We start from the raw sequence: 48,889 nt of genomic DNA, 5'->3' as shown, positions 1-48,889 counted from the left end.
CTTGGTCGTACTTAGCTTTATCGGCATCATACTGGGCTTTAGCTGTATTATATGCCGCTAACGCCTCTTGATACTTGGCCTCGTTTTCCGCATTGATGCGGTCGGCTTCCGCCTTCTCAGCGACCTTACTATCGTAGTTAGCTTTATCTGTATCGTACTTTTTCTTATCAGCATTATACTGAGCGAGCGCGGCTTCATAATCTGCTTGCGCTTGCTTATAAACAGCCATCGCTTGTTCATAGGCAGCCTTGTTCTGAGCATTGATTTGATCAGCCTTTTCCTTCTCAGCAGTCTTATTGTCAAATTCTAATTTAGCCTTGTTGTAATTCTCAACAGCAGCTTGATACTGGGCTCTAGCAACTTGGTAATCGTTCAGTGTTTGATTGATTTCTTGAGTTTGAACATTGTTATCAGCAACTGCTGCCTCTACTGATGGCTGGAGCTGGGGCGGGGTTTCTTCAACTTGGATGCCCTGCTCTTGAGCAGCTGCTTTAGCCTTCTCCAACCCAGATGAGGTCACCTCTGAAGTTGTCGTAACGGTAGTACCGTTGTCATCTACACCAACAACGCGAGTTTGAATGGAGTCTGTTTCGGAAACTCCTTCATTGGTTGCTGGAACCGCTGGTTGATCAGCTGCACTGCTCCCATCATCAACAGCTGACGGGGCTGCTGCCCCCGAATTAGCGTCCTCTGCTTTTACCTGTACTCCTCCTGCAGCCAGTAAAGCTGTACCCAACAGGACAGACGCTGCCCCAAAGCTATACTTTCTGATGGAGAAGCGCTGTGAACGTTTTCCCATTTCAATCTTCCTCCCAATAAAGATAGTTTAAATTAGTATTTGTTTTTGCAAACACTCTTTTATATTCTAGCAAATTTTCTATTAATTACAATACTTTTGTCCTCAAATGTTATTTTTTCAGCATCTTTCATCGTTTTTTGAAAGTTCTAAAAGGAAGTTAGTCACAAATCCCGACTCTCCAAATTTCTGAATACATTGAAAACAGCCCTAGCAAACAAGTGCTAGAGCTGCTTTTAGATTATTTAGCAATCAACGAATTTCCGCATTAACATTTTCCGTCAATGATTTGGTAATTTTTTCCATATACTTAGCAACTTCCTCATCTGTTAAATTATCCTTTGGATTTTGGAAAGTTAAACTATAGGCCATTGACTTCTTACCTTGACCAAGATTAGCACCTGCGTAGACATCAAAGAGCCTAATATCACTCAGACGTTTAACCCCTGCCGCTGCAATTGCTTGTACAATGGTCTTGTGACTGATAGATTGATCAACCAGAAGGGCGATATCGCGTGACACCGCAGGGAATTTGGTGATATCTACAAAGGCCGCAGCTGGTTTCAAGGCAGCTGCCACTGCTGTCAGGTTTAACTCGGCAACATAGGTTTCAGGAATGCTATAGGCTTTAGCCAGCTCAGGGTGAACCTGTCCAACAAAACCAACCACATGACCATCCAGCGAAACGGCAGCTGTACGACCGGGATGCATGGTTGTTAAACTCTTATCAGCTGCAAACTCAACTGTCAGATCTAATTTATCAAAGAGAGCGTCAATAATTCCCTTAGCATGGAAGAAATCAACTGGAATTGCCTCAGTTTGGAAATCCTTATCGGTGACTAGGCCAGTCATAGCAAAGGCGAAGGTTTCCAACTCACGAGGCAGGTCCTCTTTTGGATTGCCTGATTGCTCAAAAACTTTACCAATTTCGTAAATTGCAACATCGCTGTTCTTGCGAGCTACATTATAGGCTACGGTATCCAGCATCCCAGAGATAATGTTTTGGCGAAGAGCAGAGCGCTCAAGGCTCATTGGCCACATCAACTCCGTTACTTGGCTTGGTGCCATTGTAAATTCGGTTGCCTTCTCAGGCGTGGTCAGAGCATAGGAAATAATCTCTGATAGACCAGCGCCTTCGGCAAGAGTGCGAACCTTACGACGCAGTTTTTGCATCGCTGTCAGTTCACCAGCCGTTCCAGACGCTTCTGGCAAGGTCGTCGGCAATTTATCATAGCCATAGATACGGGCAATTTCTTCAACCAAGTCTGCCTGAATAGCGATATCCCAGCGACGACGGGGCACAGAAACAGTAAAGACCTCGCTGCTGCCAGCGACAGGAAATCCGAGTCGAGTGAAGATAGCCTCAATGTCTGCGTAGGTTAACTGAGTTCCCAGACGAACATTGACATATTCAAGACTAGTGGAGACTTCTACTGGGTTTGTTGGCAAGCTGCCTGCTGAGACACTTCCAGATAGGACACTGCCTCCGGCTAATTCCTGCAGCATAGCTGCCGCAAAATCAAGCGCCTCTGACACGGTATCATAGTTGATTCCTTTTTCAAAACGTGAAGAACTTTCTGAACGGAGGTTGAGGCGGCTACTGGTTTTACGAATCGTTTGGCCATCAAAAACCGCGGCTTCCAGTACTACCTTCTTAGAGTCAGCAGATATCTCTGTAGACTGTCCGCCCATGACACCGGCTAAGGCTACTGGCTTATCGGCAACAGTGATGACTAGATCTTTCTGCGTCAGGTCGCGCTCTTCACCATCAAGGGTAAGCAGACTTTCACCTGCACGCGCTGAGCGAGCGACAATCTTTTTATCTTCAAACTTATCATAGTCGAAAGCATGCATGGGTTGACCGAAATACAGCAGAACATAGTTGGTCACGTCAACCACGTTATTGATAGGACGAATCCCTGCATTCATGAGCAAGTTTTGCAGCCACTGAGGACTCGGTGCTACGGTGACATTATCCACCAGACGGGCTTGATAAGTTAATACCTTATCTGACTCGATAGCCACCGATAAGTGTTCAGCAACTGGCTGTCCATTTTCGCTGAGCTGCTTTTCAGGAAAATGGACAGTTTTGTCATAGATGGCAGCTACTTCATAGGCAACACCGCGCATCGATAAAGCATCAGCACGATTAGGAGTAATCGCCAACTCAATGATTTCATCATCCAAATCAAGATAAGGAAAGATGCTATCGCCAGGGACAGCTGATTCAGGCAAGATTTGGATCCCATCGGAAAATTCTTTAGGGATAATACTGTCTGACAAGCCCAGTTCCTGCAGGGAACAAATCATTCCCAACGATTCCAGACCGCGGATTTTCCCTTTTTTGATTTTATAATTATCAGCGATACGGGCGCCCGGTAAGGCGACAATAACCTTGACTCCAGCCTTGATGTTTGGAGCACCGCAGACAATCTGACGCGGTTCTTCCTCACCAGTATCCACTTGACAAAGATGAAGGTGAGTATCCGGAACATCTTCACAGGATAAAACATCTCCCACTACAAGTTTCGATAAACCCTCAGCTGGTATTTCCACACCTTCTACTTCGATCCCTGTTGTCGACATCTTTTCAGCAAGTTCAGCCGTTGTTACATCAACATCAACTAACTCTTTCAACCACTTATATGATACAAGCATATTACTACCAACGGATATCTTTAAAAACAGTTGGAAATAGAAACCCTATCATATCGAGTTTCCCTTTGTCCTTCCAAACTTTTTATCCGCATCCATTTCCTTTCAGTTATTTCAATTTTTTCTTGAGCAGCCAGTCTACATCAACCTTATCCTCTGAAACCGGAAAGGCATGCTGGCTGAATTTTTCAAAACCATACTTGGCATAGAATCTCTGTGCCTTAAAATTCTTTTCCCAAACACCTAACCAAACCCAAGAAGCACCTGATTTTTTTGCTTCTTTCAAGGCAAATTCAAAGAGCATTTTACCGATTCCTAACCCCTGAAACTTTTGCAGGACATAAATCCTTTGGATTTCAAAAGCATCATCCAGTTCTGTCTCAGTCTGAGCAGAGCCCGTATTGGTCTTAAGGAAACCTGCCTTTTGTCCATCAACTTCCGCAAAGGTATAGCTAGATTCTGAGCAGGCAAGTTCTTCCCTTAAACGTTCGAGAGCTAAGGCAGAATCAAAATAAGCCTGCAGCTGCTCCTCAGTATTATCGTGGGCAAAAGTTTCGCGAAAGGTTTGCATAGAGAGTTCTCTCAAGGTATTAGCCTCGTTTAGGCTAACGGTTTTCAATACAATAGTCAAAACCTTTTCTCCCTTTTACTTAGGCTTATTTAAACTGGGCGGAGAACCGAACATCGCCTTGATAGAAACCACGGATATCATTGATACCGTAACGTAACATAGCAATGCGTTCTTGCCCTAGACCAAAGGCAAAGCCTGAATATTTCTCTGAATCGACACCAGACATTTCAAGGACTCGCGGATGGACCATACCAGCACCTAGGATCTCAATCCAGCCAGTTTTCTTGCAGACATTGCAACCTTGGCCTCCACACTTGAAGCAAGAAACATCTACTTCTACTGATGGTTCAGTAAAAGGGAAATACGATGGTCTCAGACGGATTTTCCGATCTTCACCGAACATTTTTTGGCTAATCAGCTGCAGGGTCCCCTTGAGATCCCCCATCGAGATATTTTCTCCGACAACAAGACCTTCAATCTGATGGAATTGGTGCGAATGAGTAGCATCATCGGTATCGCGTCGAAATACACGCCCCGGTGAAATCATTTTAAGAGGGCCTTGTGAAAAATCATGCCGATCCAAGGTCCGGGCCTGAACTGGACTGGTATGTGTCCGCAGCAAGATATCCTCAGTAATGTAGAAAGTATCTTGCATATCGCGCGCAGGATGGTTCTTAGGCAGATTCATCCGCTCAAAATTATAGTAGTCACTCTCAACTTCAAACCCATCGACAACTTGAAAACCCATACCGAGGAAAATATCCTCAATTTCCTCAGATATTTGCGTCAAAATGTGGCGGTTCCCAAGATTAACCTTGCGACCTGGCAGTGTCACATCCAGTGTTTCTGACTCCAATTGGGCTTGAATCTTAGCAGCCTCAACAATCTTAGCTTGCTCTTCAAAAGCCTGAGTCAAAACATCACGCACTTCGTTGACTTGCTTACCAATGACTGGACGCATCTCACTTGATAGGTCTTTCAACCCTTTAAGGAGCTCCGTCAAAGACCCCTTCTTCCCTAAAACAGCAACCCTCAGCTCTTGCAATTCCTTGCTGTGATTGCCATTCATTTCCTTGAGCTTAGCCTTGGTTGAAATTTTTAACTCTTCTAACTCTTTTTGTAAATCCATTACAGGTGTTTCCTTTCATGATTGATTCAGATTGAGATGAAAGCGACACTAAAAAAACCGCCTGCCTACTACTCCTCTATCAGCGGAGCGTTGACACGCGGTACCATCCGTTTTCATCCAGTATGCTGGACCTTAATTTGATCAAGTCTTTAACGCGAGTGAATTCACAGGGCTTTCCTTTAGTGAACTTCCAGTCAACGATTCACATTCCCTTTAAAGTGCCACCAAGCTACTAGTCTCACAGACCTCTATTCAATTAGCCTTATTCTATCAAAAAAAGCAAAGGCTGACAAGTTAATTTTATCAGCCAGTAAACTCTTGCCAAGCTTTAAACAGAACATTACCGATCGCAGACAGGGCACTCACCTCCAAGCCTTTAAAAGCAAAGGCAATTATTACGATAAGAAGAGATGATAAAAACAGGCAAAAAGTGGAAAAACAGCGGCAGGTTATTGGGTGCAAGAAAATAGTTTCAAAACAGCTAAACTTTTCATAGAAGTTAAGCGAATTTCTTAACAGGAACCTTAATATCTATCGTTCTTGATTCTAGTCTGGCCATTAGGATTATTAGCATCGCTTATCTTTAAAGGCTACTTGGCCCTCCTTACCTGACCAGTTCTGTAATCCAGTGTTATACCTTCCTGAATATTAGGAATAAAAACATTAAATTCAAGGCTTCCATCATCAGATCTTGCTTCCAAATGACGGCCACTGGCAATCAGATTATCCCCTTCATAAATAAGAGTAACACGGTAGCGAACACGTTTACGCCGATCTAAGGTCTGACGAATGAGGTTCTCATAATAATTTTGCCCCGTGGAATCTTCACTGTTAGCCTGGTTTGACCAGGCTGTCTGAACGGCAATATTAGCAGGATTACTGGTTGAGGCATCGAAGCTTTTGAGTCTGCCAGCCAAAGCGTAGCCGATCAGATGTCCACGATCAATAGCATGATCATATTTACCAGTCAATCCAGTTTGTTGGTGCCAACCAGCTGGTGTCCAATCCGTAGCGCCATTGCCAGTTTCTTGACGGCTGCGATACTGGCGGGTTGATTTGGACAAAAGCGCATTAGCCACTGTAGGCACTGTTTGTCCCTGCACTTGTTTGGTCTGATTATTAACATAGGGGGAACTGGCGACATGGGCATTGAGTTTGGTCCTATTTCCATTGACCACATAAGCACCTGCCCCATTCCACTTTATATCACCACCAAGCTGCTGTTTGACCGATCCAGTCAGGACCCCCTCAGCCAAGCTTTGACTGGGACTATCTGTCTCTTCCTCATCACCTGTTAGAAGGTAAGCAACTTGTTTAAGAGGACTCTTATCAGAAATATTTTCATTGGTCGTCACATAGCCGAGAAACAGTACTATCGCTAAGCTGATAAGGGACAAGAGCGCCTTTTGTTCACGCTTGTTCAATCGTTTTTTCTTCATTCATTTCATCTCTCTAAAAAGGCTCGCTGGCTAATGACCATCGAGTCTTTTACGCTTCTCATTTACTAGCGTCCAGTGAATTTGTCAACCAAGGACTGCCATTTTTCCGGTGACAAAATAGCTAAGGGATTATGACCTTGACCAAGTACGGCATAGCCCAAGATCAAACCTAGAACAAAGACAAACAGGCAGAGGAAAACTACCAGCAAAACCAGACCTAGCTGATGTTTGACATAACCCCAACCTACATTTGACATTAGCCATTCACCCTTTCAATATCAGCACCTAGAGCAGCCAATTTTTCGTGGAATTTATAGTAACCCCGATCTAGATGCGTGAGTTTGCCAACAGTCGTTGTCCCCTTGGCTACCATACCGATGAGAATCAGAGCTGCGCTAGCACGCAAGTCCGTCGACATAACTTGTGCGCCTTGGAGTTCTTCTCCTCCATGGATAATAGCTGTATCGCGCAGAATTTCTGAGTTCAAGCCCATGCGGCGCATTTCTTCAAGATGCTGGAAGCGATTTTCAAAAACCGTCTCAATCATAGTCGACTCACCTGCCACCACAGCCATCAGAGCTGTGAATTGAGCTTGCATGTCTGTCGGAAAACCTGGATGAGGCAGGGTTTTTACGGTGACTGGTTTTAAACGGCTAATATCCGATTTAACGCGAATTCCTCGTGCTTCTTCGGTCACCTCGACCCCCATCTCTACCAACTTAGAGATCAAAGGACGATTATGTTCCCACACAGCCGATTTAATCAAGACATCTCCAGAAGTCATAGCAGCTGCAACCATAAAAGTTCCAGCTTCAATACGGTCCTGCACAACATCATGCTCAGTCCCATGAAGCTGTTCTACACCTTTGATTGTAAGAGTTTCTGTCCCTGCTCCTTTGACATTGGCTCCCATTTTATTGAGGAGGATAGCAAGATCGACAATTTCAGGTTCACGGGCTGCATTTTCAATAATTGTCGTCCCTTCAGCTAAAGTGGCAGCCATCATCAAATTTTGAGTAGCACCAACAGAAGGAAAATCCATGTAAATCGTTGTTCCCTGAAGCTTTTCAGCTCTTGCTGTAATATCACCACCAATTTGGCTGATTTTAGCTCCCATAGCTTCTAACCCTTTGAGGTGGAGGTCAATAGGGCGACTGCCGATCGTGCAGCCACCCGGCATCGATACCTTAGCGTGGCCATTGCGGGCCAAAATAGGTCCTAGTACAACAATGGAAGCCCGCATCTGGCTGACGTACTCATAGGGGGCTTCATCCAAAAGCTCTCCTCTGGCATCAACTGTGACCTTGTTTTCATCTTCATCAAAGGTCACACCCACATTAAGTCCACGTACTACATTATTCATAGTGTAGACATCTGACAGGATAGGAACATTATGCAGAACTGTCTGACCTTCTGATGGCAGAATAGTCGCTGCTAAAAGGGGCAGAACAGCATTCTTAGCCCCTTCGATCGTTACCTCACCATGCAAGCGTGTTTGTCCGCCTTTGATAATAATTTTATCCATAAGTAATTCTCCAATTTTACCAAGTATTTTTACTATTATATCATAAGATAACCAAAAGTTAACGTTAGTGGATTGTGGTAAAAATCGTTGTACTCAGCGAAATAATGGATAGGAAGAAACTACTGACCAAGTAACCCAGAGCGATCGCTAAAAACATGACAAGTAAGGTGATAGCCCCTAAATTATCAGGGTTAACCTTCAAAAACTTTTCCCAATCTACCAATCTTATTAAGAGTTGATAACTTAAGAGAATAAAAAAGATGTGACAGATAATAGGGATCATTGATTGTAAAATATCCATGCTGTTATTCTATCATGTCCATAGGTAGGAATACAACTGTTAGCTTATAATTTCACCTGTGTAAAAAATCAAAGTTTTCCGAACTGCTCGTTCAGATCCAGAGAGCGATTTGCTTACAAAAATTTCCAACAAGAAAACAAAAGAGTGGTTCCGTTTACTTGCATACAAAGAAAACCATCTTTTCTCCAGGAATTACCCCCGAGTTCAATTAGCAGATTTTTTGAAAATTTGTCTGTAAAAAACTCTAAGCCTTTTAGACTTAGAGTTTGTAATAAGTAGCTTATTTACAGCAGTTGGGACACAAAAGCCGTTATTTATTTCCAACACTGATACGATTAAGGGCACGACGCAGAGCCACTTGAGCGCGACGAACTTCATCCATTTGATGGGCTTGCTCGGCTAGTTCAAGCTCTTGTTCAGCACGCCGTTTAGCACGTTCAGCACGTGAAATGTCAATATCACGAGCACGCTCGGCCGAATCGGCTACAATGGTAACCATATTGTCCTTGATCTCAAGAATCCCGCCATTAACAGCTACCCAGTCCACATGGTTATCATCATCAACGCGGCGAATTTTCATCTCATGTACAGCCAGCGGAGCAATAGTATTGACATGGTTAGCCAATATCCCCATCTCACCATCAGTCGTAGTTACCGAGATATAGGTTGCATGGTGGTCATACCGAATGCCATCCGGCGTCACAATTTGCACGGTCATCATTTCGGACATAATTTCACCTCATTAAAAACCCATTTGTTTAGCCTTTGCGACAACATCCTCAATTGGACCAACACTACGGAAGGCATCCTCAGGTAGATCATCGTATTTTCCTTCAAGAATTTCCTTAAATCCACGAACCGTTTCAGCAACTGGCACATAAGAACCGGGCTGTCCTGTAAACTGTTCAGCAACGTTGAAGTTTTGTGAGAGGAAGAACTGGATCCGACGAGCACGGCCAACAAGGACCTTTTCGTCATCTGACAACTCATCCATACCAAGAATAGCAATAATATCCTGCAATTCGTTATAACGTTGCAGCACACGCTGTACTTCTGTGGCTACTTGGTAGTGTTCCTCACCAACAATTTCTGGCGAAAGAGCTCGAGAACTAGAGGCCAATGGATCGACGGCAGGATAGATCCCCATTTGGGTCAATTTCCGCTCCAAGTTCGTAGTGGAATCCAAGTGCGCAAAAGCTGTTGCTGGAGCTGGGTCGGTATAGTCATCCGCTGGCACATAGATCGCCTGAATAGACGTTACAGATCCTTTTTTAGTTGAGGTGATACGCTCTTGTAACTGTCCCATCTCAGTAGCCAATGTTGGTTGGTAACCCACAGCCGATGGCATACGTCCAAGAAGGGCCGATACCTCAGAACCTGCTTGAGTGAAACGGAAAATATTATCAATAAAGAGCAAAACATCTTGCCCCTCAACATCACGGAAATACTCCGCAAGTGTCAGTCCAGTCAGTGCAACACGCATACGCGCTCCAGGTGGTTCATTCATCTGCCCAAAGACCATGGCAGTCTTTTCAATAACGCCTGATTCCTTCATTTCCCAGTAAAGGTCGTTACCCTCACGAGTACGCTCACCAACCCCAGTAAATACCGAAATACCACCGTGTTCTTGAGCGATATTGTGGATCAACTCTTGGATCAGGACAGTCTTACCGACTCCGGCTCCTCCAAAGAGGCCAACCTTACCACCTTTTAGATAGGGGGCAAGTAGGTCAATGACCTTAATCCCTGTTTCCAAAATTTCTGATGAGGTTGATAGTTCATCAAAACTAGGAGCTTTCTTATGGATCGGTTCACGCTCTGCATCTTCTGCAAAAGGCTGTTCAAGGTCAATAGTATCGCCAAGAACATTGAAAACTCGGCCCAATGTTTCCTTACCGACTGGTACGCTGATTGGACGCTCAGTATCTAAAACCTCCAGCCCACGCGTAAGCCCGTCAGTTGACTCCATAGCAATGGTACGTACAACGCCGTCACCCAATTCAAGAGCAACTTCGAGCACGATTTTTTCTTTTTTATCGCTATCTTTATAAACGACCAATGCATTATTTATCTCAGGGAGTTTATCATCGGCAGCAAACTTAACGTCGACAACCGGTCCAACAACCTGAGCAATCTTGCCTGAGCTCATTCTAATTTCCTTCCTTGTTATATTTCCCACAGAGGCCGAGGCAAAACAAGCCAATGACCTTATCACTGCTTATCTTGGCCCAGCCTTGAGGGTGTCAGCTTATTCAACTATCTTATTCCAGTGCATTTGCACCTGCTACGATCTCTGTTATTTCTTGAGTAATCGCAGCTTGACGGGCACGGTTGTATTGGATAGTTAAGTCACTGATAACGTTTTTTGAATTATCTGTTGCTGTTTGCATAGCTGTCATCCCTGCAGCATGCTCAGCTGTCTTTGCATCAACAATGGCACCGTAAATCAAACTTTCAGTATACTGGGGCAGAAGCTGCTCCAAGATAGCACTGCGATCGGGTTCTAGTTCAAAAGCATTAGCAGCCTCTTCTTCTGATTCATTAGCATCGAGGTCAACAATAGGCAGCATCTGCTCAACACGCACCTGACTGGTTAGACTGTTGATGTGATGGTTATAGCAAACATAGAGTTCATCAAACAGCTCTTGTTTGTACATTTCAACAGACTGAGAAATGATCTGTGATACCTGATCGAAACTAGGCTGATCTTCTAATCCCCGTAACTCAAAAGCCAAGTCAATCCCACGTGCCTTGAAAAAGTCGACCCCTGTTCCACCGATAGAGATGATCGCATAGTCATCTTTTCCAGCATGGTAATCCTCAATCAAGTCCATGACAGCCTTGAGAATTTTGGCGTTATAGCCACCAACCAGACCTTTATCAGACGTAATCACAATATAACCGGTCCGTTTGACAGGACGGGAAGCCAGCATAGGATTATCGCTGCCATTTGTTAATTCTGCCCGCAGCAAATCTGTGGTGATTTGACGAATCTTAGCGGCGTAGACCTGAAAATCTTTGGCCGCCTGTTCAGATTTAGTCAGTTTAGCGGCTGATACCATCTGCATGGCACTTGTAATCTTACTTGTTTTTTCTGTTGATGTGATTCTTGTTTTAATTTCACTAAGAGATCCGGCCATATATCCATCCCCCTTTATTCAAATGATGATTGATCTTTAAAGGCTTGGATAGCAGCATCGAGTGCTGCTTCGTCAGGGAGATCTTTAGTCGTACGAATAGTTTCAAATATATCGGTATGATGCACATCAAAATAATCATACATAGCCTGTTCAAAAGCTAGGATATCATTGACTGGGACACTATCCAAGAAACCATGCGTCAAAGCGTAGAGAATCAGCACCTGCTTCTCAACAGGAAGCGGTTGATGAACCGGCTGTTTCAGTACCTCTACGGTACGGCGGCCACGGTTCAATTTAGCCTGAGTAGCTTCATCCAGATCCGATCCGAACTGAGTGAAAGCTTCCAATTCACGATAAGAAGCCAAGTCAAGACGGAGCGTACCTGCAACCTTTTTCATAGCTTTGATCTGGGCAGACCCCCCAACCCGTGAGACAGATGATCCTGCATCAATGGCTGGACGGATCCCAGAATTGAAGAGATTTTCCTGCAAGAAGATTTGCCCATCAGTAATAGAGATCACATTGGTTGCGATATAGGCGGAGATATCTCCAGCTTGTGTTTCAATGAATGGGAGAGCCGTGATAGAACCGCCGCCTAGTTCATCTGAAACCTTGGCAGAACGCTCTAAAAGGCGACTATGGAGATAGAAGACATCTCCTGGGTAAGCTTCGCGTCCAGGAGGACGGCGCAAAAGCAAGGAAAGTTCACGATAGGCAACAGCTTGCTTGGAGAGATCATCGTAAACAATTAAGACATGCTGCCCTTTGTACATGAACTCTTCTGCCATTGCAACACCAGCGTAAGGAGCGATATAAACCAAGGGTGATGGTTGCGAGGCAGAGGCCGTCACAACGATGGTATAATCAAGAGCGCCATATTTACGAAGGGTTTCTACCTGATTACGAACTGTTGATTCTTTTTGTCCAATAGCAACATAAATACAGAGCATATCCTGATCCTTTTGGTTCAGAATAGCGTCAATCGCTACGGATGTTTTACCAGTTTGACGGTCACCGATGACCAACTCACGTTGACCGCGGCCAATTGGAACGAGGGCATCAATAGCCTTGAGACCTGTCTGCAGGGGTTCAGAAACAGACTTCCGCTGCATAACACCTGGGGCAGACGTTTCAACAGGACGAGTTGTACTGGTCTTAATATCGCCAAGTCCGTCAACAGGCTGACCTAGCGGGTTAACCACGCGGCCAATCAATTCCGGACCAACTGGAACTTCCATAATTTTACCAGTACGTTTGACAGTGTCACCTTCGATAATTTCAGAAAAATCACCTAGGATAATGATACCAACATCATTTGACTCAAGGTTTTGAGCCATACCATAGGCACCATTTTGAAATTCGAGCAACTCACCAGCCATGGCATTATCAAGACCGCGAGCGCGGGCAATGCCATCACCGATATAGGTTACTACTCCAGTTTCAGTGACGTCAAAATTTGGCTGGAAGTTTTCAATTTGCTTTTTAATTAAAGCACTAATTTCTTGAGCATTTATGGCCAAAAGTTACACCACTTTCTATTTAAGATTATTTTTTAATTGCTGTAATTGACTGCGGATGCTGGTATCAATAATTTGATTATTGGCTTTTAAAACGAAGCCACCAATGATTGCTTGATCCAGTTCTTGCTTCAATTCTTTGGCTTCAATATCAAACCGTTGTTTGCCCAGTTTTAGCAGACGCTCCTGCTGGCTGTCACTCAGGGGAACAGCCGTCGTTACCGTCAGTGGAAATTCTCGCGTTTCTTGACGCAGTTTATCCAGAACAGTCCGAAAAATCGGCTCAATAAGACTTTCACGCCCATTGTTTAGAATAACTGTGAGAAAATTCTTCAGATAAGTAGAGAGTTCTTTCTGCAGCAAACTAATTAAGGCTATCTTATCATCATGAGCAAGCGCGAGACTGGACAGATAAGTACTGAGGTCAGTCTCCTCAAAAACACTCAAACAGGCTGCAAGCTCCGTCTGAATGTCAGAGACTAGATTTTTCTCAAGGGCAAACTGACTTAGGCCCTCAGCATATTGCTCAACGATAGCTTGTGTATTACGATCCATTAGGCATCTCCCAACTGATCAAGATACTGGTCAATCAACTCTGACTGGGCCGAGTGATCCAGATTTTTTGTCATGATTTTTTCTGCCAGCAAGATAGTCAAATCTGCCACGTCTCCCTTCACGTTGGTGAGGGCTTCAGCTTGATTTTGAGCAATATCTTGGTTAGCTTTTTCTTTCAAACGCTCAGCATCAGCACGCGCGTCTGCGACAATTTTGCTACCTTGCGCTTGACCTGTCTCCTTGGCATCATCAATAATTTTTGCGGCATCATCTTTAGCAGCACTCAGCTCAGCTTGACGTTTTTGAGCCAAACCTTCTGCTTCCTTACGAGCGCTCTCAGCATCATCAATATCCTTTTCAATTTTTTCTTGACGTTGCTCGAAAATGCTTGTCAATTGTTTCCAAGCAAATTTACGAATCAAGAATATCAATAAAAGGACAGAACCAGTTGTAATAATGATATTCCCAAGCGTCGTGCTATTAATAAGTATAGACATAAGGTTCCTCTCTTTTTTGGTTAATCATTAACTTTACCACCAATATAATTTGAACTTAGGATGATAAAGACATAGGCTTGAATAAATCCGATAAAGGCTGAAAAAGCCACCCAAATCCCATTGAGTAAGAATGCTAAAGGTCCTAAAAATACCGATATGGTAAACAATTGTAGGATCAGACTAGTTATCACCTCACCAGAATAAATGTTACCAAATAGACGCAGAGCAAGTGAAGCAACATTTGTGAACTGCTCAAGGATATTCATGGGCAGCATGGCTGGATAGGGCTGCAAATAGCCTTTCAAATAGCCTTTGATTCCTTTTTTACGGATCCCCTCAAAGTGGCAAACAAGCGCAATTATTAAGGAGAGAGTAATGGTAACCCCAAAATTTGATGTTGGAGAAGTCCAAAAATTATACTTTTGTGTTTTAATAGCTGTCACCAAACCGATATTATTGGCCGTAAAGACAAAAGTAAAGATAATAAACAGAAAAAAACTGTAATTTTTAGTGTATCTCCCCAAGCTTTGAGAAATGGTATTGTTAACAAACTCATAGACATACTCAAGAACGTTTTGCTTCTTACTTGGCTTCAAAGTCATCTTACGACTAGCCCAAAAGACCAAGAAGAAAATGATGAGAACCGTTAAGAGAGACATTGCTAAAATCGTTAAATCAAACTTGATACCTAAAAAAGATACGCTTGGATTTTCAGTTGATTCCAAACCTTATCCCTCCTTCTTTTTCTTATAAACCTGCGAATTTCACCAAGAAACTTAGAGCAAAAAGAACGAAGAAGGTCCCTTCGATAAAGGCAACACCAGTAAACATCAAGGTTTGCAATTTACCAAACATTTCTGGTTGGCGAGCTGCAGCTTTGGCGATATTGGCAACAAGAATCCCTTCACCAATTGATACCCCCATAACGGCGAGGCCAAGACCTAAGATTGTTAAACTCATAATAGAATTCTCCTTTAAATTTTTTTACCCACTAATTTTAGTCCTATTTGCTGGGAAAGTCAACGATTTCCTGCAAAATGTAAAGGCTTACTGAAAACCGTTTTACCTATTGCTGACTTTTATAACTGATTGTTCGGAATTTTTAATGATAATTTCTTCTTACACACCTGATGTAGCGCCTAAGATAAAAACCGAAGCAAGCAAAGAAATCTAGCTTACCTCGGTTTGGATCAGTCTTTACTTAGAATGAATCGCTATACTCTTCGAAATGTCACGATTCGTCCTTCTACTTATGAGGCCAGCTCTGCTGGTCTCACCTTCCCTCCTCACCTTAAAAGCTCTCTCAAACCTTTTAAGTTATCCCTGCTTCAACGACAGAAGCTAGGTTTGCCTGACCCTCAGGCTAGGAAGCAGAATCAACCCTAGATCTTTTAATTTTGGTCCTCACCACTCCATGATTGTACAGCTGCAGCTCAAAACGTTCTCTTCCCAGATCGTTTTAGACTATAAAAATACTATATCGCTCAGTCTGATTTTTTAAGTATTTGCTTTCGCTCAAATATTGATGAACCTAATCATCGTCATCACCAAGTTCATCAACTTCGTGTGAGAATTTTTGAGCGATGGCTTCAAGAGCTAACTCTTCTGTATCGAGATCCAGTGCATCATCAGAAATCTCATCTGCATCAGCATAGAACTCAATATGATTTTTGAGATTTTCCAGAGTAATTGGAGCATCACCACCGTATTCACCGTCTAGGTTAATCATCATACGCTCACTGGTTTGGGGTTCGATGACAATTTTACTCGTCTTAATATACTCAATACGCCGATCCCCGATATGCTTACCACCTTGAAGAAGCTTTCTGACTAAATGAGCAATATCAATCAGGTTGGCCGTCTTAATAATAATCAAGGTAAACATTCCATCATCAAGTTTCGCATCAGGAGCAATCGTTTCAAAACCACCGACTGAATTGGTAATAGCCGCAAAAATCATGGATGCTTCACCATCAAAAACACCCTGATCGTGAGTGATCTTGACAGGAGCCGTCCGAACACGAGGCAGGAGTTCTACCCCTTTTGCCAAATAGGCTAGATAACCAATCATCGTTTTTAGTTGGCTGGGGACACTGTAAGTGAGTTCAGTCAGCGTACCCGCTGCTGCAATATTAACGAAATAGGAATCACCGTGCGCTTGACCAACATCCATCTGAATGGTTTGATTTTTCCCGATAACCTTAGCTGCTTCGATAGGCTTGCCTCTTGGAATCTTGAGCGCCCGCGCCAAATCATTAGTTGTTCCTGTTGGAATGATTGCCATCTGAGGGCGATTCCCCAGCGGAGCAATACCGTTGACAACCTCATTAATAGTCCCGTCTCCTCCTGCCGCAATAACCAAATCAAAACCTGCTTGGGCAGCTCGACTTGCTTCGTTTTTGGCTGAGTCGGGATCTGGAGTCGTTTGAAAGGCAGAGGTCTCAAAGCCAAACCCTTCTAAAATATCCAGTACTTCGCCTACATTTTTTTTCATAATTTCTTGGCCTGATGTTGGATTATAAATCAGGCGTGCACGCTTTTGAGCCATCTTTTTCTCCTATAGGTTAATTAACCACTCTTCGTCCTGGACGGTAATCCCCAGTTCTTGAGCCTTACTCAGTTTAGAACCAGCATCTTCTCCCGCAACAACGATATCTGTTTTTTTAGAAACCGAACCTGTAATCTTGGCACCTAGCGCTTCTAACTTTTCTTTGGCCTGAGTCCGAGTCAGGTCGGTCAACTTGCCAGTTAGTACAATGGTCAAGCCCGATAACTGAGCATCTGCAGCCACTCGCTTGCCTAGATAATCAAAGTTCAGTCCAGCTTGATGCAGCTCTGCCATTAGCTGCTGTGCTCCTGCGGTCGCAAAATAATCTTTGAGGGATTGGGCAAGAACCTGCCCCAGACTATCAATGGCAGCAATAGCATCAAAATCTGCCGCTATCAATTCGTCCAGGTTCCCAAAAGTTTCTAGCAATAGACGACTAGCCTTGGCACCGACATGGCGAATTCCAAGACCAAAGAGGAGTTTTTCTGCCGAATTATCCTTGGAAGCCACAATTGCTTGATAGAGCTTTTGGGCTGATTTTTCTTTGATCCCTTCTAGATTAAGGAGCTTTTCTGGAGTCAACTGGTAGAGGTCAGCAACATCTTCAACCAATCCTGCCTCATAGACTTTTTCAATATTTGACGGTCCCAGACCGGTGATATTCATTGCATCACGGCTGGCAAAATGAATCAGCTTTTCTTTAAGTTGAGCTGGGCAGCGTGGATTGACACAGCGCAGGGCCACTTCATCCTCATAGTGGACCAGCTGACTCTGACAGGACGGACAATGTTCGGGGATTATCATAGGAACTTGGTCTGTTCGCTTATCTGTGACTACATTGAGCACTGCTGGGATGATATCGCCCGCCTTGTAGACCAATACCCTATCGCCGATGCGAATATCCTTATCCGCGATATAATCAACGTTATGCAAAGTCGCACGACTAACTGTTGTTCCGGCCAGCTGCACCGGTGTCAAATTAGCTGTCGGTGTCACAACTCCTGTTCGGCCAACTGTCCAATCAACTGAGAGAAGCTCTGCCTCTTTTTCCTCAGCAGGAAATTTATAAGCAATCGCCCAGCGAGGAGCCTTAACCGTAAAGCCTAACTCCTCCTGCATAGCTAGGCTATTAACCTTAATAACAATACCATCGATGTCGTAAGGTAGATCGTCGCGCTCCGCTTGAACGGTTTGTATAAAATCCCAAACATCCGCTATAGAAGAAGTTACAATACGTCGTTGATTAACAGTGAAGCCTAGCTTTTCAAAGCCCTCTAAAACTGCTTCTTGGGTCGCAAAATTGGTTTCTCCTGCTTCTTGATAGATGAAAGTAGCCAAGTTTCTTTTGGCCACTACAGCTGTGTCCAGCTGCCGCAGGGTACCTGCCGCAGCGTTGCGAGGGTTGGCAAACTCCTCCTGCCCATTTTCTCGCCGTTTGGCATTGATAGCATCAAAAGACACTCTGGGCAAATAGGCTTCTCCCCTTACCGTTATGGTGGAGTTATTAGGTAAGCTCAGGGGAATATCTTTGATGCGTTTGAGATTTTCGGTGATATTTTCACCAACAGCACCATCCCCACGGGTAGCTCCAATGACTAGTTGACCATTGCGGTAGGTCAGGGAAATGGACAGGCCATCAATCTTCAACTCTGCTAGGTAAGAGGCTTGGGGAAATTCTGACTTGATACGGCGGTCAAAATCCTCTAATTCTTCCCGAGAGAAGGCATCCTGTAGAGAAAAAAGAGGATATTCATGAGTATACTTTTCAAAGCCATCCAAGACCAGACCCCCAACACGGTGGGTAGGGCTATCTGGCTGAACTAAGTCGGGGTAGTGCTCCTCCAAATCAAGCAATTCACGGTAAAGCTTGTCATACTGAGCATCGGAAACGCTAGGCTTGTCTTTGGTATAGTATTCTTTGGCATAGTGGTTTAACTGGGTAACCAACTCTTTGATACGATTTTCCATAATGCTATTATAGCACGAAATGAAGGGAGAATTAAGACAAAAAGCCTTCTAACTCCTCTTTGAAAACCAAAAATACGATCTTGCTGACTCCAGCTTGACATAAGCATTTGATTTTTTGAGTGTTAGAAGACTTTTACCCATCTCTATTGGTAGAGGTCAACACGTTTGGACAGAAGACTGATGAGGTAGCCACCGACTAGCAGGGAAGCGAGTTCACCAACTGCTGTTGTAAACCAAGTTAAAAAGAAGGGAGCTTGAGCCACAAGGTGCAATTCAGCCGCAATAATAAACATGCTAGCTGAAAATAGGAGGCTGAAGTAGAAGAAAGCCTTGTTGTACCCCCATATAGTCTGATTCATATAGGACTTAAAGAGCCAAACACCTAGGCTGACAAAAATCAGAGTTTGACTGCTGCCAACAAGGACATCAACTAGACCAAAACTATAGAAATTAGAAAGGGCACAACCTAAAGTTAAGGCGATGATATATTTTGGCTTGTAAAAGCCCAAAAAGTTTAGCATTTCCGATAAACGAAACTGATAAGCACCATAGCTAAGTACGTTAAAAGGCGGTAGAGCTGTAAAAACAAAGTAGAGGGCTGTTACAACAGCGATTTGCAGTAAATCACGAGCAGAAAATTTCATTAGATTAATCACTCCTTTAGGGGCATCCCTTATAATATGCTTGACGAAAGGATTAGAAGCGTCAAGGGCCGCAAGACAGCCTATCCAGTATAGCACAATCAACTGAAAAAAAGAAGCCAAGCTGTTTGAGCCTGACTTTTTCCTAACACGAAAAGAATTAAGCCGCACTCCCAAAATTAGACAAAAGTTCCAACAATTAGGGTGTTTTTCGACTCTTTGAATGCCTTAAATAGATCGGTAGCTTGTAAGAAGCGAGGAACTACTGGACTGTTTCTACTCCAAATAAACGGTTTTAACTACCTTCTCTTCCATGGTACAATAGGGGCGTTTAAGATGGTAGTCGCAATGAATGCCTGTATCAAATAAGGAGCCTTCTTCTGTCACCAGGTATCGCCCTTGGTCACGGTAATTATTAAAGGGAGCAATGCCAGCGGTTGTTGTAATCGTAAAAATGATAAGGGACAGAACAGCTGCCAGAAAAAAGCTCTTCCACCAAGACAGCTTACCAAGGAGTAATAACAATAGGCTGGGACCCGATAAAAATAAAATAAGACCAATATGCATAATCCTTGTCTCCCAGAGCAAGCCAAAATCAGACAAGATGACATTTCCAATAAAAATGACGGCTAAACTGATGAGCCATAGAGCCAAAATCAGGGACTTCCAAATATTCACAATATCTATTCCTTTTTAATTGCTTGTTTAATCCCAGACTACACTAACAAAAACATAGTCAATGTAGCACTTTGTTTACTATTTCCTTTTCTTCCAAGTGTTTTAGGCCAATGACTCCTAAACTCAAATAAAACACTTATACTTATTCTAGCATAACCAGCCATTTTATGCTAAAGTATTTTTATGAAAAAAATTAAATCACTTATTATTTGGGCTTGGAATAACGAAGCCATGAAATACCTTTTTTTTGGCGGACTAGCTACTATGGTCTATATGATCAGCCGTTTTACCATCTTTTCGCTGACGACTATGCCTCTGGTATCCACTGTTTCGGCTAATGCCATCGCTATTATTTTTGCTTTTGTCACTAATGACATCTGGGTCTTTAATCAGGAGCGGTCAGGCTGGCCCAGTCGGTTTATCAAGTTTGTATCAGCCCGTTTGATCACCCTGGTACTGGACTTTGGTATGACCTTTATCTTTGTTAAGACCTATCCTCATATCGTCGGACAATTTGTAGGGGACAATATTCATGCCGTCGATACTATTGTCGGTGCAATTAGTCAGGTAATGATTATCCTGCTCAACTACATTTTTAGTAAACTTTTCATTTTCGACAACAAGAAAACAGCTGACTAATTTCGGTCAGCTGTTTTTTGTTATCTAATCATCATTATTCCTAATACAGTCAGATTGAGGACGGAGAAGTTATAGTACTGTAATTCTTAAAATACAGTCGATTTAGTGATATCAATTTCAAAAATAGTATTAGTTCTTATTCTGCTTTTTCAATGTCTTCTCTCAGCTCATCAACGTTTAATTTCGCAAAAAGATAATCTCGATCCTGAACTGGAAAACGCTGATCCAGCTGATCAACAGGCCCCACTTCAACCGTACCATCTTCAATAATGAAGTCCATAACATGGCCACCAAAGGTTAAATCATCCGACAAGAAGTGCAAATGGTAGCCTGCTACACTTACGCCGTGAAACATTTCAGGCGTCCAGATACCAACAATGGTCCCAGAAATATTGTCAATGCTGTATTCAGGTTGCATAGTTGCCACTTGGGCAAATTTTTCCCCGCTTTGAGCCTTGGGAATCATGCGAACATGCATCTTTTTAAAGTGCCCTTTAATTTTTATGGAGCGAAAGAGGTTAACGCCATCGTAATAGGATTCAATACGGTCTTCTAGCTCCTTATCTGTCATTTCAAAGCGTTGGCGAAAAATGACTTCTGCTTGGTGAGGAACGACCGCTGCGTAGGGAACCTTGGCATCAAGCGGTACTTCAACTACTTCTGGTTTATCTCCAGACCCCTTAGCTTGATAGGCCTTGCCATCAAGAACAATCAGTTCACCATCAATAGAATCCAAGGTACCAATTCCCAAATCGCCGTGCTCTAAAAGTTCACCAATCGTCAAGGATCCCTCGTAGAGACCTGCCATAAGAGCACCCAGTGTATTATACTGAAACAGCTTAATCACATCAGCCATATCTGATCTCTCCTCTTTTTCTTTCTAATAAAATTCGTCTGGCAAAATCGTTTCGCCCAGCTTGATATTATCCTTGTAATCAATAGGAACATCAATTAAAACAGGCCCTTTCGCTGCTTCACTCAGAGCTTGCTTTAGAAGATGGTCAAAGGAAGCCTTGCTGTCAGCGCGATAGCCCTTGGCGCCAAAGCTTTCAGCATATTTGACAAAATCAACTGCACCGAACTCAACACCAGATGAGCGACCGTATTTCATCTCTTCCTGAAATTCCACCATATTGTATTTACCATCGTTCCAGATAATATGGACAATAGGCAGTTTCAACCGGACAGCTGTCTCTAATTCTTGAGCAGAGAAGAGAAAACCACCGTCACCAGAGATAGAAACAACCTTGGTATTAGGACGTAAAAGGGCAGCAGCAATTGCCCAAGGCAGCGCGACCCCCAAAGTCTGCATACCATTAGAAAAAAGCAGGTGGCGAGCCTCATAGCTCTTAAAATAACGCGCCATCCAAATATAGTGACTGCCGACATCAACAGTTACCGTCATATCGTCCGTAACAGTTTCCTGCAGACTTTCAATAAGGTCCAGAGGATGAACTAAACCTTGTGGGGACTGACGGTCAAATTTCAGGTCTTCAACAACCTCTTTTTTGAGATTTTGTAAATATTCAACAGACCCCTCTGGCAGACTGTAGCCCGAAACAGCAGGGAGTAAAAGTTCGAGTGTCTCTTCAATATTACCAACGAGCTCACGCTCCGGCTGAAAATAGGTGTCAATTTCTGCCGGTTCAACATCAATCACAATGATACGCGCTGAGATTTCAGCATTCCAGTTGCGAGCCTCATATTCAATTGGATCGTAGCCAATGGCGATGACTAAATCCGAACGTTTCAGCAACATATCACCAGGCTGGTTACGAAAGAGACCAACACGGCCAAAGAAGGTTTCTTCTTCTAAATCACGCGAAACAATACCAGCTCCTTGGAAGGTCTCAACCACTGGCAACTTAACTGCCTCTAAGAGACGTCGAACAGCTCCTGTCACTGCACTGGTTGAAGCACCATTCCCCAAAAGGAGGACGGGCAGGGCAGCATTGCGAATAGCCTGAGCCAAGTAATTAATATCATCAACTGAGGCTGAACCTAATTTAGGGTCTGTCAAAGGTTTGATAGCCTTGACAGAAACAGGGCTGTCTGTAACATCCTGCGGAATCGATATGAAACTAGCACCAGGTTTCCCAGATTTAGCATAGCGATAAGCATTTGCTAGAATTTCTGAAATGGTATTAGGTTCATGAATTTCAGCCGCATATTTAGTAATTGGAGACAGCATAGCCACGTTATTCATGGACTGGTGAGAGCGTTTCAGCAGATCAGAGCGCTTAACTTGACCACCGATGGCTAGGACAGGATCACCTTCATCTGTAGCTGTCACCAGTCCAGTCGCCAGATTAGAGATACCAGGACCTGAGGTCGCAATCACAACCCCCGGTTCCCCAGTAATCCGACCAACTCCCTGAGCCATAAAAACAGCATTTTGCTCATGGCGGGCAACAATGAGTTCGGGTCCCTTATCTTCCAAGGTATCAAAAACACGGTCAATCTTAGCTCCTGGAATCCCAAAAACATAAGGGACATTGTGATTAATAAGACTGTCAATCACCAAATCTGCACCATAATTTATAGCTTCTTCTGCCATCTACCTACCTGACTTTCTACTCAATTGAAAAGGAAGACCTGTGATCTTACTGAAAAATTTCACAAAGTTTTCCTTATACTTCTGTCTAATATAAACCAATTATAGCACGTTTTTCAGCAATTTCCACAGCAAAGTATTGTGAAATAATGAGCAAATATTCGCTAGGATATCTTTCCTTTAGGAATTTTCCTGCCTAGTACCTTTCACTTTCATCTTGTTTTTAGCCAGCATTCCCATGCTGGAAACAATTGCTACCAAGCTGATAAACCTAATTTTATATCGTTTTGAACTGATATTTGCCTTTCCTGTTGCAAGCACTACTGCTATTTGGAAAAAATTAGGGAATCTTTTATACCGTAAGCTAGCAATCCTTGCAAAAAGAGCAGAAACAAGCTGATTTCCCTGAGAAATCACTAGCCTGAATCTACTCTTTTAACTTTTTATATCCTTTTGTCAATACATTTGGTGATTGCTGTTTTTATTTTATACTACAGGAGCAAGAGAATTGGACGGTTACCGTGATAAAAGGAGTTGTCATAGCCAAATTATCCTTCCAATGAGTGCTCGCTATACGAGGCGGCAAGAGGATACCAACGGCTCAACTATAGGAGTAGCCCTATTCCAAATTATTCTTGCCAAACTTAAACCAGAATTATATACTTCTTTAGCTTCTTGTCCAATATAGCAAATGGACATAGCGCGTCCATAAAGTCGGTCAATAACTTTCCTACTTAACTGATAGCGAACGATAAGACCATACCGATGGGCATCATCCTTGAGCCATTGACTAGCCGGACCATCTCGCAAAAAGTCGCCTCCCTTATCTGTTAAGTCATAGGTGAGTCTGGAACCTAAACTTACTGAGGTGCAATATTAATATATCGACGGATACCGCTGTAGGACATATAGCTAATCCATTGCTGGCCATCAGCCTCTAGCGTTTTGTCGTAGTGCACACTTTCGCCTTGGTTGAAGTAAAATTGAATTGGGCTTGATAAATCAGCTTGATTCCTAACTTCTGTACGCTTCGCAAAGGTATAGGTTCCTTGGTTAGGAAGGGCAGCTCGACCAGAATTAGAAGCAGCTACTCTGTTCTGAGCGCCAGCAATCCCCACCATTTGACCATCGTCTTCAACATAGTAGAGGTGAACCTGATAAAGCCCCGTCTCATTTTTATGGTCAGAGCGTTTGACAGTCACTTTGTAAGTGCCATCGCCTTGTTTAATACCATCGTACCAAATAAGGTCATCTTGGTCATTCTTATCTGTCCAGACAGGGACCTTAACGGCCTTAAGGCCCTTGCTGTCAGAAACATTGGAAACAATGATATCAAAGTCACCATTGGCTTGATTGCTGAAAGAAAGAGTGCCTGTGCGGGTAATCTGTGGTTCAGTTCCTGCTTCGACGGTATGCTGAACACCTGCTACACCAATCATTTTACCATCATTTTCAACATAGTAGAGGTGGACAGCATAGTCGCCTGTTTCATTTTTATGGTCAGCCAACTTAACAGCAACCTTGTAGGTACCGTCGCCTTGTTTAACACCATCGTACCAAATAAGGTCATCTTGATCATTTTTAACTGTCCAGACAGGGACCTTGACCGCTAGCACACCATTGTTATCAGAAACATTGGAAATACGAATATCAAAACCTTGAGCAGTTTGATTTTCAAAACTGATTTGACCAGTTGCTTTGGAGTCAGATTTTTGGGGATTAGATGGGACAGCCAGCTGATCCAGCATGACATAGCGACGCACACCGCTGTAGGAGATATAGCTGATCCAATTATAACCATCAGCTTTAATACGCTTGTCGTAGTTGATACTTTCTCCTTTTTTAAAGGTAAAAGCCGTTGCAGCACTGGCTTTCAGTTCATTTTTAACTTCTACTTCTCTATCAAAAGTATAGCGTTCAAGAGCTGGCAGCGTTATTTCACTGTTATCTGAGACATTTGGAGCTGGTACTGTGGCTTGAACCGCACCAACAGGCACAACTTGACCATCGGTTTCTTGATAGTAGACATGTACCTGATAGGTACCAGCTTCACCCTTATGATTGCTAGTTTTGACAGTTAACTTATAACGACCGTCAGCCTGTTTAGTAGCATCGTACCAAATGAGGTCATCTTGATCATTTTTTTCTGTCCATGTAGGAACCTTGACCTTAGCAAGACCATTGCTGTCGGAAGCGTCACTAATGATGACATCAAATCCTTGCGCAGTAATATTTTCTACCTTAATGTTTCCCGTCACCTTGGCATCAGCTTGTGGGGCCGCTTGGCTAACTAACTTGGCGATATTGGCATAGCGACGAATACCGCTATAAGATCTGTAGCTGATCCATTGATAACCATTTTGGTTCAGCACCTGATCATAGAAGACTCTGTCACCAGCATTGGCATAAAATACCAGCGGGGCTGACGGATCTGGACTGTTGCGTACCTCTGTTCGCTCTGGATAGCTATAATAGCCTTGGCTCGGAATATCTTTTCCACCAGTGACCACTGTTGTCGAAGCGTCCGCTCTGGTAATTGCAGCTGCCTTAGTCTCCGGTGCTTGGCGAGCTGCTACCGGACTAACAGCAGGAATTTCTGCTTGCTTGGCAGGAATTTCGTCTGTCTGCGTACCGACGTCGACCTTTGTAAACTCTTCGCTAGCTTGTCCTCTTTCTGGGATAGCATCGTTTCCAGCCACTACATTTATTGGCTCTTCGCTCTCTATAGTTTCAACGGCTGCTGGAGCTTGAGCAGGGGGTTGTGCCACAATTGATACATCACCAGCAATTATACCATCTGGGGCAATCGCTGTCACCGTATCATTAGCAGCGGTTACATCGCTATTATTTGCCACATGTGTCTGAAGCGCTAGATCTTGCTGCTGCGGTGTTGAGAGCGCCTGCTCATCTGCTAGTGCATAGCCACCCATCATAAGACTAACCCCAATAACAACAGAGGCCGCTCCGAATGAATATTTCCGAATAGAAAAGCGCTCTCTCTGATTCCATGCCCAATCTTTTTTCATAATAGTGACTCCTTTCATCCGAACACATCTTTTAATTTTGTTATCTTAATTATAGAAAAATACGAAAGCGCTGTCAACATATTTTTGTAATATTTGTAATATATTGTAATATTTTTGGTTCCAAATTCCGTTAAAAGGCGTTCAAAAAACCAGAAGAGCAGCTGCAATCTTCTGGTTATAGTTGTTTCTGGTTTGTTGACAAGGACTAATCTTCCAAGAACTCAGCCATGTTGAGGTCATCGGGGACTAATTCCAAATAGCGGCTAGCAACTTGGTAGGCTCTGTCACGGTAGCCAAATTCACGCAAGATATAGGCATAGTCCTGCAAGAATTCAGGATTATCCGTAAGATCCTCTGCAATCGCCTCAAAATACCTCAGGGCCTCTTCTTCTCTCTCAAGGGCCTGGTAAGCCTTGGCTAAATTCCACTTGGTTAAGACATTGTCAATCTCCTCCTGCTCCAAGTCGACAACTTCTTCATAGCGTTCTTCTTCTAGGTAGAGATTGGACAGGCGCATTAAAACATCTTCTAAATCCTCCGCTAGGTCTTTGGCGGTCAAAAGATAGCGTTCAGCCGCCTGAAAATCATGGTTTTCGTAAGATAGTTGAGAGGCTAGAAGCAAAAGCTGGCTGTCAAAATCATTCTTAGCCAGTCCCTGCTGAGCTAATTTCAGAGCTTCTTCAATTTTGTGTTCTTCATGAAGAGAGAGGGCGTAGATGTACTCATATCCTTCAAAATCAGGGTTTATAGTATCTAGCTGCTTAAAATAGAGATTGGCCTTTTGAAATTCTTCTTGATCATAAAGCAGCGTGGCCAATTCAAAAACAGTTGCATCATCATATTCAATCTCAACAGCCATCTCTAGAAACTCGATGGCAACTTCAAATTCGCCCATATCTGCGTAAGCATGACCAATCCGCTGGTAAGTGGAGACGCCTGTCATCTCTAAGGTTCTTCGACAGTCCAATTCGGCATATTCTCGGATTGCTTGCTGTAAATTCCCCAGCTGATAGTCCAATTCTGCCAAGCCAAATATCACTAAGGGATCATCGCTGAGTTGACGAGCTTCCAACATTTTTTCACGCGCAACGTCACTCAATCCTTCCATATCATAAAGATCAGCCATAACCAGCAGAGCCGATAAATAATTATCATCATTTTTATCAATGGTATCTAGATAGAGAAAGGCTTCTTCAATTTGCCCATCTTCAGCAGCAATCTGAGCTAGATTAATGTTAACATCAGGATAGTCTCTGCGCTCCTTCAGATAAATTTCTTTGGCCTGCGGTAGAAAACCGATCCCTTCTAAATACTGAGCCAGAGATAGAAGTGTTTCGTCATCATCCTCTCCCAGAGCTCGTTTGAAATATTTATTGGCATGCTCCAAGTCTTGTTGATCAATGGAAGCAATCATTTTTTCACTATTTAACACACTTACGTTACTCACTTTCTTCATAGAGTCCGCTAAAATCACGATACCATTCAAAGATTTCTTTGATGACAACCCTGATTGAAGCATAGATTGGAATACCAAGCAGTACACCCCAGACGCCAAAGACCGAGCCTGACGCTAAGAGAATAAAGAGAATCATAATAGGATGGATACTGAGCTTATTTCCCAGAACCAAGGGAGAGACAAAGCGGCCTTCGACAGTCTGCTCAATAGCAAAGACTATAGCGACCTTGACCAACATCCATGGACCTTCAACCAAAGCTAAGATAACAACGGGAATCATGGCGACAAAGCTCCCCAGGTAAGGAATCATATTAAGAAAACCAGCCAATATTCCGAGAGTCACTGCATAACGCAGACCGATGATACTAAATAAAATAGAAAACATGATGCCGACGATAATGGCCACAGTAACTTGCCCCTGAACGTAACCCTGCCACTGAGAATTGATATCACTTAAAATACGAGAGCTGGGTGTACGCCATTTGACTGGAATCGTCTTTAAAATATTTTCTTTTAATTTATCACTGTCGCGCAGGAGATAGAAAACCACGAAGGGAGCCATGATAATGGCAATGGCTACCTTGGCAACAGCACCAGCAAAGTCACCGGCCCAACTGACAATATTCTTAGAGAAATTCTCAGCATAGTCAACAGCTTTATCACTGTAGTTGTTCACCCAGTTTTCTACCTGCGGTCGAATGAAAGCTAAACGGTTGTTATCTAATATTTCATTAGCCTGATGCTCAACACTTTTAACATATTGCGGTAGATTATTAATAAAAGACATAATCTGTTCCTGCAACATAGGAAAAAGACTGGAACCTCCCCAGAATAAAAGTCCTGCCAAAAGTGTGTAAACCAAGGCGATAGACCAAGTTCGGCTAGTTTTAAAATGATACTCAATAAATCGGACAAGAGGTTTGAGCAAGTAGTAAAGGAGGACAGAGATAACAATCGGCAGCATAACAACCGCTACAAATCTTGCCGCAGCAGCAAAAATGAAGCTGATCTGGGTCAAGAGATAGAGAGTCAGAAAGGTAAGTAATAAAACCAAAAGAGCACTGACAAAACGATTGTCAATAATCCACTTGTAGAACCAGCTATCATAAAATTTTCCCGTTTTTTTATCCATTATTGCTCCTATCTCTTGTAAAATTGGACACTTTTATCAATGAGCTGACCTGATCGGTCGTAACTAAACTTAGCTGAAAAAAATGGCTTGTCTTCTAAAATCCATTTAAAGAGTTCATAGTCACCTTCCCAAGTTGGCTTGGACAGAACCTGATCGTAAGGAACCCATTCCAGTGTGCCTTCACGGGATTCTTCATCAGAAATCAAATCACCTTCAAAGTCTGTAACCTTAAAAACATAGGTATACCAATCGTGCCCTGGGGTGAATTCAGGAAAGGTAATCATCCCTTTAAAATCCATCTCCTTAACAGTGAGATGGGTCTCTTCAAAAATTTCTCGTCGGGCACACTCTTCAGGTGTTTCCCCCACTTCTAATTTTCCGCCAACAGAAATCCATTTGCCCTCATGCACATCATGGGGCTTTTTATTGCGCAGCATCAAGAGTAGTTCTTGGCCGTTATCAATATAACAAATGGTGGCTAGTTTGGTCATACTTGCCCTCTTTCACAGTCTTTGCCCCTATTTTAACAAAAAAATGCTATAATTTCTTTGTAGAAATAGCCTTCAAAGCCTTTGGTTAATGAAAAGTTTCAATAAGTAGATTAATACAGAAAACAAAGAGGTAAAAGGGGAGTGTATGGAACAAATTTATTTTGGAACCTATACAAAACGAGAATCACATGGCATATATCGAGCTGACTTTGATAACCAAGCAGGACGCCTGACTAATTTACAACTGCTAGCGGAGGTTAGTAATCCCACCTACCTTACCATGACTAAGGATGGCTGCCTCTACAGCATCGCTAGCAAAGAGGGGCAAGGTGGAGTAGCTAGCTTTGGAGTTGACCTTCATCCTCTTAATCATGTCCTCGAAGACGGTGCTGCTCCTTGCTATCTTGGAAGCGACGATAAGCGCGGTTTGGTCTTCAGTGCTAACTACCACACTGGCCAGGCTCTTATTTATAAACGGCAAACGGATGGACAACTTAGTTTAGTCAATCGTATTATTCATCAGGGTTCCGGGCCTCACCCGCACCAAGATCACGCTCGAGTTCACTTCGCTGATCTAACACCAGACCGCTATCTATTGACCTGCGATTTAGGTACCGATGAACTGACGAGCTACGCGCTGAATGATACGGGACAGGTACAACCAATCAATAATTTCCAGCTGGTATCAGGATCTGGCCCTCGTCACGTGATTTTTCACCCGATTTTCAAGCATGCTTTTGTTGTCTGTGAACTGAACTCAACCGTACAAAATCTCATTTACCAAGGCTGCGGAAGCTTCGAGAATTTCCAATCCCTCTCGAGTATTCCTAAGGGCTACACTGCCTTCAATGCTCCGGCAGCAGCTCAAGTAACCCAAGACGGGTGGTTCCTCTACGTTTCCAACCGCGGTCATAACTCTATTGCCTGCTATCAGTTTACCCTTGATGGCTACCTTCATCTTATCGATATCGTCCCTACTCATGGACAGACACCAAGAGATATAAGTTTAACCAGCAGCGAAGACTACTTACTGGTTCCCCACCAGGATTCAGATAATGTAACGGTCTTCAAACGTGATAAGAAGACTGGACACTTAAATGAAGTGAGTCATGACTTCCGCGTACCGGAGGCTGTCTGTGTGATCCATTAAACTGTTGCTTCGCCCTGCTTAAGCAAGTTCGGCAGAGCAACTGATAAGCAGATTGATTTGATATTTTAAAGATGTATGATTTAATAAGGGTAACGTATAAGGAAGGCAGGTTACTAGATATGAACCCAACAGAACTTTTTAACCAAGTAAAGGACTTAATTGCACAGAAAGATTTCTCCGCAGCTCAGCAATTTATTGATGACCATAAAAATGATTTGGGGGAGTACTTTGAGCAAGCTCAGGGACTGTTGTCAAATGTCCAAGGTGCTGACGGTATACTCGATAAGCTCAAAGGTTTCTTTGGCAAATAACTAAAAAGACTGAGGCCTAAGCTTCAGTTTTTTTGATATAGTTCTGAACTGGATAAGCAGCGCTGTCTAATTCGCCTTGCCGTTCCATTAAAAGGGAGACTAGTTCTTTAGCTATCAGAGGACCGGTTGTTAAACCAGATGAGCCTAAACCACTGGCAGCATAGACCCCAGGCAAACCGGGAACTTGACCGTAAAAAGGTGCAAAATCGCTGGTATAGGCACGTGTTCCCACTCGTTCGTCAACTCGCACAGCCTCTGCTAACTTAGGGAGATATTTCAAAGCTTCTTCTTCCAAGCCGGCTAAAATAGCTGAATCAGCTGTCAAATCATAGCCTTTATCATTTTCATGACTGGCTCCCACTGAAATCTGACCAGCTTTAAAGGGAATAATGTCCAATTCTCCTTCTGGCATAACCACTGGCAGCTCCTGTGTTTCCCAACCATCAAAAAAGTAATCGCGCAGCTGACCTTTCTGTGGATAGATATCAACTTGATATCCCAAGGGTTCTAATATGGATGGCAACCAAGCACCTGTAGCCAAAATGACACGATCAAAGTGCTGGTTAGCAATTTCATAACCACTTCTTTTAAGAGTTAAGTCTACCTCTTCCTTAATTGGGTGACAGCCACTAGCCCCCAACAAGGTCGCTGTCAGACTTGCCCCTTCTACTCTAGCTCCACCAGAAGCAAAGAGCAGCTGCTCAACTCCCTTTAAATCTGGAAAATGCTGCTGCACCTCTTCGCGTCCGAAGAGCGCTAACTGACCGATCAGAGGTGACTCTTTCTTACGCTTTTCTGCCAGCTCCTTTAGCTCTAGGAGTTTTATCGCCTGTTTCTTCAATAAGAAAACACCAGTCTGCCGATAAAAATCTGTCTCAAAGCCATCCATCCGCAAATCAGCAATCAACGTCTGGTAAAAATCTGCCCCCAAACGAGCTAGCCTATACCAAGCTTTATTGCGACGTTTGGAAAACCAAGGGCTGATAATACCAGCGGCAGCCTTGGTCGCCTGCCCTTCCCCGTCATCAAAAACGCTAATCTCAAGGCCTGTTTCCTTAGATAGATAATAGGCCGCTGTTGAACCAACGATACCGGCTCCAATAATAGCAACTTTCATGCATTCCTCCTATCCAAGAGCAACGTCCATGACCATCATAATAACAAAGCCCAACATCAACCCCAAAGTAGCAATGTCGGTATTGCCGTTGGTTTGTGATTCGGGAATCAGCTCTTCCACTACAACGAAGATCATAGCCCCTGCAGCAAAGGAAAGAGCATAAGGCAAAATGGGCATCATCAGCATGACAAGTCCCGCTCCCAAAACCGCTCCGATTGGCTCGACAATAGCCGACATAGAACCCAGATAGAAAGCTCTGAGTCGAGATTCCCCATCAGCCCGAATAGGGATGGACAGGGCAGCTCCTTCTGGAACATTTTGCAGACCAATTCCAACGGCCAAACCAATAGCCCCTAAAAGAGCGGCTTGACTAGCATTACCACCTGCTAGTGCCCCAAAGGTAACCCCGACAGCTAAGCCTTCTGGGAAATTATGGATGGTAATCGCTAAGAATAAGAGAGCCGTTTTAGATAGTTTCTTTTGAGGCTTTAATCCTTCTGCCTGACTAACATCCTTCTTATCAAGGTGGAGATGGGGAACCACTGCATCGATCAAGCGCAGCATAAACCCACCGAATAAAAAACCAACAGCTGCCGGTATCCAGGACCAGTTGCCATAGTCTGCTTGCGCATAAGAAATAGAAGGCTCCAAGAGCGACCAGAAAGAGGCAGCGATCATCACTCCTGCAGCAAACCCCATCATAGTATCTAACAGACGACGGCTAATATTTTTAAAAAAGAAAACAATCGCAGCACCGATAATCGTACATCCCCAAGTAAAGAGACCAGCTAAGAGAGCTAGTACAACAACATTTTGCGATAAAAGCCAATTCATAACAATAACTCCTAAAGATGACTAAAGGGATTAGTTGACATCTGACTAGGGATTACCTCAATATCCCAGTCTTCTTCAGCTATCCAGACTGTCATCTTTTCAACTAATCTTTCAATAAAGAGAGCCTCAATATGATGTCCTGGATCAATTGCCAAAAGACCGTCAGTAATCATATCTTGAGCTGTATGATAGTAAATATCCCCTGTAATTAGAACCTGAGCGTCCCTGGTAAGGGCATCGCGATAAAAACCTTGACCACTGCCGCCGCAGATAGCAACTCTGCTAATTTCCGGATTAGAACCAGCATAGCGAACTAACCGCACACTATCCAGATTAAAGGTTGATTTTACCTTAAGTGCCAACTCCTCCAGCGACAGAGGTCTAATATTGCCAACGCGGCCGATACCATAGCCATCAACTGTAGGTGTCAGTACTTCTGTATCTTCAATCTCCAGGAGATCACAAAACCAATCGTTCAAACCATCTGGTACCACGTCAATATTCGTATGGCTGACATATACTGAAATATCATGTTTAACAAGCTCCAGCAAAATATCTGTCCTAGGACTGCTAACCAAATCCTTCAAGGGGCGAAAAATAGGAGCATGCTTAGTCACAATCATATCAACATTTCTTGCAATTGCTTCTGTGACCGTGGTCTCGCGAACATCTAACGTTACCATCACACGTTTGATGGTTTTATCTAAGCTGCCCAGCTGCAACCCTGAAATATCGCCTTCCATTGAGAGGTTCTGCGGACAGTAGCTCTCATATTTTGCAATAAAGTCACTCGCCTTCATAACTGATAGCCTCCTTAATCGCTTCTATTTTCTGCTGAATGTCCCTGCGGTCGGGCTGATTAGTTTCAGGAATTTGCTCCAGAGCCTTTTCCAGCTTCTGCAGCTCATTTTGCCAGCGCTCCTTAAAAACGGCCGCCCCCTCTTGCAAAAGGCAAGGTCCAAAGCGCAGCTCCTGCGGCTGTAGCTGCTGTCTGCCGTGCCCTGCTACAATGATTTCATAATACTTGTGATTTTCTGTCATGATTTTTTCAGCAAAAATTGTAAAACTATGCTGACTCAGCCAGTAACGCAGATCATCTTCGCAATTATTGGGCTGTAGAACTAAACGCTTGACATTATCCAATTTCTCTCGGCCTGCCGCTAGGATATCCGCAATCAGACGCCCCCCCATTCCGCAGATTGCTATCACATCAACAGCATCACTATCATCAAAAGCTGCTAACCCATCAGCCAAACGAACATCAATCTTATCAGCGTAGGCTGATCCTTGAGCATTGTTTAAAGCCGACTGATAAGGACCTTGGGCAACTTCACCTGCGATCGCTGAACTAATTCGCCCCTGCTCCAAGAGATAAAGGGGCAGGTAGGCGTGGTCACTGCCAACATCTAATAGGATGCTGCCCTGAGGGATAAAGTCTGATACATCCCGCAAGCGCTGAGAAATATTGATTTCCATAAAATCCTTTCTTTTTAAATTACAAAGGTCGTTTATTGAGGGAGCTAGCCTGCTGAAGTAAAGAGCCAAGCCTTCCCGAGCGTTTTTTAGACTCTAAAGACTCTAACGGTTCTATTATAACAAAAAATGAGAGCCAACCCCACTGCTAGGACAGCGATCTATGGCTCTCATCACTTATATTACAAGCTTAGCCGTGGCTGGTCCATCAGCTCGATTTATTGGTCATCACTCCACACATTCATAGCATTGAGAAAATCATCTGATACTTGGACCTTAGCAGGATTTGCCTGATCCCGTTCCTGCCTGCGTTCTTCAATCTGGCGAACAGTCGTAATGCCGTCACGCGTCCAGCGGCGTAAAATGGCTGTCAGATACTTCCAGTTGCGCTTACTATTGAAGATACTCTCTTTGAGAGCCTCCCGAATCAAGTCTGGGCTGATGCCATCTTCACGAACATATTTTTGAATATCTTCCAATTCAAATGGTGTCAACATCCAACCCGATTTTTCAAAATCATTCAGCAGCACTTGAAGATCATTTGCGTTGTCTAAAGGCTCCGACGCTGCTGAATCCAGCTTGTCCTCACCTAGAAGAGCATCCAAGCGTTTGAGAACGGGACTGGCATCGAAAATGATATCAGTTTCACCGTCTAGCTCAATGGTCTTCATGACCAAAAGCTCCTGGTTGGTCAGATTACTGATGGCTTGATTAACCTCGGCAACTGTCTTACCCAGAGCATCAGCGATACGGCTAGACGGCATTTCCTCAACCCTAGTCGTGTTTTGCAGATAGAAAAACTGCCAGATCAGGTAATCATCGCTGCTGGAAAAAATATCTTTGTAGTGAAAGAGTAAGCTGCTAGGCAAAACCAGATTGCCTGACTGATAATTCTCTAAAAAACTCATAATTCCTCTTTTATAGATAACCATAATAGGAGGCTGAATTTTCCAAATCCTCCAAATGGTAAGGTGTCTCTTGATAAACAGCATAATTGAGCCAGTTGGTAAAAAAGGTCGAAGCCGCTAAACTCCACCGCAATTCTGGAGTTCCACTACTGTCATTATCCGGAAAATAATTGACAGGCAAGGCCGGATTCTTATTAGCTTTTCTATCGCGCAGGTACTCTCTTTTCAAGGTATCTCTATCGTACTCCAGATGCCCAAAGCTATAAACCTCTCGCATATCACGGCTGGCTAAAATGGATAGACCAACTTCCTCTCCTTTGGCTAGAATTTGCAGATTGGTTTTGGTACGCACATCCGCTTCCGTCACTTGGGTATGCCTGGAATGGGGAGACAAAAAGCTATCATCAAAGCCTCGCATAAGGGGAGAAAAATTCTCAACCACATTCTGAGAGTAGATCCCAGATAGCTTATGATCTATCAAAACCTTATCGACCCCATACCTATAATAAAGGCCAGCCTGAGCTCCCCAACAAAGGTGCAAGGTCGAATAAACATGGCGCCTAGCCCAGTCAAAAATTTGACAGAGCTCCTGCCAGTAATCTACTTCTTCAAAAGGCAGGATTTCAACCGGTGCCCCTGTGATAATCAGACCATCAAAATAGTCAGCCTTGATATCTGCAAAGGTTTTGTAAAAGGTTTCCAGATGCTCAGGCTTGGTATTTTTAGGCTGATGACTGGTCATATAAAGAAAGTCCAGTTTGACTTGCAGCGGCGTATTGGACAGATAGCGCAAGAGCTGAGTTTCCGTCGCTTCCTTGGTTGGCATGAGATTGAGAATTAAAACCTTAATAGGCCGGATATCCTGTCCTCTCGCCCGTGCATCATCCATAACGAAGATATTCTCATTTTTTAAAATATCAACGGCTGGCAATTTCTTATTGAGCGTAATTGGCATGAAAATATCCCCATTCTATAATAAACTACTTCTATTATAAAACATGGGGATAGGCTTTTCAAATAGATCCTTGCTAGGTTAGGCTATAAGTCCTGACTATAACTCTCAACCAGGGAAATTCATCAAAATTTTAGTATCGTAACCCTCAATAGCCTGACGACCATTAAGGCCATCCAGCTCAATCAGGAAGGCACAGCCAGCAACAACACCCCCGAGACGTTCAACCATTTCGATTGTTGCTTTAACCGTTCCGCCAGTAGCTAAAAGATCATCAACAATCAAGACCCTTTGTCCTGGCTTAATAGCATCGGCATGCATGGTCAAGGTATCAATACCATACTCTTTTTTATAGTCAGCAGAGATAACTTCCCGTGGCAGCTTGCCAGGTTTACGAACTGGAGCAAAACCGATGCCCAACTCGTAGGCTACCGGACAACCAACGATAAACCCGCGTGCTTCTGGTCCAACAACCATATCAATCTTTTTGTCTGTAGCGTATTGGACAATCTCACGAACAGCATAACTGTAGGCATTTCCATCAGCCATTAAGGGGGAAATATCGCGGAAGGTAATCCCTTCTTGTGGGTAATCTTTAATGGATGCAATATAATTTCTTAAGTTCATAAAAAATCTTTCTATCGGCTCTCAGCCAAAAATGTTTTACATTTCATTATAGCATAAATTGTAAGGAAAGATAGGAAAATTATACTGCACTTCTTTTTAAAGGAGGAAAAAACAGTGGTGCACTTCATATGATAATAGCAGATACAATTTTGTTTTTTTATATCCCAAGTATCACGTAACTTCTGCAATTGGCTGACAGTAAACTAATAAGACAGAAATATAAAAGACAGCTGCTCAGTCTTAGCTACTTCAATTTTTTCAGGTAATAGTTCAAAGAGTCTTTATCAAGCCCACCTTCTATTTTTTTCGACAAACTGCCATCACTGTTAATGAAAATGTGAGTTGGAATCGAACGGATGCTATAAGCCTGCACAAAATTATCCTCATAATCATAAAGGATTGGATAAGTAATTCCCTTAGATTTTGCCGTCGATAAAATGGTATGCTTATCCTCATCAATCGGATCACTGTTATCAAATTGAGAGTCGCTCGGAGACGTTACCGATAAGAATACAAAGTCATCTTGATTTTTATAGGTCTTATAAAGCTTTTTTAAATCAGGGATTTCTCGCATGCAGGGCCCGCACCATGTCGCCCAGACGTTAATATAAACCTTTTTCCCCTTATAGTCATCTAGGCTGACAGTCCTTCCTTTTCTATCTTTTAATTTAAAACTTGGAGCTGGATTTGCCACTGTCTTTTGAGTTTTAGAGGAGGTGCTTTCTTTCGGAGAAGAGGACTCAGTCTGTTTTGCCGAACATGCTCCCAAAAGAAGCAAAGCCAGAGTTACTGCTATGATAATTTTTTTCATTGGTTTCTCCTTTTTAAATAAATAAACGTGCTATTCTAGCAAATGAACCTGTCAGAATAGAAACTCCGATAATGATAAGAAGGATCCCTGAAACTATTTTCGTATATTTTAAAAATCGTTGTTGCTTTTTGAAAATAACCAATATTCTTTGCGAAAATATAGCAATCAAAGCAAATGGAAGAATAAATCCTAAACAGTAAATCAAAATCAGCAGCATACTGTAAATTCCCTGATGCGTACTAGCATACAGGAATACACTAGCCAAAATAGGTCCGATACAAGGAGTCCAAGAGAAACTGAAAGTAAAGCCCATAAGAAATGCAATGAGCGGTGTTACCTTCTGACCTGCCTGATATACTTTATTCTTAGCAGAAAATTCTCTGGTTAAAATACTAGTCCTTATAAGATCCAGCTGAATGAGCCCCATCAGAATAATTAAAATACCTCCTAAATTCTGAAAAAGCTGCATGTGGCTTTGAAAAAAACGACTAACAAGACTGCTGGCAAAGGCCAGAATAAAAAATGTGATGGCTATCCCTGATACGAATAGGAGTGTATTGCTAAAAACTCTCCTTTTGTTCCAGATCAATTCCCCTGACTGTCCCTCCTCTCCCTGACCAGCTAAAATACCAATATAAACCGGCAGGATGGGTAAAACGCAGGGTGAAAAAAACGACAAAAGCCCCTCAATAAATAGTGTTAAAAATGTGATATGCTGAAGATCCATACGACTCCTCGCTGCTGCAAATACTCTACTATTAGTTCAGATGTTACAAATTACTTTTTCACATTATATCAAAAAAGCCCTCTTAAATTTTTTAAGAAGACTTTAGAAAAAGGTTACATTAAAACAGGTCGCAGGCAGACTTTCTAATAAAATGAGATTGTTTTGATAGTAAACATCAAATATGATAAAACTAAGCTCTGCTGCACCTAACTTTCATGTAGTTTCAGTTTCTTACTAAGAAGAATATGAACTAGAGGGACGCAGCACTCAGATTGTTTCAAGAGCCGAGCGTAAATCTGCAATCAAATCATTGACATTTTCCAAACCGATAGAAACACGGATTTGGTTAGGTTCGATACCGCAGGCACGAAGGTCTTCTGGACTCATCTGACCGTGAGTTGTGGTTGCCGGGTGTACAACCAGAGACTTAGCATCAGCGACATTGGCAAGGTCTGAAAAGATGGATAAGCTGTCAATCACCTTACGAGCAGCTTCTGCTCCTCCTGCGACATTGAAGGTAAAGATGGAGCTGGCGCCCTTAGGCAGATATTTTTGTGCCAATTCGTAGTAGGGACTCGACGGCAAACTGGCGTAGTTGACCTTAGTTACTTTAGGATGATTTTCCAGATATTCCGCGATTTTCTTGGCATTTTCAACGTGGCGTTCAACCCGCAGAGACAAAGTCTCCAGTCCTTGTGTCAAAAGAAAGGCATTGAAAGGTGAGAGGCAGGCACCGGTATCGCGCAGCAATTGTGTGCGAACCGCTGTAATAAAGGCTGCTGCCCCGATATCACGGGTATAGCTGAGATTATGGTAAGACGGATCTTCATCGACAAACTGCGGGAATTTGCCGGATTTTTCCCAGTTAAATTGACCCGAGTCCACAATTACACCACCGATAGAGGTACCGTGACCGCCGATAAATTTAGTGGCCGAATGCACGGCAATATCAACACCGTATGAAAAAACATTGATCAGATAAGGGGTGCCAAAGGTATTGTCAACAACCAAAGGAATATTATGGCGATGGGCAATCTCTGCTAGTTTTTCAAGATCAGCAACGTTCCCTAAGGGATTTCCTAGGGTCTCAGCTAAAATAAACTTGGTATTGTCCTTGACAGCTGCTTCAATGGCTGCAAAATCGGCTACATCGACAAAGCTGGTCGTAATCCCATAGCGCGGCAGAGTTTCTTTGAGTAAGTTAAAGGTGCCACCATATACGGTGGTAGCCGATACAATGTGATCGCCAGCATGCGCTAAGGCAAGAGCCGTATAAGTAATAGCTGCCATGCCAGAGGCAGTCGCCAAAGCACCAACCCCACCTTCTAAAGCTGCCATCCGCTCTTCAAAAACAGCAGTTGTCGGATTAGTAATCCGCGTATAGATATTACCTTCTGTCCGTAGGGCAAAAGAGTCTTCAGCGTCCTGTGAATCATTGAAAACATAAGATGTAGTTTGGTAAATGGGCAAAGCACGGGACTTGGTAGTCGGATCCACCGTTTGACCGGCGTGCAGCTGCAAAGTTTCAAATGAATAGTCTGTTGTCATAATCATTCCTCCATAGATATCATTAGGCCTATTTTACACCTAAAGCTTTTTATTGGCCAATAGTTATCTAAAAAGAAGGGCTATAGTTGAAAACTATAGCTCCTGTCTTATTAGTTCATTCTCTCTTTTCAATCGGCGCTACACTGGCTAAAACCTTTTTGAGACCGATATCTGGAAACTTGATTTTAAGTTCTTGCGACTTGCCGCTGCCCGTCACCTCAAGTACAGTGCCATCTCCCCATTTTCTATGATGAGCGATATCTCCAATCTGCCAATCCAGAACTGGAGTTTCTGCCGCCTTTTGGCCAACTGACAGAGCAGTTTGGGCAAATGGTAACGATGCTTCTTTTTTAGCAGTAGATGAAGGTGCCACTTGCGCTTTGCGATTCTGAAGTGCCTGAGCTAAGCTCATGCCTTGACCAAAGGTCTTTTCTTCACCACTAGCATAAGTAGCTGAAAAAGCTGTGTTCACTGGCCGTGCCAATCCTTGATAATTCAGAAGTTCATCTGAAATTTCTTTAATAAAGCGGGTTGGGCGATTAAAACTAGACTTTCCAAAGAGGGTACGGCTGTTAGCGTTAGTCAGGTAAAGCACTTGCTCGGCACGAGTAATCCCGACATAAGCTAGTCGACGTTCCTCTTCTAGCTCATCTGGATCTTCGCTTGCTCGATTAAGTGGGAAAACATTTTCTTCCATTCCAATTAAAAAGACAACTGGAAATTCCAACCCTTTAGCAGCATGCAGAGTCATAAGGGTCACTTCTGCAGTATCGGTATCACCTTCATCAGTATCAGCAATCAAGGCTAAATCATTTAGAAAGCGGCTAAGTTTTTCCAAGCCTGTTTCATCTTCGGGTGCTGCTTCCTGATTATCATCAAAATTTTTGGTAACAGAGAGAAACTCCTCAATATTTTCAATTCTCGCCTGACTTTCCAGCGTATTTTGCAGCTGCAAAGCCTCCACATAACCAGTCTTATCCAATACCTCTTCAACTAATTCTGTTAAGGTGTAGGTATCCAGGTCTGAGCGCAGTCCCAGTAGGATGCCGGCAAGAGTCAAAACTGCTTGAGCCGCCTTCCCCTTGATTCCTGAGAGCATGATCTGTTCAGAAGCTTCCAGCAAACTCATATTCTGTAAATTAGCAAAATCACGAATTTTCTCAAGGGTTCCGGGCCCTACTCCCCGCTTGGGTTCATTGATAATACGCTCATAACTGATATTATCCTGAGGATTAGCAATGACATTGAGGTAAGCAATGACATCACGGATTTCCTTACGGCTGTAGAATTTAGTTCCCCCGACCATGGTGTAAGGAATATTTGACTTAAGCAGGGCTTCTTCAATAGTACGTGACTGGGCGTTAGTACGGTAGAGGACAGCAAAGTCCTTAAAGTCCTTCTTGTTTTCACGTACCTGCTGGTCAATAGTCGCAGCTACAAAAACAGCCTCATCACGTTCATCATTGGCACGATAATAGACAATCTCTTCCCCATCTGCATTTTGTGTCCAGAGCTTTTTAGGACGTCGGTTACGATTATTGTTGATCACATCGTTAGCTGCTTGCAGGATTTTCTTTGTCGAACGGTAATTTTCTTCGAGGAGAACCACCTTAGCCTCTGGATAATCCTTTTCAAAATCCAAGATATTTTGCATATCAGCACCGCGCCAACCATAGATAGACTGGTCAGCATCCCCAACCACACAGATATTCTTAAAACGGGAAGCTAAGAGCTTAACCAGCTGGTACTGGGCATGGTTGGTATCCTGATACTCATCCACATGAATATACTGGTAGCGCTGCTGATAATAGGCTAATACATCAGGATTTTTATCAAAGAGCCGCAAGGTCAACATGATTAAATCATCAAAGTCCATGGCCTCACTACGACGCAGCTCTTCTTGATAAGCTTTGTAGCACTTGGCAACAATTTGTGTGTACATATCACCAGCTTGGTTCTCGTAAGCGACTTCATCAAGCAGATCGTTCTTAGCATTGGAAATAGTTCCTAAAATCGCTCGTTCATTCCATTTTTTAGAGTCTAAATTCAAATTCTTGATGATACGCTTCATAAGGGTACGCTGTTCACCAGGATCCACAATCGTAAAATTGCGATTGTAACCTATGTGATCACCATCGCGGCGCAGGATGCGCACACACATGGAGTGAAAGGTCGCGATTAAGGTCTCTTGCGTAGCAGGGTTGAGCTGCATAGCCCGCTCTCTCATCTCACGCGCAGCCTTGTTAGTAAAGGTAATGGCCAGAATATTCCAAGGGTTGACCATCTTCTCATCAATAAGATAAGCAATACGGTGTGTCAGCACCCGTGTCTTCCCAGAACCAGCCCCAGCCATAATCAAAAGCGGCCCTTGAGTAGTTTTGACCGCTTCTGCTTGTTTGTCGTTCATTCCATTCAGTAAAGGATTCATGCTTTTCTCCTTATCCATTTTGCCCTAAAATTATATCATAATTGCATTTAAAAACCTACTATGTAAAAGCCGAAAAACATGCCAAGCAATAAGAAGCAACACCATATTTTACTACCTGATCAATGAACACATTCCATACTTCCCAAGAGTTAGATATACTTCTATAAATCATAGGGTTGCCAGTTTATTTCTTCGCCTAGTGCTTTACGCCGCCTAATATTTTCCTTTCCCCAGTGACACATAACATCAATAAGACTATTGGCTGTACGGCCATAATCTGTTACGGAATAGACAACTTTAGGAGGCATCTGCTGATAATCCTTGCGGTGAACCAAACCGTCTCTTTCCAATTCTCTTAACTGCTGAATCAACACCTTCTGTGATATTCCATCAATCAGTCGTTCTAATTCCAAGGTTCTTCTAGGCTTTTTCATCAGCAAGCAGATAATCAGAGCCTTCCACTTTCCTCCAATAACATCAAGTGTCGCTTCAATTCCAAGATGATAATTTTTCATAATCCTCTCCTCCACATTTTTCATTATTATATCATCCGTCACCCCTACTTTGAATACTGACTTTAAAGTAAGTATTTACTGATTTATTTGTGGGTATTTACATATTTTAAAATTATAAGAAAATAGAAATAGAAAGTCATAAAGGAGGATCAAAAATGAAAACCTTAATCATATTGGTACACCCTAACATTGATCAGTCGCAAGTAAACAAAAGTTGGAAAGCTGAATTAAAAAAGTTTCCTGAAAAATTTAAACTACACGAGCTTCATACCCTGTATCCCGATTGGGAGATTGATGTTGCTAAAGAGCAGGCCTTATTAGAACAATATGAAACCATAATTTTTCAATATCCCCTCTATTGGTATAGTTATCCACCCCTTCTCAAAAAATGGTTTGATGATGTTTTAACACATGGATGGGCCTATGGATCAAAAGGAAACAAACTCACAGGTAAAAAATTCAGCCTGATTATTTCTATTGGGGACAAAGAGGAGAATTATTCACCTGAAAAAAGTATCGGTCATACCATGGAAGAGCTGACTGCTCCATTCCAAAGCACGGTTAAACATATTGGCGGAGAGCTTTTGCCTATTTTTACAAGTTATGGGTTTTCCTTCGAGTCAAGTAAGGAATTAATTGACAGCAGTTCACAAGCTCTTATTAAACACCTTTTAGAAATCACTCAATTGTAATGCTTGAACTATCTATAAAAAATTCCAATAAGTGCTTCACATTAATCCTTACGCAGTTCTTTTCGGTAACGAAAACGCCAGCGACAGTAATCCCATGTAATCATCAACTTACTGCGCCACTTGAAATCATGGCGTAAAAAACGAGCACCATCCCTAAGCTGCTTAAAACCAGCAGTCTGCCAATTCTCTCTTATCAAGAACTGACCGCGACTGCGCCAGTATTGCTCATTGTAGCGGTAGTAGAATTTACGAACTCGGGCTAGACGGATTAAGGGCTGGTAGTGATTAGCAGGGGTATAGTAGCCGCTTGGAACATTGATAAGAGCCCCTGTCAGCAGGGGCTTCCAATTATTAGGATGCTCATGAAAGTACATACGCATAGGTTTTTGAAGATCGTTAGGGAGCTGGTAGTGCCAACGTTTCCCATTTAGCAATTCCACTTGGACATAGAAAATTTTCTTGCGCTTGGCCATGTGCTCGCTCTCCCCCTTTTTATGTAAATGTCCCTAATATTTAATATTGTAACACAGATCAGTTTGAAATAGGATCGAACTTATTGTTTTTTAGAGAGTTGCCCATCCCAAATATTTTTCCAAGCGGGAAAGGGATCGTTTGATTAGGTCATAATTCGGAATATACTATTATTTATGGAAAATAACCTTGACAGTATTCGGAAATTGAGCTAAACTAGGACAGTATTATCATAAATAAACCGATTGAAATCATCAGGAGAGAAAAGACAAGGTCTTTCGCCGAAGGAGTAATGCTCTCAGGTTTCTAGTGCTTAGAATAGGACTGATGGTGGACGGACTTCTGGAGAGCTTCCCAATTAGGGGAACGCCGAAGGGGCAAGGCAGTCAACTGCTCAAACTCTCAGGCAAAAGGACAGAATTTTCAGCAAAAATAAGCGATCAAGCCTATAAGAGGTTAGATAGTTTTTATTTTTCTGACCAGTCTTTTTAGAAGTCCATGACATTACTGTCTGGACTTTTTTCGTACTTGGGATGATGATTTCATCGGTTTCAGAAGGGATATGATTATGTTAGACTTTTTTACCAAAATTGATGACTTTGTCTGGGGCCCACCGCTCTTAGTGCTGCTAGTAGGAACAGGAATCTACCTCAGTTTTCGACTGGGGTTGTTACAGATTCTTCGTCTGCCTAAAGCCTTTAGACTCATCTTTGCTGAGGATCAGGGAGAAGGTGATATTTCCAGCTTTGCTGCTTTAGCAACAGCCCTAGCCGCTACCGTCGGAACCGGTAACATTGTCGGTGTTGCGACGGCTATCGGAACCGGCGGTCCTGGTGCCCTCTTTTGGATGTGGGTAGCTGCTTTTTTTGGAATGGCTACCAAGTACGCTGAGGGACTTCTCGCTATCAAATATCGGACTAAAGATGACAATGGGCAAGTTTCAGGCGGTCCCATGTACTATATTATCAATGGAATTACAGGACGCCTGCGTATTATTGCTAGACCCTTGGCTTACTTCTTTGCCCTAGCTGGTATCCTCGTAGCTCTTTTAGGAATCGGAACCTTTTCACAGGTCAATTCTATCACGGAATCCCTGCAGAACAGTTTTAGCTGGTCACCACAGATTGTCAGTATCCTAATTGCTATTTTCGTAGCGATTATCGTTTTCGGCGGCATTCAATCAATTTCCAAGGTATCAGAAAAAATCGTACCATTTATGGCAATTCTTTATATTCTAGCTGCACTGATCATCATTGTTATTAACCATCAAAATCTTATTCCAACAATCGCGGCGATTTTTAAATCTGCTTTCACACCAACCGCTGCTGTCGGCGGCTTTACAGGAGCGACTGTTATGCAAGCTATCAGACTCGGGATTGCCCGCGGGGTCTTCTCCAACGAATCAGGACTTGGATCTGCACCGATTGCAGCGGCAGCGGCTAAAACGGAGGAACCTGTTGAACAAGGACTAATCTCTATGACTGGTACCTTTATTGATACTATTGTTATTTGTACTTTAACGGGCCTCTCTATTCTGATTACAGGGCAGTGGTCTGTTAAGGGACTTGAGGGAGCGGCAGTGACACAGAGTGCCTTTGCTTCAGTTTTTGGCAATATTGGCAGCCTTGTCCTTACCTTATCTCTTGCTCTCTTTGCCTTTACAACCATTTTGGGCTGGTCTTACTACGGTGAGCGCTGCGTTGAGTTCGTTTTTGGTACCAAGGCTATTACCCTTTATCGCTGCGTCTTTGTGCTTATGGTAGCACTCGGTGGCTTCTTGCAGCTGCAAGTTATCTGGAAAATTGCTGATATCGTCAATGGACTTATGGCTCTACCTAATTTGGTTGCTCTGCTCCTGCTGTCACCCGTTATTATAAAGGAAACGACGTCATACTTTAATCGTCATAAATAGGAATACTTGTTTCTTAGCTCCATTTGACAAGTGAAAATATTATTTTATAATAAATAGGGATATATTGATGAAATGTGTCAGGCAGACTGGGCTAGGCAACTTAACTAGCCCTTTTCTTGTGGTGATGCCTAATCCTCTTTGAAAATTACAACCTATAGTATATTACTTCCCTAGCGAAAACACCCTATAATCTCAATATTCTAATAAGAATTAAGGGCATTTAAGAAGTTGCTACGCTTTCAGTTTTGAGTTTCTTTGAGTATAAAACTAAAAAGATTGGATTGACACTATGTTAGATTTATTAGCTAAAATTGATACCTATGTATGGGGGCCTCCCCTATTGATTCTTCTGGTCGGAACAGGAATTTATCTCAGTGTTCGACTGGGACTGCTACAGGTGGCCAAGCTGCCTCGCGCCCTGCGGCTAATTTTTGCAAATAGCGAGGGCCATGGTGATGTTTCCAGTTTTGCGGCTCTATGTACAGCTCTGGCTGCTACGGTGGGAACAGGTAATATCGTTGGTGTTGCGACGGCTATCAAGGCAGGTGGCCCCGGTGCCCTCTTTTGGATGTGGATGGCTGCCTTCTTTGGTATGGCCACTAAATATTCCGAAGGTCTCCTAGCTATTAAATTCCGCGAGAAAGATGAAAACGGTGAGATTGCCGGCGGTCCTATGTACTATATTGTTAACGGTCTTGGTAAACATTGGAAATGGCTAGCAATCCTCTTTGCTATCTTTGGAACCATGACCGCCCTGCTGGGGTCTGGAACCTTTACTCAGGTTAATTCTATTACCGATTCTATCAAAAATAGTCTGGGGCTGGATCCGCGTATTGTCAGTATCGTATTGTCCATTCTGGTAGCTATTATTATCTTTGGTGGTATCCAATCTATCTCTAAGGTTTCAACCTTTGTCGTCCCTTTCATGGCGGTTATTTATGTCTTAACTGCTATTATTGTCTTGGCTGTCAATTACGATAAGTTTATTCCAAGCATCGTGTTAGTGCTGACATCTGCCTTTACTGGTAAGGCAGCAACTGGAGGCTTTCTTGGAGCAACCGTTATGGTAGCTATTCAAAAAGGAATTGCCCGCGGTGTTTTCTCTAACGAATCTGGGCTTGGATCTGCGCCAATTGCTGCTGCTGCTGCTAAAACGGAGGAACCTGTTGAGCAAGGGCTCATTTCTATGACTGGCACCTTTATTGATACAATTATCATCTGTACATTGACAGGGATGGCTATCATTGTCACAGGCGGTTGGACTTCTGAGTTAGACGGTGCTGTCCTCACACAATCCGCTTTTTCATCTGTTTTTGGTAACTGGGGGATTTGGGCTCTGACCATCAGTTTAACCCTTTTTGCTTTCACAACCATCCTAGGCTGGTCTTACTACGGTGAGCGCTGCTTTGAATTTCTTTTTGGTGCTGCCAGTATCCCTTTATACCGACTACTTTTCGTTGCCATGGTTGCTATCGGTGGTTTCATTAAATTGGAAATGATTTGGACCATTGCCGATATTGTTAACGGACTTATGGCCTTCCCTAATCTTGTTGCCTTGATTGGATTATCTCCGATTATTATCGCAGAAACGAAAAAGTATTTTGCCAAATCCAAGCAGCAGAAAGTATCAGACAAAGAATAGTTTAATTAACTAGACGGGTTGCCTGCCCGTTCTAGTTTTTTTATTAGCCTTATCAAGGCTAGCTGATCGCTAATATTCATGTTATAATGGGGAGAGTCGTTATTCTTACAAGGAGGCTATATGACAAGGCACGAACAAAACATCCGCTTGGCTAGACGGGGACCGATTGTTAGTATTGCTGCCTATATCAGTTTAGCTGTAAGTAAATTGCTGTTTGGACACCTTCTGTCCTCTTCATCCTTGATTGCTGATGGTTTTAATAATCTATCAGACATTATGAGCAACATCATTCTCTTAGTCGGACTTTACTTAGCCAGTCGACCGGCTGATGAGGATCACCGCTTTGGCCATTGGAAGATTGAAGATTTGGCAAGTTTGATGACTTCATTTATCATGTTTTTAGTAGGATTTCAGGTTCTAGTAGAAACTGCTCAAAAGTTAATGACAAACCACCAGACTGCCATTGATCCTTTAGGAGCCATTGTCGGACTGGTCTCAGCTCTAGTCATGTACGGTGTCTACCTCTATAATCGGCACCTATCTAAGAAAGTCAAATCCAGCGCCCTATTGGCTGCCTCTAAAGACAATATTTCCGATGCTCTGACCTCGCTTGGAACTTCGATTGCCATTGTTGCTAGCTCGATCAATATGCCCATTATTGATCGAATAGCTGCAATTATCATCTGCTACTTTATTCTAAAAACAGCTTACGATATCTTTATCCAAGCAACCTTTAACCTATCAGATGGCTTTGATGATAAGCAGTTAGCCCAATATGAGAAGGCTATTCTACAAATTCCAAAAATTTCTGCTGTGAAATCTCAACGGGGTCGTACTTATGGCAGCAATATCTTTCTCGATTTAGTGCTTGAAATGAACCCTGATTTATCTGTATACGAGAGCCATGCGATCACAGAACAGGTTGAGCAGCTCCTGCATGATGAGTTTCAGGTTTATGATGTTGACATTCATGTTGAACCAGCTGCTATTCCTGAGGATGAACTGCTGGAAAATGTTTACAACAAGCTCTACAAATTTGAAAAACTAATTCTGTCTAAAATACCGGATTACGAGGCCTATATTGCCGATGATTTTATGATGGTTAATGAAAACGGTCAGTTCCTATCACTTCAAAATTTTCTTAAGCTAGCCCCCTACTACTCCAGTAATTTTCAATACTTTAAGATGGTGTCCATCAGCCAAAAGACCAAGTTGATTACCTATCAACTTGAGGGAAACCGCCACGTCAGTATCTGGCGTCGTCACGAACAATGGAAACTGATTTTTCACCAGATTACAAAGGAAGTGTCCGCTCCTACCAACCAAGTCAACTAGAACATTAACCATGCAGCACGCAAAAATGAAGAAAGCCCAGTTAAAAATCCAATACCTGTGGTGCTAGTAAAAAACAGTTAACAAAAAAGTCCATTTGGATTATACTGCAAATGAGAAAAAAACAGCAGAGGTAATCCAAATGAACCACCTACATTATACTGCTAAAGCCCATCATTTA

47 protein-coding genes and 3 riboswitches are annotated in these 48,889 nt (G+C 43.0%); of the genes, 7 read left to right on the top strand and 40 right to left on the bottom strand.

The features are described from left to right. The 20 genes from ACVR1G_RS10130 to ACVR1G_RS10035 form a co-directional block, all read right to left on the bottom strand. Positions 1-799, bottom strand: a 799-nt coding sequence (locus ACVR1G_RS10130) for a YSIRK-type signal peptide-containing protein (protein ID WP_447453056.1), incomplete at its 3' end; no start/stop codon positions are given. 249 nt (positions 800-1,048) lie between these two features. Continuing rightward, positions 1,049-3,454 carry a phenylalanine--tRNA ligase subunit beta gene (pheT, locus tag ACVR1G_RS10125; RefSeq protein ID WP_447453055.1) on the bottom strand — a complete coding sequence of 802 codons (2,406 nt, stop codon included), beginning with the start codon at positions 3,452-3,454 and terminating at the stop codon, positions 1,049-1,051. 106 nt (positions 3,455-3,560) lie between these two features. Beyond that, positions 3,561-4,022 (bottom strand): GNAT family N-acetyltransferase, encoded by a 462-nt coding sequence (locus tag ACVR1G_RS10120; RefSeq protein WP_447453058.1) that lies wholly within the window; start codon positions 4,020-4,022, stop codon positions 3,561-3,563. An 85-nt stretch (positions 4,023-4,107) separates the two neighbouring features. Continuing rightward, positions 4,108-5,151, bottom strand: a complete 1,044-nt coding sequence (gene pheS, locus ACVR1G_RS10115; RefSeq protein ID WP_447453054.1) for a phenylalanine--tRNA ligase subunit alpha — start codon at positions 5,149-5,151, stop codon at positions 4,108-4,110. Positions 5,152-5,741: 590 nt separating this feature from the next. After that, positions 5,742-6,590, bottom strand: a complete 849-nt coding sequence (locus ACVR1G_RS10110; protein ID WP_447453053.1) for a DNA/RNA non-specific endonuclease — start codon at positions 6,588-6,590, stop codon at positions 5,742-5,744. A gap of 65 nt (positions 6,591-6,655) precedes the next feature. After that, positions 6,656-6,847: a DNA-directed RNA polymerase subunit beta gene (locus ACVR1G_RS10105; protein ID WP_447453052.1), complete on the bottom strand. Its 192-nt coding sequence runs from the start codon at positions 6,845-6,847 to the stop codon at positions 6,656-6,658. Beyond that, the gene (murA, locus tag ACVR1G_RS10100; protein ID WP_447453051.1) at positions 6,847-8,115 is read right to left on the bottom strand and encodes a UDP-N-acetylglucosamine 1-carboxyvinyltransferase; all 1,269 of its coding nucleotides are present in this window, start codon (positions 8,113-8,115) and stop codon (positions 6,847-6,849) included. Before murA ends, ACVR1G_RS10105 begins: the two co-directional genes overlap by 1 nt. A 64-nt stretch (positions 8,116-8,179) precedes the next feature. Beyond that, positions 8,180-8,416, bottom strand: coding sequence for a DUF1146 family protein (locus ACVR1G_RS10095; RefSeq protein ID WP_447453050.1), 237 nt, complete (start codon positions 8,414-8,416; stop codon positions 8,180-8,182). A gap of 310 nt (positions 8,417-8,726) precedes the next feature. After that, positions 8,727-9,146 (bottom strand): F0F1 ATP synthase subunit epsilon, encoded by a 420-nt coding sequence (locus tag ACVR1G_RS10090; protein WP_447453049.1) that lies wholly within the window; start codon positions 9,144-9,146, stop codon positions 8,727-8,729. A gap of 12 nt (positions 9,147-9,158) precedes the next feature. Beyond that, a complete protein-coding gene (gene atpD / locus ACVR1G_RS10085; RefSeq protein WP_447453048.1) occupies positions 9,159-10,565 on the bottom strand; it encodes a F0F1 ATP synthase subunit beta in 1,407 nt (468 codons plus the stop codon). 112 nt (positions 10,566-10,677) lie between these two features. Next, positions 10,678-11,556 carry a F0F1 ATP synthase subunit gamma gene (locus ACVR1G_RS10080; RefSeq protein ID WP_447453047.1) on the bottom strand — a complete coding sequence of 293 codons (879 nt, stop codon included), beginning with the start codon at positions 11,554-11,556 and terminating at the stop codon, positions 10,678-10,680. Positions 11,557-11,570: 14 nt separating this feature from the next. Further along, positions 11,571-13,076: a F0F1 ATP synthase subunit alpha gene (gene atpA, locus ACVR1G_RS10075; RefSeq protein WP_447453046.1), complete on the bottom strand. Its 1,506-nt coding sequence runs from the start codon at positions 13,074-13,076 to the stop codon at positions 11,571-11,573. 15 nt (positions 13,077-13,091) lie between these two features. Beyond that, positions 13,092-13,628, bottom strand: a complete 537-nt coding sequence (locus tag ACVR1G_RS10070; RefSeq protein ID WP_447453045.1) for a F0F1 ATP synthase subunit delta — start codon at positions 13,626-13,628, stop codon at positions 13,092-13,094. Next, entirely contained in the window at positions 13,628-14,125 is a 498-nt protein-coding gene (gene atpF, locus ACVR1G_RS10065) for a F0F1 ATP synthase subunit B (RefSeq protein ID WP_447453044.1), read from the bottom strand. The genes ACVR1G_RS10070 and atpF overlap by 1 nt, the downstream gene beginning before the upstream one ends. A 20-nt stretch (positions 14,126-14,145) precedes the next feature. After that, positions 14,146-14,850 (bottom strand): F0F1 ATP synthase subunit A, encoded by a 705-nt coding sequence (atpB, locus tag ACVR1G_RS10060; protein WP_447453043.1) that lies wholly within the window; start codon positions 14,848-14,850, stop codon positions 14,146-14,148. 22 nt (positions 14,851-14,872) lie between these two features. After that, complete coding sequence (locus tag ACVR1G_RS10055) at positions 14,873-15,085, bottom strand: F0F1 ATP synthase subunit C (RefSeq protein ID WP_447453042.1); 213 nt, start codon at positions 15,083-15,085, stop codon at positions 14,873-14,875. A 571-nt stretch (positions 15,086-15,656) separates the two neighbouring features. Beyond that, positions 15,657-16,673, bottom strand: coding sequence for a diacylglycerol kinase family lipid kinase (locus ACVR1G_RS10050; protein ID WP_447453041.1), 1,017 nt, complete (start codon positions 16,671-16,673; stop codon positions 15,657-15,659). Positions 16,674-16,682: 9 nt separating this feature from the next. Further along, positions 16,683-18,641, bottom strand: coding sequence for an NAD-dependent DNA ligase LigA (gene ligA, locus ACVR1G_RS10045; RefSeq protein ID WP_447453040.1), 1,959 nt, complete (start codon positions 18,639-18,641; stop codon positions 16,683-16,685). 143 nt (positions 18,642-18,784) lie between these two features. Further along, a complete protein-coding gene (locus ACVR1G_RS10040) occupies positions 18,785-19,285 on the bottom strand; it encodes a QueT transporter family protein (protein ID WP_447453039.1) in 501 nt (166 codons plus the stop codon). 2 nt (positions 19,286-19,287) lie between these two features. Continuing rightward, a riboswitch (PreQ1 riboswitch) is annotated at positions 19,288-19,382 on the bottom strand. 176 nt (positions 19,383-19,558) lie between these two features. Beyond that, positions 19,559-19,960 carry an ABC transporter ATP-binding protein gene (locus ACVR1G_RS10035; protein WP_447453038.1) on the bottom strand — a complete coding sequence of 134 codons (402 nt, stop codon included), beginning with the start codon at positions 19,958-19,960 and terminating at the stop codon, positions 19,559-19,561. 183 nt (positions 19,961-20,143) lie between these two features. Between ACVR1G_RS10035 and ACVR1G_RS10030 the strand changes: the two genes are divergently transcribed. Next, positions 20,144-20,599 carry a GtrA family protein gene (locus ACVR1G_RS10030; RefSeq protein ID WP_447453037.1) on the top strand — a complete coding sequence of 152 codons (456 nt, stop codon included), beginning with the start codon at positions 20,144-20,146 and terminating at the stop codon, positions 20,597-20,599. Between the two features lie 136 nt (positions 20,600-20,735). On the opposite strand, the gene budA is transcribed toward ACVR1G_RS10030, so the two are convergent. The 7 genes from budA to ACVR1G_RS09995 all read right to left on the bottom strand — a co-directional run bounded on the left by budA (position 20,736) and on the right by ACVR1G_RS09995 (position 29,258). After that, positions 20,736-21,455, bottom strand: a complete 720-nt coding sequence (gene budA / locus ACVR1G_RS10025) for an acetolactate decarboxylase (protein WP_447453036.1) — start codon at positions 21,453-21,455, stop codon at positions 20,736-20,738. 24 nt (positions 21,456-21,479) lie between these two features. Beyond that, positions 21,480-23,156, bottom strand: a complete 1,677-nt coding sequence (gene alsS / locus ACVR1G_RS10020; RefSeq protein ID WP_447453035.1) for an acetolactate synthase AlsS — start codon at positions 23,154-23,156, stop codon at positions 21,480-21,482. Between the two features lie 567 nt (positions 23,157-23,723). Then, positions 23,724-23,963 carry a hypothetical protein gene (locus tag ACVR1G_RS10015; RefSeq protein WP_447453034.1) on the bottom strand — a complete coding sequence of 80 codons (240 nt, stop codon included), beginning with the start codon at positions 23,961-23,963 and terminating at the stop codon, positions 23,724-23,726. A gap of 50 nt (positions 23,964-24,013) precedes the next feature. After that, a complete protein-coding gene (locus tag ACVR1G_RS10010) occupies positions 24,014-26,179 on the bottom strand; it encodes a GBS Bsp-like repeat-containing protein (RefSeq protein ID WP_447453033.1) in 2,166 nt (721 codons plus the stop codon). Positions 26,180-26,384: 205 nt separating this feature from the next. After that, entirely contained in the window at positions 26,385-27,611 is a 1,227-nt protein-coding gene (locus ACVR1G_RS10005) for a tetratricopeptide repeat protein (protein WP_447453032.1), read from the bottom strand. A 7-nt stretch (positions 27,612-27,618) separates the two neighbouring features. Further along, positions 27,619-28,767 carry an AI-2E family transporter gene (locus ACVR1G_RS10000; RefSeq protein WP_447453031.1) on the bottom strand — a complete coding sequence of 383 codons (1,149 nt, stop codon included), beginning with the start codon at positions 28,765-28,767 and terminating at the stop codon, positions 27,619-27,621. Between the two features lie 8 nt (positions 28,768-28,775). Then, positions 28,776-29,258, bottom strand: a complete 483-nt coding sequence (locus ACVR1G_RS09995; RefSeq protein ID WP_447453030.1) for an NUDIX hydrolase — start codon at positions 29,256-29,258, stop codon at positions 28,776-28,778. 145 nt (positions 29,259-29,403) lie between these two features. Here ACVR1G_RS09995 and ACVR1G_RS09990 point away from each other — a divergent pair, with 145 nt between their 5' ends. Together ACVR1G_RS09990 and ACVR1G_RS09985 are read left to right on the top strand one after the other, a co-directional pair. Further along, positions 29,404-30,408, top strand: a complete 1,005-nt coding sequence (locus ACVR1G_RS09990) for a lactonase family protein (RefSeq protein WP_447453029.1) — start codon at positions 29,404-29,406, stop codon at positions 30,406-30,408. 119 nt (positions 30,409-30,527) lie between these two features. Beyond that, the gene (locus tag ACVR1G_RS09985) at positions 30,528-30,719 is read left to right on the top strand and encodes a hypothetical protein (RefSeq protein WP_447453028.1); all 192 of its coding nucleotides are present in this window, start codon (positions 30,528-30,530) and stop codon (positions 30,717-30,719) included. A gap of 16 nt (positions 30,720-30,735) precedes the next feature. On the opposite strand, the gene ACVR1G_RS09980 is transcribed toward ACVR1G_RS09985, so the two are convergent. The 12 genes from ACVR1G_RS09980 to ACVR1G_RS09925 form a co-directional block, all read right to left on the bottom strand. Further along, on the bottom strand, positions 30,736-31,836 hold the full coding sequence (locus tag ACVR1G_RS09980) for an NAD(P)/FAD-dependent oxidoreductase (protein ID WP_447453027.1): 1,101 nt from the start codon (positions 31,834-31,836) through the stop codon (positions 30,736-30,738). A 9-nt stretch (positions 31,837-31,845) separates the two neighbouring features. After that, positions 31,846-32,670 carry a ZIP family metal transporter gene (locus tag ACVR1G_RS09975; protein ID WP_447453026.1) on the bottom strand — a complete coding sequence of 275 codons (825 nt, stop codon included), beginning with the start codon at positions 32,668-32,670 and terminating at the stop codon, positions 31,846-31,848. 11 nt (positions 32,671-32,681) lie between these two features. Next, entirely contained in the window at positions 32,682-33,470 is a 789-nt protein-coding gene (locus ACVR1G_RS09970; RefSeq protein ID WP_447453025.1) for a Nif3-like dinuclear metal center hexameric protein, read from the bottom strand. Then, the gene (locus tag ACVR1G_RS09965) at positions 33,457-34,146 is read right to left on the bottom strand and encodes a tRNA (adenine(22)-N(1))-methyltransferase (protein WP_447453024.1); all 690 of its coding nucleotides are present in this window, start codon (positions 34,144-34,146) and stop codon (positions 33,457-33,459) included. The genes ACVR1G_RS09970 and ACVR1G_RS09965 overlap by 14 nt, the downstream gene beginning before the upstream one ends. Before the next feature lie 215 nt (positions 34,147-34,361). Next, positions 34,362-35,051: a DnaD domain-containing protein gene (locus tag ACVR1G_RS09960; RefSeq protein ID WP_447453023.1), complete on the bottom strand. Its 690-nt coding sequence runs from the start codon at positions 35,049-35,051 to the stop codon at positions 34,362-34,364. A 10-nt stretch (positions 35,052-35,061) separates the two neighbouring features. Beyond that, on the bottom strand, positions 35,062-36,006 hold the full coding sequence (gene metA / locus ACVR1G_RS09955) for a homoserine O-acetyltransferase MetA (RefSeq protein WP_447453022.1): 945 nt from the start codon (positions 36,004-36,006) through the stop codon (positions 35,062-35,064). A 105-nt stretch (positions 36,007-36,111) separates the two neighbouring features. Further along, on the bottom strand, positions 36,112-36,630 hold the full coding sequence (locus ACVR1G_RS09950) for an adenine phosphoribosyltransferase (RefSeq protein ID WP_447453021.1): 519 nt from the start codon (positions 36,628-36,630) through the stop codon (positions 36,112-36,114). Positions 36,631-36,874: 244 nt separating this feature from the next. Continuing rightward, on the bottom strand, positions 36,875-37,441 hold the full coding sequence (locus tag ACVR1G_RS09945; protein ID WP_447453020.1) for a TlpA family protein disulfide reductase: 567 nt from the start codon (positions 37,439-37,441) through the stop codon (positions 36,875-36,877). A 13-nt stretch (positions 37,442-37,454) separates the two neighbouring features. After that, on the bottom strand, positions 37,455-38,168 hold the full coding sequence (locus tag ACVR1G_RS09940; protein WP_447453019.1) for a cytochrome c biogenesis CcdA family protein: 714 nt from the start codon (positions 38,166-38,168) through the stop codon (positions 37,455-37,457). Between the two features lie 267 nt (positions 38,169-38,435). Further along, the gene (locus tag ACVR1G_RS09935) at positions 38,436-39,716 is read right to left on the bottom strand and encodes an O-acetylhomoserine aminocarboxypropyltransferase/cysteine synthase family protein (RefSeq protein ID WP_447453018.1); all 1,281 of its coding nucleotides are present in this window, start codon (positions 39,714-39,716) and stop codon (positions 38,436-38,438) included. A gap of 115 nt (positions 39,717-39,831) precedes the next feature. After that, on the bottom strand, positions 39,832-42,123 hold the full coding sequence (pcrA, locus tag ACVR1G_RS09930; RefSeq protein WP_447453057.1) for a DNA helicase PcrA: 2,292 nt from the start codon (positions 42,121-42,123) through the stop codon (positions 39,832-39,834). A gap of 182 nt (positions 42,124-42,305) precedes the next feature. Continuing rightward, positions 42,306-42,659, bottom strand: a complete 354-nt coding sequence (locus ACVR1G_RS09925) for a winged helix-turn-helix transcriptional regulator (RefSeq protein WP_447453017.1) — start codon at positions 42,657-42,659, stop codon at positions 42,306-42,308. 155 nt (positions 42,660-42,814) lie between these two features. On the opposite strand from ACVR1G_RS09925, the gene ACVR1G_RS09920 reads away from it, so the two are divergent. After that, positions 42,815-43,351 (top strand): NAD(P)H-dependent oxidoreductase, encoded by a 537-nt coding sequence (locus ACVR1G_RS09920; protein ID WP_447453016.1) that lies wholly within the window; start codon positions 42,815-42,817, stop codon positions 43,349-43,351. 41 nt (positions 43,352-43,392) lie between these two features. On the opposite strand, the gene ACVR1G_RS09915 is transcribed toward ACVR1G_RS09920, so the two are convergent. Next, positions 43,393-43,824: a DUF7679 family protein gene (locus tag ACVR1G_RS09915; RefSeq protein ID WP_447453015.1), complete on the bottom strand. Its 432-nt coding sequence runs from the start codon at positions 43,822-43,824 to the stop codon at positions 43,393-43,395. Between the two features lie 243 nt (positions 43,825-44,067). After that, positions 44,068-44,159: riboswitch (glycine riboswitch) on the top strand. Between the two features lie 3 nt (positions 44,160-44,162). After that, a riboswitch (glycine riboswitch) is annotated at positions 44,163-44,242 on the top strand. 148 nt (positions 44,243-44,390) lie between these two features. Here ACVR1G_RS09915 and ACVR1G_RS09910 point away from each other — a divergent pair. The 3 genes from ACVR1G_RS09910 to ACVR1G_RS09900 all read left to right on the top strand — a co-directional run bounded on the left by ACVR1G_RS09910 (position 44,391) and on the right by ACVR1G_RS09900 (position 48,711). Beyond that, positions 44,391-45,734 (top strand): alanine/glycine:cation symporter family protein, encoded by a 1,344-nt coding sequence (locus ACVR1G_RS09910; protein ID WP_447453014.1) that lies wholly within the window; start codon positions 44,391-44,393, stop codon positions 45,732-45,734. Between the two features lie 289 nt (positions 45,735-46,023). Continuing rightward, positions 46,024-47,376: an alanine/glycine:cation symporter family protein gene (locus ACVR1G_RS09905; RefSeq protein WP_447453013.1), complete on the top strand. Its 1,353-nt coding sequence runs from the start codon at positions 46,024-46,026 to the stop codon at positions 47,374-47,376. 120 nt (positions 47,377-47,496) lie between these two features. Next, the gene (locus tag ACVR1G_RS09900) at positions 47,497-48,711 is read left to right on the top strand and encodes a cation diffusion facilitator family transporter (RefSeq protein WP_447453012.1); all 1,215 of its coding nucleotides are present in this window, start codon (positions 47,497-47,499) and stop codon (positions 48,709-48,711) included. Positions 48,712-48,889: the final 178 nt, after the last annotated feature.

The sequence above is a fragment of the Streptococcus dentasini genome (assembly GCF_053206945.1).
The sequence above is the reverse complement of the archived record's forward strand: the minus strand, read 5'-3'. Positions and strand labels throughout refer to the sequence as shown.

Excerpts from the sequence above, each read along its gene's own strand:
- budA (WP_447453036.1), bottom strand. The coding sequence starts at position 21,455 with ATGGCTGATGTGATTAAGCTGTTTCAGTATAATACACTGGGTGCTCTT.
- ACVR1G_RS09920 (WP_447453016.1), top strand. The coding sequence starts at position 42,815 with ATGAAAACCTTAATCATATTGGTACACCCTAACATTGATCAGTCGCAA.
- ACVR1G_RS10080 (WP_447453047.1), bottom strand. The coding sequence starts at position 11,556 with ATGGCCGGATCTCTTAGTGAAATTAAAACAAGAATCACATCAACAGAA.
- ACVR1G_RS09985 (WP_447453028.1), top strand. The coding sequence starts at position 30,528 with ATGAACCCAACAGAACTTTTTAACCAAGTAAAGGACTTAATTGCACAG.
- ACVR1G_RS10095 (WP_447453050.1), bottom strand. The coding sequence starts at position 8,416 with ATGGATATTTTACAATCAATGATCCCTATTATCTGTCACATCTTTTTT.
- pcrA (WP_447453057.1), bottom strand. The coding sequence starts at position 42,123 with ATGAACGACAAACAAGCAGAAGCGGTCAAAACTACTCAAGGGCCGCTT.
- atpD (WP_447453048.1), bottom strand. The coding sequence starts at position 10,565 with ATGAGCTCAGGCAAGATTGCTCAGGTTGTTGGACCGGTTGTCGACGTT.
- pheS (WP_447453054.1), bottom strand. The coding sequence starts at position 5,151 with ATGGATTTACAAAAAGAGTTAGAAGAGTTAAAAATTTCAACCAAGGCT.
- ACVR1G_RS09915 (WP_447453015.1), bottom strand. The coding sequence starts at position 43,824 with ATGGCCAAGCGCAAGAAAATTTTCTATGTCCAAGTGGAATTGCTAAAT.
- atpF (WP_447453044.1), bottom strand. The coding sequence starts at position 14,125 with ATGTCTATACTTATTAATAGCACGACGCTTGGGAATATCATTATTACA.
- ACVR1G_RS09970 (WP_447453025.1), bottom strand. The coding sequence starts at position 33,470 with ATGAAGGCGAGTGACTTTATTGCAAAATATGAGAGCTACTGTCCGCAG.
- ACVR1G_RS09910 (WP_447453014.1), top strand. The coding sequence starts at position 44,391 with ATGTTAGACTTTTTTACCAAAATTGATGACTTTGTCTGGGGCCCACCG.
- ACVR1G_RS09935 (WP_447453018.1), bottom strand. The coding sequence starts at position 39,716 with ATGACAACAGACTATTCATTTGAAACTTTGCAGCTGCACGCCGGTCAA.
- ACVR1G_RS09905 (WP_447453013.1), top strand. The coding sequence starts at position 46,024 with ATGTTAGATTTATTAGCTAAAATTGATACCTATGTATGGGGGCCTCCC.
- ACVR1G_RS10010 (WP_447453033.1), bottom strand. The coding sequence starts at position 26,179 with ATGAAAAAAGATTGGGCATGGAATCAGAGAGAGCGCTTTTCTATTCGG.
- ACVR1G_RS09945 (WP_447453020.1), bottom strand. The coding sequence starts at position 37,441 with ATGAAAAAAATTATCATAGCAGTAACTCTGGCTTTGCTTCTTTTGGGA.
- ACVR1G_RS09975 (WP_447453026.1), bottom strand. The coding sequence starts at position 32,670 with ATGAATTGGCTTTTATCGCAAAATGTTGTTGTACTAGCTCTCTTAGCT.
- ACVR1G_RS10040 (WP_447453039.1), bottom strand. The coding sequence starts at position 19,285 with ATGAAATTTTCTGCTCGTGATTTACTGCAAATCGCTGTTGTAACAGCC.
- ACVR1G_RS09940 (WP_447453019.1), bottom strand. The coding sequence starts at position 38,168 with ATGGATCTTCAGCATATCACATTTTTAACACTATTTATTGAGGGGCTT.
- ACVR1G_RS09995 (WP_447453030.1), bottom strand. The coding sequence starts at position 29,258 with ATGACCAAACTAGCCACCATTTGTTATATTGATAACGGCCAAGAACTA.
- ACVR1G_RS10000 (WP_447453031.1), bottom strand. The coding sequence starts at position 28,767 with ATGGATAAAAAAACGGGAAAATTTTATGATAGCTGGTTCTACAAGTGG.
- ACVR1G_RS10120 (WP_447453058.1), bottom strand. The coding sequence starts at position 4,022 with ATGCAAACCTTTCGCGAAACTTTTGCCCACGATAATACTGAGGAGCAG.
- ACVR1G_RS09900 (WP_447453012.1), top strand. The coding sequence starts at position 47,497 with ATGACAAGGCACGAACAAAACATCCGCTTGGCTAGACGGGGACCGATT.
- ACVR1G_RS09960 (WP_447453023.1), bottom strand. The coding sequence starts at position 35,051 with ATGAGTTTTTTAGAGAATTATCAGTCAGGCAATCTGGTTTTGCCTAGC.
- alsS (WP_447453035.1), bottom strand. The coding sequence starts at position 23,156 with ATGGCAGAAGAAGCTATAAATTATGGTGCAGATTTGGTGATTGACAGT.
- ACVR1G_RS10090 (WP_447453049.1), bottom strand. The coding sequence starts at position 9,146 with ATGTCCGAAATGATGACCGTGCAAATTGTGACGCCGGATGGCATTCGG.
- ACVR1G_RS10050 (WP_447453041.1), bottom strand. The coding sequence starts at position 16,673 with ATGGCTCAAAAGCGTGCACGCCTGATTTATAATCCAACATCAGGCCAA.
- ACVR1G_RS10105 (WP_447453052.1), bottom strand. The coding sequence starts at position 6,847 with ATGTCAAATGTAGGTTGGGGTTATGTCAAACATCAGCTAGGTCTGGTT.
- ligA (WP_447453040.1), bottom strand. The coding sequence starts at position 18,641 with ATGGAAAATCGTATCAAAGAGTTGGTTACCCAGTTAAACCACTATGCC.
- ACVR1G_RS10110 (WP_447453053.1), bottom strand. The coding sequence starts at position 6,590 with ATGAAGAAAAAACGATTGAACAAGCGTGAACAAAAGGCGCTCTTGTCC.
- ACVR1G_RS09925 (WP_447453017.1), bottom strand. The coding sequence starts at position 42,659 with ATGAAAAATTATCATCTTGGAATTGAAGCGACACTTGATGTTATTGGA.
- ACVR1G_RS09990 (WP_447453029.1), top strand. The coding sequence starts at position 29,404 with ATGGAACAAATTTATTTTGGAACCTATACAAAACGAGAATCACATGGC.
- ACVR1G_RS09950 (WP_447453021.1), bottom strand. The coding sequence starts at position 36,630 with ATGAACTTAAGAAATTATATTGCATCCATTAAAGATTACCCACAAGAA.
- murA (WP_447453051.1), bottom strand. The coding sequence starts at position 8,115 with ATGGATAAAATTATTATCAAAGGCGGACAAACACGCTTGCATGGTGAG.
- pheT (WP_447453055.1), bottom strand. The coding sequence starts at position 3,454 with ATGCTTGTATCATATAAGTGGTTGAAAGAGTTAGTTGATGTTGATGTA.
- ACVR1G_RS10055 (WP_447453042.1), bottom strand. The coding sequence starts at position 15,085 with ATGAGTTTAACAATCTTAGGTCTTGGCCTCGCCGTTATGGGGGTATCA.
- ACVR1G_RS10030 (WP_447453037.1), top strand. The coding sequence starts at position 20,144 with ATGAAAAAAATTAAATCACTTATTATTTGGGCTTGGAATAACGAAGCC.
- ACVR1G_RS10070 (WP_447453045.1), bottom strand. The coding sequence starts at position 13,628 with ATGGATCGTAATACACAAGCTATCGTTGAGCAATATGCTGAGGGCCTA.
- ACVR1G_RS09965 (WP_447453024.1), bottom strand. The coding sequence starts at position 34,146 with ATGGAAATCAATATTTCTCAGCGCTTGCGGGATGTATCAGACTTTATC.
- metA (WP_447453022.1), bottom strand. The coding sequence starts at position 36,006 with ATGCCAATTACGCTCAATAAGAAATTGCCAGCCGTTGATATTTTAAAA.
- ACVR1G_RS09980 (WP_447453027.1), bottom strand. The coding sequence starts at position 31,836 with ATGAAAGTTGCTATTATTGGAGCCGGTATCGTTGGTTCAACAGCGGCC.